Here is a 51,229-nt window from a genome sequence, read left to right on the forward strand (position 1 = left end):
CGACCCCGCCCTCCGCGGCCCCGAGCGCGGCGCCGCACACCGCGGCCGCCCCGTCGGCCCGGAGGGCGCATGTCGACAGCGCCGGCAGCACCGGCGGCACCAGCAGCACCGGCAGCCATGACAACACCGGCACCGCCGCCGCAGCGCCGAAGTCGAACGCACCCGCTTCCGGCGGGAACTCGGACGCAAGCACCTCGCCCGCGAACACTGCGCCGACAGCACCGGCGGCCGATCCGACATCGCCGTCGCATGTCTGTCTGCTGGGAGTTGTGTGCCTCTGACGGGTCGGGCCCGTCCGCAGCGGCCGGGTCAGGGGAATACCTGACCCGGCCGGCTGCTTGGTGATCACGAGCGGATCAGGAGCGGATCAGGAGCATCCCACCGCTCCACTCGTGACCACGGCAGCGAAAGGCAGCAATGAGCGAGTCGACCCCGGCCCCCGCACCGACCGTCCGCTACCTCGGAGGACCCACCGCGGTCCTGGACCTCGCAGGGGTACGGCTGTTGACCGACCCCACCTTCGACCCGCCCGGCGACTACCCGATCGGCGAGCGGAAGCTGGTGAAGACCGACGGCCCGGCGCTCGGTCCGGCGGCGCTCGGCCCGGTCGACGTGGTGCTGCTCTCCCACGACCAGCACCCGGACAATCTCGACCGCAGCGGCCGGGCCTACCTCGCGGAGGTGCCCCTGGTGCTGTCCACCGCCTCCGCGCACCAGCGGCTCGGCGGGAACGTACGGACCCTGGCGGACGGGGAGGAGATCGACCTGCCGCGCCCGGACGGCGGAACGCTGCGGATCACCGGTGTGCCCGCCCAGCACGGTCCGGACGGCTGTGAGCATCTGGTCGGCGAGGTCACCGGATTCCTGCTGTCCGGTGACGGCCTGCCCACGGTCTACGTCAGCGGCGACAACGCCTCGTTGGACGTGGTCCGCACGATCGCCCGGCGGTTCGGGGCGATCGACGTGGCGCTGCTGTTCGCCGGCGGCGCGCAGACCCCCCTGGTCGGCGACGCCTACCTCACGCTGCCCAGCGATCAGGCGGCCCAGGCGGCGCAGATCCTGGACGCCCGGAAGGTCGTACCGCTGCACTTCGAGCACTGGGGACACTTCACCCAGGGCGCCGACACGCTGGTCGAGGCGTTCGAGCGGGCGGGGCTCGCCTCCCGGTTGCACCTCCTGCGGCAGGGTGAGCAGACCGTGCTGTGACCCGCACGGTCCGCTCAGGTGGTTGGCGCCCCGGTCAGGGCAGCGGCCGTCCCGGTCGTGCGGAACAGCTTTCGCACCAGGTGTGACGTCACCCCCGTCACACGGAACGCGCTGCCCTGTTCCGTGGCCCTGCGGCGGGCCCACAGCAGGACGTTCAGTCCCGAGCAGTCGCAGAACGGCACGGAGGTGAAGTCGACCTCGATCCGGCCGGCGCCGTGTGACAGCGCGGTCTCCAGGGCCCGTCGCAGCTGCGGCGCGGTGACGACATCGACCTCTCCCGCCACGCGCACGGTGGTCCGGCCGTCGTCCCGGCTGATGACGGCCCGGAGTTCCTCGGTCTCCGTCATCGGCATGTCCTTCGTTACGACGGTCGGTGACATCAGTGCCTTCGGTGGCTGGGTCTCCCTTGTAACACGTCATCCAGACGATGACAACGGCAATGTCGCCGAAAGGATGACAGTGCGCTCAGGCCTGCTGGGTGGGGGCGGTATTGATGAGGATCTGTCCCGCTTGAGCGACGTTGTCGGCCCGTACGGCCTCGGCCATCGCGGCGCGTGCCACGTCGGGTGCCGTCTGAGGAGGGACCACCAGCAGGGCGAAGTAGTCCTGGTCGCCGCGGGTGATGAGGATCGTGTCGTCACCGACCGGGAAGGAGTCGACGTGCACGATCCGGTCGTCGATGGTGAGCCGGGTGGGGAGCTCGTCCCAGGCGCTCTCGTCCAGGCCGACGCGCGTGATGGGGCCGAGATGTTCGCTCAGCGCGGTGATCAGGCAGGGCAGCTCGGCGCCGATGTCGCGGGAGCGCGGCCACCATGCGCCGTCCAGGAGCCCCTCGCGCGTGTGCGTCGTCTGCAGCCTCAGGCAGGCCGTCCCGGGTTGCACGGACTCGTAGATCGCGTCCGGCAGGAGCTGGGGAGGGTGCGGGGTGTCGGAGTCGGCCATGATGTGCGCCCGTCCGGGAGTGGGTGCATGGGCTCCCCGCCGGCGAGGTCAAGGTGGCCGCCGCGAGCGGAGGGTCCTCGGTAACCTCACCGTACTCCGCGTTCCAACAGCCGCGTCCGCTGCTCCGGCCGATGGCCCGCGCGCCGGGAAATGCCTGGTTGGACACGGTGCAGCACGTTCGGCGAACTACGTCCCGGAGTAGAGTGAAACGACGGCCCGGCTGATGCCCGCCGCAGCCGTTCCGGGCAGCCTCCGCACCGCCGCCATGGCCATGGCCGACGAGAGCAGGCGGGCCGGCAGCGGCGTCACCCAGATCCGGCAGCGGCCTCACCCAGATGACGAGGACGGTATGAAACCTGCGGAACCCGTGCCCTCGGCGGGGCGTGCCGAGGTGCGGATCGTCGCCGCGTCCCCCGAGACGGCCCGCCAGGTCGCGGAAGTTCTCCGGCGCTGCTTCGCATCCACCGAACAACGCAGCTACCCCGCCGGCCGCGACGGCGCAACCCGGCTCCACTTCACCGTGGACACCACGCAAACCGCCGAGCCCGCACGCTCCTGGCTGGCGTCCAGCCAGCCGGCGGACGGCGGCCGGGCACACGCCGACGAGGTCTGACGCAACGGGCCGCCACCAGGCGTGTCCGTGGCAGGGCACCGGCACCGGCCGCGTAGGAGAGGCGGCAGCCATGGCAACACTGCACGAGCGGAAGACCTACCGCGAGAAGGTCATGCAGGCGCTGTACGAGGCCATCGAAGGGAACCGCCTGCTGGGCCTCACCGGGGCGAAACTGCACGACGATCTCGGTGTACCGGGAGAGGACCTGGCCGCCGCCTGCACGTACTTGGCGGGCGAGGGCCTGATCACGGTCGACTGGGGACCGGGAAACACACCCTCGATGGTCACGCTGACGCATCAGGGCATCCGGTACATGGAGGCCGAGGAGGAGGGACAGGGCTGACGCGGTGCCTCACGCGGTCGCCTGTCTGCCGAGGGGCGGGGAGGCCCTCGCGGTGTCTGCTCAGGAGCCGGCCGACCGGTCCGAGCCGGCGCCGGAGCGCCGCAGTTCTTCGTTGAGCCGCTGGGCCTCTTCGAGCTGGTCTTCGAGGATGACGATGCGGCAGGCGGCATCGATCGGGGTGCCCTGGTCGACGAGTTCACGGGCGCGGGCCGCGATGCGCAGCTGGTAGCGGGAGTAGCGGCGGTGGCCGCCTTCGGAACGCAGCGGAACGATGAGACGGGCGTCGCCGACGGCCCGCAGGAAGGCGGGCGTGGTGCCGATCATCTCCGCGGCGCGGCCCATGGTGTAGGCGGGGTAGTCGTCATCATCGAACTTGTCGGTGGCGTGCTCTTGGTTCTTTGCAGGCATTGCACCTCTTTGTAGGACGCATCGAGGGGCCCTGGTGCTTCCGACACCAGGGCCCCGAGGGGTTTCAACACCATCTACCGGTGCCGTGCACCGGCCTTCGGTTTCCGCATGCCTGCCCGCGGGGGCGGGGATGCGGGGATCGCTGCTGCGTGACCAACGGACCACCTTCCCATCCTGGTCCTGTGGCTCCCGAGCGGACCGGGGTCCGTGCTCGGGCGATCCTGATGGCGCCTCGTCCTCCTTCTGTTCTCTTGCCGGAACTGCCTCTTGCGTTGGTGCGGTGGTGCGTGGCGGCCCTTGAACCGCCCGCTCGCGGCAGTGCCGCGGCCGCACCTCACGGGCATCGTTGACTACAAGAGGAACTTTACTCGCATGAGTGCCGGATGTCTGTAGCGGCCGATGCAGATTACCTCTGCTGGGGTACGGGCGGGCCAGGTGCGGCCGATGGCGGCCGGGATCGGCCGTCACAGAAAATTCGGCCGCCCGGGAACGCGTCAGCGGGCCGGAGTCAGGCCGCAAGTGGCCGGGCGCGAAAAGCGATATCGGCCATATCGTTCCGTGCGCGAATCCATAAACCTCCGCCCGCGCTTTGCCGGTTTCTGTGTCGGCGACGGGAAATATTCGCGGTCGGGTCGCGGTCGGACGTCGTACCTGCGTGGGCGCGGGCCAGGCCGGTTGACCTCGTACGGGAGGGCGCCGGTGGTGAATATCTGATGCCGCAACTACAGAAATTACTGGTGTGCCGGTAGGGATTTTTTGTGCCCCAAAAATACTGTGACGACATTGTTGTGCGCGGCCCGGGCCGCCGTGCTACTGTCGTTCTCAGTTGCAGTTGTGGTTCCCAGACTTCAAGTGCTTTCGCCGTCGTATACAGCGGGAGTGCTTTTGTATTTTCCGGCATATTTCCGGACGGGGCATCATCGCGGCGACGCGGGGTCCGCACAGTGCGGGCCTCGGGCACTGCCCCGAAGGAGATATGACATGGCTACTGGCACCGTGAAGTGGTTCAACGCGGAAAAGGGTTTCGGCTTCATCGAGCAGGAGGGTGGCGGCGCTGACGTCTTCGCCCACTACTCGAACATCGCCGCCCAGGGCTTCCGCGAGCTGCAGGAGGGCCAGAAGGTGAGCTTCGACGTCACGCAGGGCCAGAAGGGCCCGCAGGCCGAGAACATCGTTCCCGCCTGAAGCTGACGCGTACAACGAAAGCTGGGGCCCGCACCTTGGGTGCGGGCCCCAGCTTCGTTGCTTTCCCGAGCAACTCCGTGTGTGCCGTGACGGCCGCACGAGCGGCGTGGGGCCGCCCCTGCGGCTGCCCGCCCGCCATCTGCCGCGGCAGGACATCGGTCCGCCCGCCTGATCCGGCATCCTGCGCGTCCGCCCCGGCGACGCCTGCCGATCCCTTTTCGACGCGAGGGGCCCGTTCACTCCGCCCCCGCTTCGTTTCGTCTCTTACTTCGGTCCGTTGTTGCGATTCTTCTGTGTGCGGCCCTTGCCGCCGGAGTCTCCTCGACGTGCCGCATCGAGGAAGGTTCTGTATGAACCACACAGCTCGCAGCAACAGCCGCTCCTCCCGCTCCCGCTCCGGCGGCGCTTCCGGCTCCGGCTCCGGCTCCGGCCGCGGCGGCTACCGCTCGCAGGCGCCGGGCCGCTCCGGCGGCGGGGGACGTCGTCCCGTCGCGTTGCAGGGAGAGTTCGCCCTGCCCGTCACGCACACCCCCGCCCTGCCCCCGGCCGAGAGCTTCGCCCAACTGGACATGCCGTCCGCGCTGTTGGCGTCGCTGACCGCCGAAGGGGTGTCGGTGCCGTTCCCGATCCAGGCCGCCACGCTGCCGAATTCGCTGGCGGGCCGGGACGTCCTGGGCCGCGGGCGCACCGGTTCGGGCAAGACGCTCGCCTTCGGTCTCGCCCTGCTGGCCCGTACGGCCGGACAGCGTGCCGAGCCCTGCCGGCCGCTCGCCCTGATCCTGGTTCCCACCCGGGAGCTCGCCCAGCAGGTCACCGACGCGCTCACCCCCTACGCCCGGTCGCTGAAACTGCGGCTGACCACGGTCGTCGGCGGTATGTCGATCGGCCGCCAGTCCAGCGCACTGCGCGGCGGCACCGAAGTCGTCGTCGCGACCCCCGGCCGGCTCAAGGACCTGATCGACCGCGGTGACTGCCGTCTGAACCAGGTCGCCATCACCGTGCTGGACGAGGCCGACCAGATGGCTGACATGGGCTTCATGCCCCAGGTCACCGCGCTGCTCGACCAGGTACGTCCCGAGGGGCAGCGGATGCTCTTCTCGGCCACCTTGGACCGCAATGTCGACCGTCTGGTCCGGCGCTATCTGACCGACCCGGTGGTCCACTCCGTCGACCCCTCGGCCGGCGCCGTCACCACGATGGAACACCACCTGCTGCACGTCCACGACGCCGACAAGCACGCCACCACGACCGAGATCGCCGCCCGCGACGGCCGCGTGATCATGTTCCTGGACACCAAGCACGCCGTGGACAAGCTCACCAAGCATCTGCTCGGCAGCGGGGTGCGCGCGGCGGCGCTGCACGGCGGCAAGTCCCAGCCCCAGCGCACCCGCACCCTGGCGCAGTTCAAGACCGGTCATGTGACGGTGCTGGTGGCCACCAACGTCGCGGCCCGCGGGATCCACGTCGACAACCTCGACCTCGTCGTGAACGTCGACCCGCCGACCGACCACAAGGACTATCTGCACCGCGGCGGCCGTACCGCCCGCGCCGGCGAGTCCGGCAGCGTGGTGACGCTCGTCCTGCCCAACCAGCGCCGCACCATGAACCGCCTGATGGCCGACGCCGGTATCACCCCGCAGAGCACCCAGGTCCGCTCCGGTGAGGCCGAACTCAGCCGGATCACCGGTGCCCAGGCGCCCTCCGGTGTCCCGGTCACCATCGCCGCGCCGGTCGTCGAGCGCGCCAAGCGCAGCAGCGCCTCGTCACGCGGCCGGCGCAGCCGCCCCGCCCAGGCGCGACGCTCCGCAGGATCGTCCCGGACGGCCACGGACCCGCGCCGGTCCTCCCGCGGCAAGGCCGCGTGATCCCCTGCCGCTCTCGTCCGCGACGAGGACGGGTACGCCCTGGGAATCCTCGCCGTCTCCCGCTGACCGACCGCTGACCGGACATCGCATCCGGTCCTCTCCGACCCCCTTGAGGCACTATGCGCTGCGTTATCGCCCGCTTTCCGTTCGACCTGATCAAATCCGAGGTGGAGGAGGCGATGGCGAACATCGATCCCGAACCCGTCACGGGCGACTCCGTGCTCATCAACCACCGCTCCTACCCGGTCAAGCAGGTCGGTGAGATCATCACCCGCCAGGACCGCCGTGACTTCACCGCCGGCGAAGTGACCCGAGCGCTGAGCCGCCTCGGCTTCACCTGCCGCTCCGTCCCCGCGTTCACGCCCGCCCCGGCCCTCAGCCCGCTGGAAGCGGCATCGGCCATGCTCGGAACCCCGGACGCGGCCGACCTGGACCGCCTCAGCTGAACGCGACGGCCGGGCTCGCTCAGCCGGCCAGTCGCTCCACCGCGGTCAGGACGCGGCCGGCGCCGTCCTCGGCGTCGATCAACGCCGCGAGCTGACGGGCGCGTTGACGGTAGCGGGGCTCGTCCACGGCCTTCCGTATCGCTGCCGCGAGGTCTTCCGCGGACAGCCGCCGGAACGGCACCCTGCCCGGGCTGACCCCGAGTGCGGTGAGACGCGACGCCCAGAACGACTGGTCCAGCATCACCGGCACAGGGACCGCCGGCACCCCCGCGCGCAGACCGGCCGCCGTGGTCCCGGCACCCGCGTGATGGACCACGGCCGACATCTGCGGAAACAGCCGGGCGTGCGGGACCTCCCCCACCGTCAGCACATCGTTCCCCTCGACCGACAGACCGGCCCGCCCCGTCTGGACGACCCCGCGCACCCCGGCGAGCCGCAGGGCCCGTGTCACCAGCAGCCCGAGCCGCTCCGGGTCGCCGGGCGCCATGCTGCCGAAGCCCACGTACACCGGTGGCGGGCCGGCTTGCAGGAATTCCGCCAGCCGGGGCTCCGGCGTCCGGTCCGCGGCCTTTGACGGCCACCAGTAGCCCGCCACCTCCAGTCCCGGCCGCCAGTCGGCGGGCCGGGGAACCACCGCGGGGCTGAAACCGTGGTGGACGGGCCAGGTCGCCCGCCGCCGCTCCAGGGCATCCGGCGTCACGCCCAGCCGGCGCTGCAGATGGCGCACTCCAGGCGCATAGGCCCGGGCCAGTAATGCCTGGGCGCCGTGTCCTGCGATCCGGTTGCCGTACGGTCCGAGCGACGGCAGGCCGACGATGACCGGCGGGAACTCCCGGGTGGGGGCGAGGGGCTGCAAGAAGACGCCGACGCAGGGCAGTTGCAGACCCTCCGCCGCCACGAGCCCCAGCGGGGCCAAGCTGCCGGACAGCAGAAGGATCTCTGCGCCCGACGCACAGGCGTCGGTCACCGCGTCGGCCATGTCCGGCGCCAACTCCCGTGCCAGCCGCATCTGTTCGACCTTGGTGAGGTCGCCGCCACGGCCGCTCTCCCCCGGCCCGCGCCCCGTTCCCGATGCGGCGTACCGGTCGAGCGGAAGGGGGCGAAAGCCCAGGCCGCTGCGGCGGACCAGCTCGGCCGAGCGGGCGCTTGCCGCCATCTCCACCGTGTGCCCGGCCTGACGCAGACGGACCCCGAGACCGGTGTAGGGGGCGACGTCCCCGTGCGAACCTGCGGTGGCGATGAGTACGTGCATGGCCGGCGGTGTCCTTCCTGTTGTGCGGTGGCCGGGATCGTGGCGGCTTCAGGGCCGCCGCCCTCTTGTCAGTCCCGTCGTGCGACCACCCGGTAGGCGTTGGACAGACGCGTGCGCCGGGTAACGGGTGCCAGCAGGACGTCGAGTGCGAAGAGGGCGAGCAGCGCGGGTGCGGCGGCCGGCAGGCACAGCGTGCGGATGCCGCGGCCGAGCGGGCCCGGTCGCTCGGGCAGCCAGGGCAGGTTCTCCCCCGGCAGCACGGAATGGAGCATGTTCACGGCCGCGGACGTCAGATCGGTCGGGATATGGGGCTCTTGCCGGTCGGTGGCCACGACGGTGAATCCCTGCTCGGCCAGTTCGCCGCAGAGGTTGTCCAGCGGGATCAGATGCAGATGCTGGGGCTGGAGCCAGGGGCCCCACCATCGGCCGAACAGCCGGGCGGCGGCGGACTGGGGGTCGGGGACCTCGATCAGGAGGAGGCCGCCGGGCCGTAGCGTCGTGTACGCGGTGGTCAGTTCCAGCCGTGGCGACAGGGTGTGTTCCAGGTAGTGGTGCATGCTCACCACGTCGTACCGGCAGTCCAGTTGACCGGCCAGGCCGGTGAAGGAGCCCCGGTAGGCGCGGGCGATACGGCCCTTGCGCGCGGCGATCTCGACGCCTTCGCCCTGGTCGAGCCCGTGGAATTCGGTCCCCGGGTGGATTCTTCGGGCTTCGGCGCAGAAGTGGCCGTGGCCGGTGCCCACGTCCAGCCAGAGCAAGGGGCGGCTGAACGGGAGCAGTGCCCGGGCGCGGGCCCGGTAGAGCTTGGCCGCGAGGGGCGAGGCGGCCAACCGTGCCATCGTCGCCTCGCCCAGGCCGTCGTAGCAGTCGCGGTAGTAGAAGGTCAGTCCGTCCGCGCTCAGCCGGGGGTTCTGGAAGACGTGCCCGCAGTTGCGGCACTCGTCGAGGACGAAGTTCCCCGGTTTGCGCTGGGCGTGGTTGGCAGTGCGCAGGCGCCGGCGCAGATGGGCGGAGGTGCACCAGGGGCAGGTGGTGCGCGGTCGCTCGAAGAACCGTTCCAGCCCCTGCGCCAGTTCGTCCTCGTAGCGGGGCCTGAGGGCGGCGATCTGCTTGCTTCGCGTACTCATCGCAGGGAGCCTCGTTCCGCTGTAGCCCTGGTGGGCCGGCACGTGGGCGCCGCGGGAGCACGGTGCGCGGAGATGCGACGCTGACAGGGCCGCTCCACTCCCACGTACAGCAGCCACGAGCCCAGCATTGCCAGGGGAAGCGCGACCAGCACCACCTCGAAACCGCTCCAGCCACGCCCCGTCAGCCACACGAACATCGGCCCCATCACCAGCAGATGGACGAGGTACATGGCGTAGGACATCTCGCCCAGGTACACCAGGGGTGGTGTGCGCAGCAGCGATGCTCTGCCGCGCACGTCCAGCTGCGCGGTCGCGTGCACGAGCACGACGAGCGGGACCACGGTCGCGGCCGCGTACATGAAGCTGCGCGGCAGGTACGTACTGTTCACCACGATCGTGCTGATGACTCCCAGCGCGGCGGGGAGCACGCCGATCCGCGGGAGCCGGATCCCCGACATGGAGATACGGGCCACCAGCATGCCGAGGACGAACTCGGGCAGCCGGGTGACCGGCAGCATGTACAAGAACCAGTACTCGCGAAAGAACGTTCCGCCGGGGTTGACGACGAGCTCACAGACCACCGGCCACGCCCAGACAAGGGCGACGGCCACTCCCGCGCCGACCAGGAGCCCACGCCGCGACAACCGCTCGACCCATGGCCGGAGTACGGGGAAGAGAAGGTAGAAGAACATGTCGGCGGCCAGGGTCCAGGAGACCGGGTTGCCCGCGGAGACGAAGCGGTGGCTGGGAACCCAGGTGTTCACCAGGAAAAGGCTGGAGAGGTGGGCCGCCATTCCGGAACAGCTCGTGGCGGCCGCCGCACCGGCGCACGCGAGCGCCGCCACGACCACGCACCAGGTGAGTATGTGATTGGGAAGAATCTTGGCCGCACGCCGCCGCCAGAACGCGCGTGCGGTGTCGGTCGGGCGGGCGGAACGGGTCAGCACATAGCCGCTCATGATGAAGAAGAGCGATACCGCACTCCCGCCCACCCATACTTCGGGTCCGAGGGTCCGGGCGAGGTGAGGGTCGATCAACAGCATGCAGTGCGTGTAGATGACTGCGCCCGCGGCGGCGAAACGCAGACCGGTCAGAGACGGTAGCCGCAGGGGCACGGGGCGCGTGCCGTCCTTCACCGGTGGTTCCGCTTCCATGCGGCCGGCGAGGAGTCGGCCCGCCAAGGCGGTGGGCAGGCACGACAGCCTGGGGAGATGACGCATGAGAGATCTCCTGCGAGAGAGCGCCCAGGTCGATGACCACCACTCACATACGCAGGGGCGCACGGGTGGGTCACCCGGGATCGGATGGCATGACTGATCCTGGCCCGTGCAGGGGAATGGGCGGCCCGTCGCGCGGATGCCACGATTCACCCACCGCTGCCCGCCCCGGCATAGGGGGGCGACCCGATTTCACCCGGACGGACCAGTGGTCATCTCACCGGTGCGGGCCCTTGGGAGGATCGGCCGGGAGCAGCCCCGCCTCGTGCGCGAGAACGGCGGCCTGGACGCGGTTGTCCAGGCCGAGGCGGGTGAGGATGCGGTTGACCCGGCTCTTCACATTGGCCTGGGTCAGCCCGAGGTCGTCGGCGATCTGGAGGTTGGACCGTCCCCGTGCGACCAGCACGAGGACCTGTAGTTCGCGTGCGGTGAGCGCGTCGGTGATCCGGTCGCGGCCGGCTTGCGGGCGGGGCGTGCCGGGAACGAGCCCGGCGGGCAGTGCGGTGAAGGCGCCGATGAGCCGGTGGGTGACGCTCGGGGCGAGCATGGCCTCCCCGTCGGCGACGACGCGGAGGGCATGGGCGAGTTGGTCGGGCGGACTGTTCTTCAGCAGGAAGCCGCAGGCGCCCGCGCGCAGCGCCGCGTGCACATACTCGTCCAGATCGAAGGTGGTGAGGACGAGGATGCGTGGCGGCGGTTCGGGTCGTGGCCAGTGGGTGAGAATGCGCCGGGTGGCCTCGACTCCGGTCATGCCGGGCATCCGGACGTCCATGACCACGACGTCGGGCCGGAGGTCGAAGGCCATGGCGACCGCCTGCTCACCGTCGGCGGCATCGCCGACGACGGTGAATTCGTCGCGGCGGTCGATGACGGCGCGCAGCGCGTCCCGGACCATCTCCTGGTCGTCGACGATGAGCACACGCGTGGTCATGAGGGCGCCTTTTGGGGTGGAGCGACCGGCACCGGGGAGTCGCCAAAGATCCCGGCAAGGGTGGCGGTGATCTGCCATCCGCCGCGCGGGTGCGGGCCGGCGTGCAAGGTGCCGTCGAAGGCCGCGACGCGTTCGCGGATATTGATCAGACCGCGGCCGGAGCCGGGTACGGGCCGGTGACCGGACGGCGGTCCCTCCGGGGACGGTGGTCCGTTCTCGACCTCGATGGTCAGCGTCGACCGGTCCTGGCGCAGGGCGATCAGCACGTCGGTGGGGCCGGCGTGCTTGAGGACGTTGGTCAGTGCCTCCTGCACGATGCGGTAGGCCGATACCTGGATCGCGGGCGGCAGGTCACCGATCGACGCGTCCAGCGTCGCGGTCACCCGGCAGCCGGCCGCCTCGACCGCGCCGAAGAGCCGGTCGATGTGCACAAGGGACGGCTCCGGTGCGATGTCCGCACGCCGGGCGGTGAGCAGACCGAGAATGCGGCGCATCTCGATGAGCGCGGTGTCGGCGGTTTCCGCGATGCGCGCCACACCCCGCAGACCGCCGGGCGGGTCGTCCTGGAGCACCTCCTCGGTGGCTCGCGCCTGTACGGCGATGGCGCTCACGTGGTGGGCGACCACATCATGCAGATCGCGGGCGATACGGGCCCGCTCGGCCACGACGGCCTGCCGCGCGTTGATCTCCCGCTCGGCGCGCAGACGGTCGTTGAGCTCGCGCAGCCGGCCGGCATGGATGTCGATCCGCCGCCGCCCGTGGCCCAGGAGCCAGGCGACGCCGTAGAAGGCGACGAAGGTCGTCGCCGTGATCGGCTCCAGCGAGCCGAGCCGGGGCGGCCCGGACCGGCCGCTGAGGAGGTCCGTCGCCACCGCCGTGGTGAGCGACAGCACGGCCCCCGGCAGGCTCACCGGCACCGGGGTGTACCGGGCGAGCGCGTACACCCCGAAGATCAGCAAGTACGGCCCCGGCGTCTTGCCCGGGACCGGATCGAGCGTCTCGAAGAGGACGAAGGCAACGGTCATGGCGGCCAGGACCGTGCGGGGGTGCCGGCGGCGCCAGAAGAGCGGAAGGGTCAAAAGGGCCCAGAGCGCCACGCCGGCCGGGCCCGGCGCCGGGTCCCTGGCCGGCAGCGTCGCCACGTCGAAGGCGGTCAGCCCGCCGCCGAGCGCGAGGTCGGTCAGCCAGGGCCGGCCGGCGAACCGGCGATACGCCTCGCGCAGGGCTGCTCTCGGATCTGTGTTCATCTCTGGGCGCCAAGGCTAGCCATCCGCGAGCGGGGCGGGATCCTCCGCGGGGCCGCATCGAAAGTTGCGCGGGCCCGCGGCAGATCGGCAACCAGGACGACGTTCGGCGCCCACGCGCGCTCCTAGCGTCGAATCCTGACCGGGCCCGGCTTCCGAGAAGGACTGCCGGCAGCCGGTGCCGACACCTGAAGGGACCGATGAACACGATGGGCAACGACAGGCCCACGACGCCGACTTGGCGGCGCTACGCACTGCTGGCTCTCGGAGCCGCGGCCCAACTCTTCGCCGTCGGCGGCCGCTGGGACATCGCCGCCGCGGCATGGATCTTCCCGGTGCTCCTGCTGCGCTTCACCCGCACCGGCCGCGCAGGGTCGGGCGCGCTGTGGGTCTGGCTGGCCAACACCGCCGCGGCAGCGTTCTGGCTCTTCGAGTCGGCGCTCGGATTCACCGCCGTCACCCTCGCGGGCGCGATCGCTCTCGCGGCGCTGCTGACCCTGCCGTTCCTGCTCGACCGGCTGCTCATAGGCCGGTTGCGCCCGTGGATGTCGGTGCTGGTCCTGCCCGCCGCGGTCGCCGGAGCCGAATTCCTCATCACGCTGCTGTCCCCGTTCGGCACCGCCTACGGCGCACTGGCGGTCACGCAGTACGAGAACCTGCCGCTGCTGCAAACCCTCTCGGTCACCGGCTCCTACGGGATCGGATTCCTGATCGCCTGGTGCGCCAGTGTGGTCAACCGGGCCTGGGAGACCGCCTCCTGGCGATCGGCGCGCCGCGGCGTCCTCACGTACACGGCCGTCCTGCTGGCCGTCCTCCTCGGCGGCGGGGCACGGCTCGCCTTCTTCCCGCCCGGGGCGCCGACGGTGCGGATCGCCGGCGTCACCGCCGACGCCTCGGTGATCCGCGCCCAGAAGGCCGCGATCTCACGGATTCCCGGTGGACGTCGGGACATCGCCGCCGCGGCTCCCCGGGCGGTGCAGCCGGCCATGACCGCGGTGCGCAACAGTCTGCTGGCCGCCACCCGGCGGGAGGCCGAGGCCGGGGCGAAGATCGTGGTCTGGCCCGAGGAGGCCGTCAAGACACTGGCGGCGAACGAAGCGGCCACCATCGCCGCGGCCCGGGAAGCGGCCCGTCGATCCGGGATCTACCTGGAGATCGGCGTCGAGGTGTACAACACGGTCGCACCGGGATACGGCCGCGACGAGACGCTCCTCATCGACCCCCGCGGAAAGGTGATCTGGACCTACCAGAAGGCCCACCCCATCCCCGGCTCGGAGCCCTTCACCCCCGGCGACGGCCGGGTCCCCGTCGTGGACACTCCGTACGGCCGGCTCGCGAACGTCATCTGCTACGACGCGGATTTCCCCGGCATGATGCGCGTCCGGGCCGACATCATGCTCGTCCCCTCGCACGACTGGCAGGAATACGGGCGCGCCCACACCCAAAAGGCCGCGCTGCGCGCCATCGAGGGCGGATACGCGGTGGTCCGCCAGGACTCCGAGGGCGTCTCGGCCGCCTTCGACAACCAGGGGCATGTCCTCGCCACCACGGACTACTTCACCACCGATCAGCAAACGACGGTGGCCTATGTGCCGACGCGGGGTGTCACCACGCTCTACGACCGGATCGGCGACACCTTTGCCTGGCTCTGCCTCGCCGCCGTCTGCGCGTTCCTCGCCATCGGCCTGACCGCTCCGCTCAAGCGCCGGCCCGGGAACTGAGACTGCGTGCCTTGAGCTCCTGGGCGCCGACGGCGAGCGTGACGCCCAGGAGCAGGACGTAGAAGACGCCGATCTTCTGCAGGTCGTCGAGGAAGAACCAGACGGAGGCCAGGGCGGTGAACCAGAACGCCACCAGCGCGAATCCGCCCGTGCGCCGGTCCTTGTACCCGGCGGCGAGACAGAGTGCGGCGACGATCCCCAGGACCAGGGCGACGATGACGTAGGGGGTGTCCCAGCCGATGTAGCCGCGGGCGAGCTCGGAGAACACCGCCACGGACTCCGCCACCGGGCCCCAGGCCACCGCGCACGCGAGCCGCGCCGACCACAGCAGCAGCACGGCGCCCGCGACTGCCGCGAGCAGGGCGACACGGGAGAACTGGCCGACCTCGATCATCCCGGTCCGGGATATCACCAGGGAAAGGAAGCAGCCGAGCAGCGCGACCGCCCCCTCGGCCGTCGGCCGGAACACCACACGCGCCGGCTTCCGACGCGCGCGCTGCCGCGCCGGTCCGCTCCCGGCGGGCACCGGGGAGTCGGCCGTCGCCCGGGCGGGCGACCCGGCCATGGGGTCGAGCGTGGTGGGGGTGCGTACGGGGGCAGCCGGTGCGACCCGGGACGCTCCGTCGAGTGCCGCCTTCATCACGGACGCCTCCGCGAAGCGGTCCTGCCGGTCCTTGCGCAGCGCCCGGACGATCACCGCGTCCACGGCGGGCGGCAGCTCCGGGCGGAGCTGCGAGGGCGGCACCGGTTCCGCGGCCAGATGCTGGTGCATGACGGAGAACGGTGAATCTCCGGTGTACGGGGGGCGCCCGGTCAGCAGCTCGTAGAGCAGACAGCCCACGGCGTACAGGTCCGTGCGGTGATCGGTCTCGCCGCCCTTGATCTGCTCCGGGGCCAGATAGGCGGGTGTGCCGACCGCCACGCCCGTTCCGGTCAGCCGGGTGGCCATCTCGCTGAGCGCCTTGGCGATGCCGAAGTCGACGACCTTGATCTTCCCGGTGCCGGTGAGCATCACATTGGCGGGCTTGATGTCCCGGTGCACGATGGCGTGCCGGTGGCTGTGCTCCAGAGCCTCCAGCACCTGGCCCGCGATGTCGAGCGCCTGCGCCACCGGCAGCCGGCCCTCGTTCAGGACCTGGCTGAGGGTTCGGCCCTCCACGTACTCCATGACGAGGAAGGGCTCGGCCGAGCCGCCGCCGGCGTCCTCACCCACGTCATGAACGGTGGCCACACCAGGGTGGTTGAGCGCGGCGGCGGCATGCGCCTCGCGCTGGAACCGGGAGAGGAACTCGGGCTGTAGCGCCAGCTCTGCGGAGAGGGTCTTGACGGCGACGGTACGGCGCAACCGGCGGTCGACGGCCCGGTACACCGTTCCCATACCGCCGCGCCCGAGCTGTTCCACCAGCTCGTAGCGCTGCCCCAATAGCCTGTGCTCCACCGAGTTCCTCCACGGATGGTCAACGCCAACATGCAGGAAGACGAGCTGGAGCGCGGACGGGTTCCCCCTCGGTCCGCACTCCAGTTCGTCTGCCGCTACGGCCTCGGCCCGGGCGGATCCCCGATGACCGTGATGGCCCCGGCGGGGCAGAGGCCGGCGGCCTCATGGGCCGCGGCCACCTGCCCGGGCTGCGGCTCGGCGTCCAGCAGCAGCACCCGGCCGTCGTCGGGGTCCTGGTCGAAGACTCCGGGGGCGGTCAGTGCGCACATTCCGGCGCCGACACAGCGGTCGCGGTCGATGGTGAGTTCCATCGGGCTACTCCTTGTCCCAGGTGACGGGGAGACGGTGCACGCCGTAGATGTTCATGCCGGTGCGCAGCGGGACCTCCTCGGCCGGGACGGCCAGGCGGAGGGTCGGGAAGCGGGTGAGGAGCGCGGGGAGGGCGACCCGCATCTCGACGCGGGCCAGTTGCTGGCCCAGGCACTGATGGATGCCGTGGCCGAAGCCCAGGTGCCCGGTGGCCTTGCGGCGCAGGTCGAGGGTGTCGGGGTCGGGGAACTTCTGCGGGTCGCGGTTGGCGGCCTGCATCGAGAGGGTGACCGTCTCGCCGGCCTTGATCAGCCGGCCGTCCAGCTCGATGTCTTCGAGCGCCGACCGCACCGCGGGGTCGGCGACGGTCAGATAGCGCATCAGCTCTTCGACGGCTTGGTCGGCGAGGTCCGGGTCGGACCGCAGGGCGGCGAGCTGGTCCGGGTTGCTCAGCAGCGCGAAGGTGCCGTGCGCGAGCATGTTGGCGGTGGTGTCGAGGCCGGCGGCCAGCAGGAGGCCTCCGATGCCGGTGAGCTCCTCGTCGGTGAGGTCGCTGGTGGTCAGGTCGCCGAGCAGATCGTCGGTGGGCTCGGCGCGCTTGGCGAGCACCAGCGCGTGCAGGTACTCCTGAAGCGCGGTCAGGGCGGCGTACTGCGCTTCCTGGTCGGTGCTCTGGGTGAGCAATGTCGTCGTATGACGCTGGAAGATCTCCCGGTCGGCGTAGGGCACACCCAGCAGCTCGCAGATCATCAGCGCGGGGATGGGCTGGGCGTACGCCTCCACGAGGTCGACCGGGCCTCCCTGGCGCTCCATGGCGTCGAGGTGCTCGGCGGTGATCTGCTCGACGCGTTCGGTCAGCTCGCGCATCCGGCGGACGGTGAACTTGCCCATGAGCAGCCGCCGGTAGCGGGTGTGCTCGGGGGCGTCGATGCCGGTCATGTCGCCGACCGTCGCCGGGGGCAGTTCGCCGATGTCCGCGAGCGGGTGGTGCATCAGCTCCTGCCGGGAGCTGAAGCGGGGGTCGGCGAGTACCGCCCGGACCACGGAGTGTCCGGTGGCCAGCCAGCCTATGTGCCCGTCGGGGTAGGTCATCCGGCTGAGCGGCTGCCGCTCGCGCAGCTGTGCCAGTTCGGCGGGCGGGTCGAAGGGGCAGCCCGTGGGGCGGGTCGTGGGCAGCGTGACCGGCTCGGTGGGCGGCGCGGTTTCCCGGGCGGCCGTCTCGGACGAGGTGGCCTGCGGTTCGTGGTGCATGGTGTCCTCCGATGCGGATGCAGAGTGACGTGCGGGAACGGTGACGTGCGGGGTGGGGCGAAGTGGCCTTGCGCGGCAGCGACTTACCGCTTGGCGTCGCGGTCGAAGGCCGACCGCGCCCACAGATAGCCGGCCAGGGTGAGGCCGAGGCACCAGGCGAGTGCGATGAGCCCGCTGTTGCCGATCTCCGTGCCCATCAGGAGGCCGCGCAGCGTCTCGATGACCGGGGTGAAGGGCTGGTACTCGGCGAACCAGCGCAGTCCGGTGGGCATGGACTCCGGCGGGACGATGGCGCTGCCGAGGAAGGGCAGGAACGTCAGCGGCATCGGCATGTTGCTGGCGGTCTCGACGTTCTTGGCGACCAGGCCCATCGCCGCCGCGAGCCAGGTGAGCGCCAGGATGAGCAGGGTGAGGACGCCGACGGTCGCGAGCCACTCCACGGGGGTGGCGCTGGGGCGGAAGCCCATCAGGAGCGCGACGCCGACGACGAGCGTGATGCTGACCAGTGTCTGGAGGACGCCGCCCACGACATGCCCGGTCAGGAACGAGGCGCGGGAGATCGACATCGTACGGAACCGGTTGACGATGCCTTCGGTCATGTCGGAGCAGACGCTGATCGCGGTGGACAGCGCTCCGGAGGTCGCGGCCATCAGGATGATGCCGGGCGCGACGTAGTCGATGTATGCGCCGCCGCCGGTGGGCCTGCCGCCGATACCGCTGCCCAGCGCCCCGCCGAAGACGTAGTTGAACAGCAGCAGCATCACCAGCGGCATCGCGACGACCGAGACCGTCATGCTCGGGTAGCGCACCGCGTGCTTCAGGTTGCGCCGCAGCATCGTCATCGAATCGCTGACGGCGTAGGACAGCGTGCTCATCGGGCGTTCTCCTTCAGGGAGTTGACCCCGGCGCCGGACTGGGCCCGGCCGGTGAGGGTGAGGAAGACATCGTCGAGATCGGGGGTGCGCACCGTGAGGGCCTCGGCCTTGACCGACGCGTTGTCCAGGGCATCGAGGACGGCCCGCAGGGCGGGGATGCTGCCGTCGCCGGGGATCTGCAAGGTGAGCGCTTCGTTGTCGCGCGCCGCGGAGGCGAAGAGGGCGGCGGCCGATTCGAGGCCGCTCGGGTCGGCGAACCGGAGGCTGATGTGGCCGCCGGGGATCAGGCGCTTGAGCTCGTCCGCGGTGCCCTCGGCGACCAGCTTTCCGTGGTCCAGCACGGCGATACGGTCGGCGAGTTGGTCGGCCTCCTCCAGATACTGCGTGGTGAGGAAGATCGTCACGCCGTCGTCGGCGACCAGACCGCGGATGATCTCCCACATGGCGCGGCGGCTGCGCGGATCGAGTCCCGTGGTGGGCTCGTCGAGGAAGATGATGCGCGGATCGCCGACCAGCGTCATCGCCAGGTCGAGCTTGCGCCGCATCCCGCCGGAGAAGGTGGAGACCTGCTTCCTGGCCGCCTCGGTCAGCTCGAAGCGGCGCAGCAGCTCGGCGGCGCGGCGGCGGCCCTCGCGGCGCGGCAGATGCTGGAGGTCCGCCATGAGGAGCAGGTTCTCCTCGGCGGTGAGCAGGTTGTCCAGCGCGGCGAACTGGCCGGTGACACCGATCGCGTCACGTACGGCACGGGGCTCGCGGACCAGGTCGTGGCCGCCGACGTGGGCCGCTCCGGCGTCGGCGGAGATGAGGGTGGACAGGATCTGGACGGTGGTGGTCTTGCCCGCGCCGTTGGGTCCGAGCAGCGCGAAGACCGTGCCCTGGGGGATGTGCAGGTCGATGCTGTCCAGCACCACCTTGTCGCCGTAGGACTTGGAAAGTCCGGTGGCGGTGATCGCCGACGAAACGGCGGTAGCAGTGGTCATGCGCATGACAGTCCTCTCTCGGTGCAGTGTCATGGAGTGGCGGGATCGGTGGACCGGACGGTCAGGGGCGGCGGATCACGATGTCGCCGATGCCGGTGCGGGCGCGCACCTCGACGGTGTCGCCGGAATCGCCGGGACCTTGGGACGGGGCAAGGGAGTTGCGCACGCTGCCGATCTTGGTGAGCACATCGAGCCAGGCGGCGGTGGACTCGGGGATGCCGATTTCGAGATCGCCGGCGGCGGCCTGGAGGACGATCTGGCCGCGTGCCACTTCGCCGACCCGGATGCCGCCGTTGGCGGACTTGGCGTCGACCCCGGCGTGCGCGACGCCGACGGAGATACGGCCGTTGGCCGAGTTCACCTTGAGGTCACCGATGACCTCGCCGATCGCGGTCTCGCCGTTGCCGTTCTTGACCGTCGCCGCGCCCGCGATCTCTCCGACGTCGACCCGGCCCGCCGCGATGACCTGGGCGTCCCCGGTCACCCGGTCCAGACGGATGTCGCCGTAGTCGGTCCGCAGGTCGGCGGTCTCCGCCTCGTCGAGCTGGATGTCGCCGAACGAGGTCTTGAGGGCGGCCTCCCCGAAGCGGCCTTCGCAGAGGAAGTCCGCCATCGGCGAGGTGCCCTGGAGGTGCGAGCCGGCCGGCAGCTCGACGGTCACGTCGAGCGAGCCGGGCATGCCGAAGAGCGAACGCTTCTTGGGCCCCTTGACCAGCAGCTTGCCGCCCGAGTAGGTGACCTTGGTCTGCTGCGCGGCCCGTACATCGGCCTCGGCGGCGGCGTTGCGCGGCAGGACCTCGACGACCGTATCGATGCGCTTGCTCGCGGTGATGCGGGCGGAGCCCATGTCGAATTCGAGGGTGACGGAGATCGGTTCAGGAGTGTCGAAAGCAGGCATGGCTGTCCCGTCCTCTTGGCTTCGGTGTGCGTTTCCGCTGGCGTGGAGCTCCTCCCGGCGGGAGCCGGGGGAGTGAAGAAGAAGTGGTGTGACAGGCGGGTCGCGGCTAGCGGACCCAGCCCGTGAAGCCCTGCTCACCGCGGTGGCGGCTGCGACCCGAGGGGCGGGCGGGCGCGCCGGGCTCCAGGGCGGTGGCGACGGCCCGTACGAGCCAGGCGTTGACCGAGAGGCCTTCCTGTACGGCGGCGTCCTCGATCCGGGTCTTGAGGTGGGCGGGGAGACGGAAGTTGATGCGGGCGGTGCCGCCCTCGTCGGCGTCCGAGGGGGTGGGCGGCACGGGCGCCGGCGCACCGCTCGGTGCGCTCCCGTGCTCCGCGGCCGCCTCGTACGGCTCCTGGACCGGCGGCGGTGTCACCACGAACTCGGGGTCGAGCCCCCGCAGCCGTACGTCGACCGAGCCCGGTGCCAGGTCGCGGGTGACCTCGCCCATGGCGGCGGACAGCGCGTTCAGCAGGGTGAGCCGGGCGGCCGACTCCAGGGGTGCGGTGAGTCGCTCGGCCAGGGCACGGGCTTCGTCTCCGCCCGCTTCCGCGGCGACGGCGAGCTCGTGCCGGAGGTTGTCGACATACGGCGTGAGGTCCATGACGCCATCATGGCACCACTGTGGCGCCATGGCAAGCAGTTGTGGCGCAGACGTGGCGCCAATGGCGCCACGATGGCGCCAAGGAGTCCCGTCGCCCCACCCTGGACGTGCCCTGCCGGGGAGCGGAGTATCGGTAGCAAGGGGGCCGTCGATCGGTGTGACCGCACCGGCGGCCCGGACAATCTGCGCCGGCGGACCGGACCGGCATCGGCGCAAGAGGTGATCCACGATGAAACCACGTACCGAACGTCAGCATGCCCGTCACTCAGCGGCCCCCGATGCGGGCCCCGGACCGCCAGGCGTGCGCGCCGCCGACGCCGGCCTGCTCCTGCTGCGGCTGACGGTGGGTCTGATCATGGCAGGCCACGGCGCACAGAAGCTGTTCGGCCTGTTCGGCGGGCACGGCCTGGAGGCAACAGGGAAGGGCTTCGCCGCCCTGGGCTACAAACCCGGCACCTTCTACGCCGGCCTGTGCGGAGCCTCTGAATTCCTCGGCGGCCTGGGCCTGGCCCTCGGGCTGCTCACCCCGCTGGCCGCGGCAGCCCTGATCGGCGTCATGATCAACGCCATGGCGCTGGCCGCCGACCACGGCCTGTGGGCCGAAAAGGGCGGCATGGAATACCCCATGACCATCGCCGTCGCCGCACTCACCGTTGCGGCCGTGGGCCCCGGCCGCCTCTCGCTCGACCTGCGTTTCCCCTGGCGTAACGGCGGATGGCTCCCGGCGGCCTTCGCCCTGGTCGCCGGCGGTGTGGGGGCCATAATCATCCTGGCATTGAAAGGCTGACCGGCCTCACACGACAGCCGCACACCACCGCGGCCCGACGACCACGGACCACACCGACCGGCTTCCCGGCCGTCCTAACGCGCCGAGTCCGCCAGCAACTTCAGTGCCAGTTGCTCCAGTTCGGCATCGGCCTTCTCCGGACTGCCCGTGTCGTACGGAGGGTCGGGGTCGTACTCGACGGCGAGCTGCATCGCCTGGGCCACCTTCTCGTCGGACAGACGGGCAGCGAGGCGCAGGCCCATATCGATACCCGCGGACACCCCGGCCGCGGTGATGATCTTCCCGGTCTCGACGAAGCGGCCGGGGGTGTAGACGGCGCCGAGCTCCTTCAGATACGGGCGCGAGGCCCAGTACGTGGTGGCCGGGAGGCCGCGCAGCAGACCGGCCGAGCCGAGGATCAGCGAACCGGTGCAGACCGAGGTGGTCCAGACGGTGTGCCGGTGGATGCGCCGGATCCAGGCGTGCACCTCGCGGTCCTTCATCATCGCGGTGGTCCCCCGCTCGCCACCGCCGGGCACCAGCAGCACATCGGCCCTGGCGACGTCACACAGGGAGCGTTCGGCGACGATCTCCAGCTCCCCGGTGTCCGTACGTATCGGCCCGGCCTGCCGGGCCACCATCGTCACCCGTACGCCCGGCACCCGGCACAGCACCTCGTACGGCCCGATGGCGTCCAGCGCGGTGAACCCGTCGTACAGCAGCACCGCCACGCTCAGCCGCTCCTCGGCCGGTCCGCCGGCGCTCGTGCGCTCCGCGGCCCGAGCCGGGCTACCGGCTCCGGCGGCCGTGAGTCCCGCCGCCCCCAGCGTGCCCGCCACCGCGGTCCGCAGCAGCCGACGGCGGCTCTTCCCCGGGTCCGCATCCTCAGCATTCACTTTTCAACGCCCCTTGGTGTCAAGGCCGTTGCCATGAACGACACGGCTCACACCTCAACAGTCGGGCGATCGGCCGGAGGAGTTCCCGGGCCGCGGCGCATCGGCTTCCCGGAGGACCGGCGACCCGTCCGCCCGGCTCTGGGCCCCACTCGTCGCCCCACGCGTCGCCCTACCCGCCGATGCCGATCAACGCCAGCGTGATGTTGTCCGGGCCGCCCGCCTCGATGGCGGATTTCCACAGTTCGAAGGCGGCCCGGCCGCCGTCATGGGCCCGTAGCAGGTCGTCGAGCGCATCCTCCGGCACGGGGTCGGTCAGACCGTCGGTGCACACCAGGTAGCGGTCGCCGGCGGACAGCGGCGAGGTCATGACGTGCGGGGTGATGGCGCTGAACTCGGGAGCGCCGCCGAGCGCCTGGGTGACCAGGGAGGTGGTGCGCCGTCCCGGTGCCAGTGGCGGGCTGTCGTCGACGCTCACCTGGCGAAGGCCGTGCTCGGTCGCATCGAGCACCCGGCTGTCGCCGACGTTGAACACCAGCAGCGACTCCGACAGCACCACGGCGCCGGCGACCGTGGTGCCCATGGTGATCAGCTCCGGGTCGCGGTCGGCGGCCGCGTACACCGCGTGATTGCAGAGGCCCAGGGCGTCACGGACGGCCTCCTCGCTGTCCAGTGACGGACCGCAGGAGGCCAGCTGCCGGACGGTCAGGGCGCTGGCCACCTCGCCGGCCGGCTGTCCGCCGATACCGTCGGCGACCGCGACGACGAGCGGTGTGCCGAGCGGGAACACCAGCGTCTGCGGGTTCTCGGTCACGGTGCCGCACAGCGTCCACGGACTGACCACAAGGCTGTCCTCGTTGTGATCGCGGAGCAGCCCGGGGTGGCTCAGGGCGGTCACGGTGATGTACGACGGCATAGCTGTCTCCCGCCTCTCTGCGGGCGGCGGCAGGGGCGTCCCGTAACACCATTGTGGCGCGCGGCGCTCAGTCGGGCCCCTTCCCGCCCAGCGTGTGCCGCCGCATGAGCCGGGAGATGTCCTTCCCGGTGACGATCCCCACCAGGCGGTTCCCGTCCACGACGAGGATGCGTGCGCCGGTACGCAGGCTGATCCGGTCGACCGCCTCGCTCAGCTGCTCGTCCGGAGCGGCCACCGCGCACTGGGAAAGCGGGATCGCCACCTCGCGCACCCGCACGGTCTCCCGGCTCGCCGGCGGTATCGCCGCGAGCCTGCGGATCTGCACCATTCCGCTGGCGCGGCCTTCGAAGTCGAGCAGCGGCAGGGCGGAGTGGTGCGTGTCCACCGCCACCTCGTCGATGAAGCGCTGGACGGTCAGCCAGTCGGCGCCCGTGGTCACCGGGCTGGACATCGCCTCGGCCACCCGTACCCCGCGCAGTGCCGTGTGGAGTGCGGCGCGCCGCCGTTCCGCCCCGGCGACGACCATGATGAACAGGCCGACGAAGACGATCCACAGTCCGCCCGGCGCCCCGCGCAGTACGGAGATCCAGCCGACGGCCACCATCAGCACACCCATGATCTGGCCGCCCCGGGAGGCCGCCAGATCCGCCCGCTCCCGGTCTCCGGTGCGCCACCACAGCGCCGCCTGCAGCACCCGTCCGCCGTCGAGCGGCACGGCGGGCAGCAGATTGAACACGGCCAGGAACAGATTCGCCCAGCCCAGCCACATCAGGACGACGGCGGGCACCGCCCAGCCGCCGAGCCCCTGCAACCCGACGCCGACTCCGAGGGCGGCCCCTCCGATGACCAGGCTGGCGAGCGGCCCGCTGACCGCCACCGCGAAGGCCGCCGCGGCGGTCTGCGGGCGCCCCATCCGCGTCGTGCCACCCAGCGCCCACAGCGTCACGTCCTCGACGTTGATCTTCTTTCTCCGGGCGATCGCGGCATGCGCCGTCTCGTGCAGCAGCAGGCTGCCCGTGAGCAGCGCGGCCCCGACGACACCGGCGACGGCGTAGACGGCATCCGAGCGCCCCGGAGTCCATACGGGGAGGGCCTGGCGGCCGAGTCCGTACGCGAACAGGCCCACCAGCAGCGGCACACTCCAGTGCATCCGCAGCGGCACCCCGACAACATGTCCGATGCGGACCGAGCCGTTCATGGTGGTCTCCTGCGCTCACCACAATTGTCGCTCGCGGAATCTACGCTGGAGGTACGCACGAGGTACGCACGGCACTGCGGGAGGTGCGTCATGGGGCACAGCCACCACTTCCACCTTGATCAAGGCGGACACTCGATCACCGTGAACGTCGGGCCCGGCCGGGACGGCGAGATAGAGCTCCTGGTCAACGGCAAGGTGATCGCGTACCGGAAGGAGCACAGCCCGGGGATGAATGTGCTCAGCGGCGAACTCCCCGACGAGCCCGCACACCCCTTCCGGGTACTGCTGCGCCAGCCGCATCTCATCCCGTCCGTCCCGCGCTGCATGCTGGAGCTGGACGGCGTGGAGCAGCCGATGCCGGAGCGGCTCGTGCTGTGAGCGCGACCGTGAGCCCTCGCGGGCCCGGGGCGGGCCCGCAGCGCTCGGCGCCCTAACGGCTGGAGGGGCCTGGAGTTTTTGGGCCACCCGGCTGATTCTGGTCGCCGAGCGTTTTACTCCCTGCGGGTTGAACGACGATGTGCGTGGTCAGCGGCAGCACGATACGTCTGGCATCGGAACGATGAACAGGCGAGGAGCATCGTGAGAAGAATTGTGCGGGCGGGAAGCGTCGTCGGGGCATGCGGACTGGTGTTGATCGGCACCGGAGTCGCGCACGCCGTGACCATTCCGGGTGAGTCCCTGCTGTCGGCCGTGGCGGGCGCCGATGTCGGCACCATCACCGGCATGGTCTCCGGTGTGGTCTGCAACAACCGCCTTGCCGACTTCCATTACAAGTCTCCGGTGTACAAGTCGCCGTCGCCGCACCCCTGCATCAACGGGCCGGTACACAGCGGCAACAGCCTGCACAGCGGCAACTTCATCAACCACGGGAACCCGAACAACAGCGGCAACCTCTCCAGCACCAACGGTTCCACCAACAGCGCCAACTCCGCCTCGGGTGCCTCGTCGAACAGCAGCAACAACATCCTTCGCGTCCTCGGCCTGCACTACTGACACCGTCCCGCCCGACACGACGATCGCCCGGCGAGAACCGCCGGGCGATCGTCGTTTTTTCCTCCCCCGATGCCGCCACCGGCCGCGAACGCCTCCGGCCCCGGTGGGCACCGGGGCCGAAGGTTGGGATCAGCGTGGGGTCAGAGCTTCTGCCCTCCGCCGCGTCCGGCCTTCAGCTGGTTGTTGTTGGCCTTCACCTTGACGCCGTTCGTCTCGTCGTGCGCCTGGGTGTTTCCGTTGTCGTTGGTCGGGCTGCCGCTGTTGCTGTTGTTGCCCGACATATGGATGTTCTGCGAGTTCCTGACGTTTCCGCTGTTCACCGGCCCATTGACACAGACCCTCGCCCTGGGCCCGCAGCGAAGCACGGCGCGGAAGTCGGCGTAGGTGTCGCTGTTCCACACACCGTCCCCGCCGTACCCGTCGAGCCCGTCCCACGCCTGGGCGGGCGACGCGCCGCCGACGGCCAGGAGCAGGCCGCAAGCTCCTGCGATCATGAATTTGACGCATGCCATGTTCTTCACTGTGTGCTCCTGCACCTCGCGGTTGGTAACCCCGCGGTCTTGCTACCGGGCATGCCCGAATCGTCCAAGTCTGAGCAACGGCCCGTCCCACGCATTCACTCTGACCGATCACCGGATTCACCGTGACGGCCCTCCGGCCCGCCGCTCCGGCGGCACCGGCCTGCCCGGATCCGCCTCCCCGCGGCCTCGGGTAAATGGCCCACGAAGGACTGGGACTCCTGGTGTGCCGCGGCGGACACCGACCCGGAACCGGCCGGCCTCCTGGCCGTACGCCGCAGCCGGCCTCCTGGCCGTACGCCGCAGCCGCCCGCCCTCACGCCCGCAGGCGCAGCCGCTGTCCCGGGTAGATGTGGTCGGGGCCCTGGGGGAGCTTGTCCTTGTTCAGGGTGTGCAGGGCCTTGGTGCCGCCCGGGGCGTGGGTGCGTTCGGCGATGACGGAGAGGCAGTCGCCGCGGTGTACGACGTAGCTGTGGGCGGCGGCGCCGGGCGTGGACGGGCGGCTGCGCAGTGTGGGGGTCTGCTGCGGGGACGGTGCGGCCGAGGGGTCCTGGCGGGTGGTGGGGGGCTGCTGGGCGGTGGGCGGCTGCTGGGCGGTGGGCGGCTGCTGGGCGGTGGGCGGCTGCTGGGCGGTGGGCGCGGTGTTGCCGCCGTAACTCTTGCCGGAGGTGCGGTGGGCGCAGTTCGGCCAGGCGGACAGCCCCCGGTCGCGGACGATGCGCTCGCCGATGGCGATCTGCTCGGCGCGGGTGGCCAGGTCCGCGCGCGGCGCGTAGCGGCTGCCGCCGTACGCGCGCCAGGTGGCGGGGTCGATCTGCAGACCGCCGTGGTAGCCGTTGCCGGTGTTGGTGTGCCAGCGGCCGTTGCTCTCGCAGGCGGCGATGCGCTCCCAGTCGGGTGCCGGTGGGCCGGCGGGCGCCGCGACGCTCCGGCCGGCGAGACCGAGGACGCTCAACATGACCAGCAGCACGGACAGGATCGTTTCGACGGACCGTTTGGCGAGGGGCGACGGCATGACGGGAACCTCCGCTGTGCTCCGGCAACGCCGTGACGGAGTACTCGCCACGACCGGTGGGCACGCACCAACTAACCCGGCAATATGGTTTTCGGCATGCCTGGGAAGTGCGACATGCGCATGTTTCACCCGGGTGGGTGCAGGGCCGGGGTTCCGGTAACTCCCTCGCCCGATGGCCGTGTGGAAGCGGAAGGCAGCGGGTCTCCACCTCGCTCAAGGTGATGCCGGCGCCCTGAGTCGCCTGCGGCCGCCCGCAGTCGTCCCACGTCAGGGTTCGAATTCAAGCCAATTCAAGCCAATTCACTTCGGCAGTAGTGAATTCGTGAGCGTACGGCCGGCGGCTGCGCTGTGGAAACGGGCATTTACCTGACCGAATAGGCGAAGGACGGGGTGAGGGAGAGCGGTTCCGGGATCGCGACGGCGAACTCGTAGGAGGGGGAGAAGGTGAAGTTCCTTACCAAGACCGGCACTTCGATGCCATAGGGGCCGGGCACGGCGACCGTTCCGTGGTCGGTGGGGAAACCGGCCTCGATGCGCTCGGGGGCGATGGACAGACCGCGGCCGACGGCCTGCATGGCGGCGTCCTTGCGCACCCAGAAGCGGGTGATCAGTCGTTCGCGCTCGGCGGCCGGGCGGCCTGCCGCGATGCGGGATTCATGGGCGGTCAGCACCTCGCACGGGGTGTGCGGCGCTGAGCTCTCGGGGCGTACCGACTCCACCGAGAAGCCCATCTGACGGGCGTCTTCACCGCACGCCACGACCAGCAGGCCGCGGGTTCCGTACAGCTCCCAGTGGGTGGCGGTGGCCATCGCGGCGCTCACCCGGTCGGGGAGCCGGGCCAGCAGCCAGCTGCGGGAAGCGCCGTCGAGAGTGGCTCGGGAATGGCCGTTGAGACCCAGACAGCTGTCCGGGGACAGCGCGCTGCCGGATCCGCCGGGCGGGGCGGAATCCATGGGGACCACGAATATCAGGACGGGGGTGGATACGAAGTCCGGGCGGTCGTACGGCTGCGGGTGCGGGTGCGCGAGCGGTGCCAGGCGGACCTGGGCGGGGTGTTGCCGGTGGTCAGGAACGTCCTGGTCAAGGGGTTCCGGACAGAGTTCGAGAAGAGCGGCGTTCGTTTCCACGTACTTTCCGTCCTCCACAGTTGAGCGGTGCCGAGGCCGCACTGGGTGAGTGACAGGCCGTCATACAGTTGGTGTCTCCCCCTTTTTCGCCTACATCGATCGATACAGACAGCCCAAGGTTTGCAGATCCTCCGGATCCTTCGAGTCATCCCTCTTGCTGATGTACGGCTACATACTTCGATGTACGGGAGACTGACCCAAATTCGGGCGCCAGGGCCAAGAGAACGGGCAACTCACCGAAGTACTGTCCTCGTGTGTGGTTACGTCTTTTCACAAGCACGAACGCGCGCCGCCGCCCCATACCGCTCCGTGACCTCAGATTGGCAGTGGGTTTCTTCGCCGGCTGTCTGATCCTGTATGTCCTTGGCGGACCACGGGTCATGGGGGGTGACATCCCTGCCTGGCAGGCAGTCCTGCCGGTGCTCGTGCTGTGTACCGCGACCGCTTTCCGCAGCGCCCTGCCGCCGATCGCGGTCGCCGTCGGCTCCCTCACCGTCATTGTGGAGATGACATCGAGCGGCGGTCTGGGACCCGTCCTCATTTATACCGACCTGCTGTACGCGGCGGCACTGTACGGCGCCCCATGGCTGTGCCGGGTACTGCAGTTCGGGACCGTCGCGGTCACCCTCGGCACCACCATCGCGCTGATCGCCATCAGCGACCGCTCGGAGGGGGTGACGACGGGTGTCATCGTCGCGATGCTGCTCATCTCCCCCGTATGGACAGGGGTGTTGATACGGAACCACAAGGAGCGGGCGGACGCCGAGCGGCAGCGTGCCGCGCAGATCAACCGGCTGGCGGAGCTGGACCGCAAGACCGTGCTGCAGACCGAGCGCACCCGTATGGCCCGTGAGCTGCACGATCTGGTGGCCAACCACCTCAGCGCCATCGCCATTCACTCCAGCGCGGTGCTCTCGCTGACCGAGGCGAAGGGCGGTAAGGACGGCGACGCCGAGGAGGACCCGGTGTTGCGGGCGCTGTCCGTGATCCGCGAGAACAGCGTGCAGGGGCTGGCCGAAATGCGCCGGATGGTGGTGCTGTTGCGGTCCGACCGCGGGGTCGACGACGACTGGGACCGGCCGCAGCTGAACGCCCTGGGGGCACTGGTCGAACAGGCCCGGCCGGCCGCCGACGCGGCGGCGCTGTCGCTGCACACCGAGTTCCCCGAGAGCTTCCCCGAGGTGTCGTCGGTGATCGAGGTGACGGCGTACCGCATCGTGCAGGAGGCGCTGACCAATGTCCTCAAGCATGCCTCGGCGGGGCGGGTGCGGATCCGCTGCGAGGCCGGCACCGAGCAGCTGACCATCTCGGTCGACAGCCCGCTGGCCCGCGCCGACGGCCGGTCCCGGCAGCGCCCCGTCGAGCAGTTGCTCACCGGCGCGGGCGCCGGGCTCGCCGGGATGTCCGAGCGGGCCGCCCTGGTCGGCGGCATCTTCGACGCGGGACCCGACCGCACCGCCCCCGGCCGGTGGCGGGTGCGGGCGGTGCTCCCGCTGACCCAGAACTCCTAGGGCAGGCCCTGGGACCCATGACGGGGGCGGTGATGAGAGAGGTGGAGCAGCCAGTGGAGCAGCCAGTGAAGGAGCTAGTGATGGACGAGCCGGTGGACGAACTGGTGGGGTGCCCGGTGGGAAGGTCTCCCGAAGCCGGTGCCGCGGGCATCCGCGTCCTGGTGGCCGACGACCAGGCCGCCGTGCGCTCCGGCCTGGTCCTGGTCCTGCAGACCGACCCGGGCATCACGGTCGTCGGCGAGGCCGGCGACGGCGAGACGGCGGTCCGCATGGCCGCCGAACTACGCCCCGACGTCGTCCTGATGGACGTCCAGATGCCACAGCTCAACGGCGTCGCCGCAACCCGCCGGATCGTCGAGCGTCAACTCGCCGAAGTACTGGTCCTGACCACCTTCGACCTCAACGAGTACATCTTCGGAGCACTCCGGGCCGGCGCCGGCGGCTTCATCCTCAAAAACGCCGAACCGGCCGTACTGGTCAGCGCGGTGCGCGAGGTGGCTCACGGCGACGGCTTCCTCACCCCCGCCATCGCCCGCCGCCTGATCACCGAGTTCGCCGGCCGGCCCCCCTCCGCGAGCCCCTCACTGCCGGACGGCGCGGCCCAGGCCCTCGACACCCTCACCAAACGCGAGCTGGAGGTCCTGGCCTGCATCGCCCGCGGCCTGGCCAACAGCGCCATCGCAGAAACCCTCAACCTCGCCGAGGGCACCGTCAAAACCCACACCAGCCGCATCCTGTCGAAACTGAACCTGCGCAGCCGCGTACAGGCGGCGATTCTGGCGCAGCAGCACGGGGTTGCGTTACGGGAGTAACGACCACGGCACGGGCCCGGGGGGTGCTGCTCCCCGGCGCCCCGGCCGGCCCCGCCCGTGTCGACGCCAGCCGTGTCAACAACGGCCGTGTCCACGCCAGCCGCGTCGACGACGGCCCACGCCAGCCGCGTCGACGACGGCCGTGTCCACGCCAGCCGTGTCCACGCCAGCCGCGTCGGCGACGGCCGCGTCTATGCCGGCTGTGTCGATGCCAGTCCTGTCCACACCGCCCCTGCCCTCACAGCCCACCCCCGGCTTCCTGCGCCCGATCGGACCGGACCCGCCCACCGAGCCTGCGCAGAAACCCTGCCTGATCCCCCTCGGTCAGCTCATCCACCCACGCAGTACGGCCCTTGCACTCCGCACGCACACCATCAAGCAGCCGGTACAGCTCCCGCTGACTCACGTGCCGTCCCCAAGCCTCCTCCGCCCAGTAGCGCAGCCGCGACCACGCACCCGTAACCCGTGCCCGGCTCATCCGAACGCCTCCGCCGGGAGCCGCGGCCCGCCGCGGTCGCCGTCGTCCAGGGCCTCATCACCGTCGTCCAGGGCGTCATCGGCATCGTCCACGACGGGGCCGTCGTCGTCCGACGCGGGCAGGAGGCCGCCCCGGCTCTCCGCCACCCGGCGCACGTTGGCGAGGACCGTGGTCAATTCAACGGCCAGTAGGTGCAGTTCTCCGGGCGTCCACGTCCGCGCATCAAGGACTCGGCGCGCTTCCTCGATGAGTTCGGCGGCTTCGTCAAGCTGCGCCGCCTCCACGTCATCAGCAAGACGGGACACGAACCCCGTCCCATCGCCTGCCAGGAAACACGGCTTCCCGTCCGGGCTCAGCCACGGCAGGAGCCGCATGGTGTCAGTGGGTCTCATCAGCCCGCCACCTCCACCCCGGGAATCCAGCCCGGCCCGGCGTCGCCCCCGTGCGCTGCGAACCACAGCGCCCGCTGACGCCGCCCATACTGCAACCGCCGCTCCTGCCGCTCCCCCGGCGTGAGGACGTACGGCCGGATCAGGGCCGCGTCCTCCCCTCGCAGCAGCCCCGCCCGCCCGGCGGGCACGCAAGGAAGCACGAGTGTCACTGCCTCCTCGCACCTCACGGCGTGCAACGAGCCGGCGGACCGGTGACGCCCTCGCGCGGGCAGTAACAGCCGCACCAGCAGCACGGCCAGGCTCGCGATAGTTTGGGGCACGTCGTCAACCTCCCGGGGTTGATGGCCATTCCCCCGGGCCGTCGCCACGGTCGCGGGGGTCTGTCGTACTCGTTTGGTCAGGATTCCGCGCAAGGACGGCATGGGCCCATATCCCGGCGGTAATCTCACCGTGAGATGACTCTTCATCCCACCGCGATACCGGGGGAGAATCATGGCGACGGCACTCGCACCAATCGCATTGCCCGAGTGGGCTTGGCAGCGGACCGAAGTTCGCGAAGCCTTACGGGAACGCGACATAGGCGCGGTGTTCCGCCGCGTCCAGCAATACGGCGGGGCGAGCCAGGCCAGGATTGCCACAGCTGTAGCCATGACACAGGCCCGGGTGAACGAGGTCATCAACGGACGACGAGAGATCACGCGCCTTGACGTGTACGAGCGGATCGCAGACGGGCTGAACATGCCTGACGACGCCCGGCATTTGCTCGGCCTTGCACCGGCGCGTGACACGCGCAGCGGCGAGCGGGCGTTCGATCTGGCCACATTCCCGGAAGTCGTCCAGGTGTATGCCACTCAAGCCGCCGCCTCCCAGGACATCCAGCAACTTGCCGCGTCAGCTCGACAGTTGGACGTCCTGGCCGTGCGCGGACTCGGCCTTGTCGGCCTGAAGGACTCCCTGCTCCGTTCGTCACTCACTCGGCGAGAAGGGCAGCAGACACTGCAACTTCGCGTGTTGTTGCTTGACCCTGGATCGCCCGCCCTTGCCGTGCGCGCGGCCGAAATCGGGGAATCAGCTGAATCGCTCGCCAGCGGCGTCAAACTGGCCGAGGCTCGCTTGCGTGAGCTGTCGAGCGTTTGCGACCTTCAGGTCTACCGCTACGAGATGCGTCCAACATGGCGCATTATCAGGCTGGACGACACTCTGTTCGTCTCGTCCTTCGATGTCGGCTGGGAAGGACACGAATCGGCTACCTACAAGGTGATGGAGACGCCAAACGGCCCGCTGTATCGAGGGTTTCAGCGAATGTTCACGTCCATGGTCGAAACAGGAAACCGAACCGTCTGAGCGGAGGATCGTGCGGTGATTGAAGCAGAGCTGAAAGCACGTGTCCACGACCCCGAGTACGTCAGGGGGCAGCTTGACCGATTGGTGGAGGGGCGGGCCGAGGTCTATCAAGACACCTACTATGACGACCCGTCGGGAAGCCTCGGCTCACAGGATCAAGAATTGAGGGTCCGCACGATCCACGGGCCGAACTCGACACGATCCCTTCTCACATACAAGGGCGCCCGGATTGATTCGACTTCCGGCTCGAAGCCGGAGCACGAAACGCGCGTGGACAACCCGGAGGCCGTTCACGCTATGTTGCACGGACTCGGATACGTACCGGCAATCTCATTCCAGAAACGATGCCAGAACTACGAGTTCAGTTCTCATGGGCGCAGCTTTCTCGCCACGCTGGTCCAAGTTCCGGAGATCGACGGAACTTTTCTGGAAGTCGAGACCATGGTTCCGGAAGAGAAAGAACTCTCATCAGCGCTTGACGATGTCCGCTCCACCATGGGTGAACTCGGCATCCACACAGACGACTTCACGACAGAGCTCTACACAGACGCCGTAGCAGCCCGGCGTGCCACGAGATGACGGGCGTACCCGACTCGTGCGGAGAGATCGCCTCCAATCGCCTCACCGGCCACATCCGATGATCTTGCCAGCAACACCAATTCAAATGATCTGTTCAGAAAATGGGCGTCCCACTTGACCCCATTTGAATGAATAGTCCGAGGTAGCCGGGGTGAAATCTACTCGAATTCCGATGTCGGGAAGGCCGAATTCTTGACGCAGCCACCCATCCATTGTCAGCGCTGCGACCTCCGGGCGATAGTCGCTCAAGGGGTAACTGTAAGAACAGACTTTGATGGCAATGCCGTCAGGACGCAATGCAGATAGACGCTCGGCATGAAGCGAAAGTCCGAACGATAGCCATGCGCAGTCCAACCAGTGCAACCCTTGACTCGGCATGATTAGCAAAACATTTCGATGAATCAGGACACTGCCGGCTCGATCGTCGGGAGCAGGAATTGCATCGGCGGCCAAGTCGGCCGCCAGGCCGCCTACAGCAGTGCGCTTGCGGTACTTGAAAACGTTGCCCATGATTGCACCTTAATCTCGAAACTTCAGCAAGTGGAATATGGACTTATTGAAGTAATGCTCATACCCCATTCCAGTGTGGCCCCGTATGTATTCGTAGTCGTGCGGCACTCCGTCTCCGTACAGCCGGCTATGCCGATCCACGAAATCCTCAGCTTGACTGGGGCTCATGTCAACGATGTCTGCCTTGCGCATAGCTGCGAAATCATCTGCGGTCACCCTGAAGGTTAGGATTTCAACATCAGCTCCGCGTCCACGCAAGCGTTCGGCATAGCTCTCAGCTTCAGCTCTGGATCCCCATGAATATACGCCTTCTCCATATTGCCCCCTAATGTCCTCAGTCGGCCATGGTGTGCCGTCTCCCCGCAGGCGATGTGCGTTCGCAGGATCTTGCACAGTGTGGAATTCGTGATGGCATGGACTTAGCCCGAGGGGGTCGGTCCAAGTATGGGGGTTCTGGACGTAAGCGACGGGGTTGGGAGCCGGTTCGAGGCCGAGGGGGTCGGGGCTGAGGTAGCGCGCCGTCGTAGGATCGTATTGGCGGTGGAAGTTGTAGTGGAGCTGAGTCTCGGCGTCGAAGTATTGCCCGGGCAAGCGAAGTGGCGTGTGCGCTGTAGCTGTGCGGTTCCAGGTCGTGGTGCCCCAAAGCGTGGCCTTGGTATTCCAGGCGAGAGCGCCATCCTCTGAAACTAGTTCCGTAGGTGTGCCGACGAGGTCGGTGACGATTGCGAAGAAGCGTTGGTCGATGACCTGCTGGCGTGCATGGGTCAGGTCTGCGGTTGTCGTCTTGCGTTCAGTTTGGGTGAGAGGGGTGAGCCCTTGGTGGTCCCAGGTAAGGGCTATAGATTCGGGAGCGCCTGCGGTGTGAGTGGTTTGTTCAGTGAGTGTGGGGCCGTTCCAGGTGAAGTCGGTCTGTTCGAGGACTGTTCTCCCGTCGGGGGCCAGACGCTGTTTGGCTATTCGGCGTCCGGATGGGTCGTAGAGGTAGCGCCACGTCGTACCGTCCGGTGTGACCACTGATGTAAGGCGGTCTTCGGTGTTCCAGGTGTAGTGCCAGGTGTCGGGTTTGCGGGAGAGGCGGGTTTTTTGGCGGAGAACGACGCGGCCGAGAGGGTCGTGTTCGTAGCGGATGCGGCCGGCGCGGGTGATGTTGGTGCCGGTGTAGGTGCGGTCGCCTCGGGCTGAGGGGTTGGCGTGGTGGTCGGGCCAGGTGGCATGGGTTTGGTTGCCGGCTTCGTCATAGGCGTAGGTCTCGGTCCAGTCGGTGGCGTGGACAGCGGTGACGCGACCGGCGCGGTCGAGGTCGAAGGTGCGGGGGCCGGTGTGGGAGTCGTCGATGGCGATGAGGTTGCCATCGGGGCGGTACGTGTAGGCACGGTAGAGGCGGCGTTGGGCTTCGGCGACGGGGTTGGGCGCTTGGGCTGTTCCCGGAGGGGATTGAAGGGTGCCAGTGCCTGCGGTGGTGAGGGATTGGGTGGACAGACGGCCGGTGGGGTCCCAGGTGTTGGTGAAAGTGAGGTGGTCACCGATGCTGCGGCTGAGTTCTTGGCCGGCGGCATCGTGGTCAAAGGTGAGGGTGTGAACGCCTGTGTTGAGGGCGGTGCGGTTGCCGGCCGGGTCGTAGGTGTAAGTGGTGGTGTGGCCGGTGGGGGTGGTGCGGGAGGTACGGCGGCCCAGGGCGTCGTAGGTGAACGTCATGGTGCGGCCGTTGACCGTTTCCGCGGTAACGCGCCCCAGGATGTCGCGGGTGTAGGTGACGGTGGCGTCCGGGTTAGCCGCCTGGAGGAGCTGGCCGGTTGGGGACTGGGTGTAAGTGGTGGTCAGTCCAGCGGCGTTCTTCTCGGTAATGCGGCCGAGCGTGTCGCGGGTATAGGTGGTGGTCTCGCCGAGGGTGTTGGTGCGGGTGACCAGTTGCCCGGCGAGGTCGTGGGTGTAGGTGAGGGTGCGGTCGTCGAAGTCCGACTCGGATATCAAGCGGCCAGCTGGATCGTAGGTGTAGTTCCAGGTCAGGCCTTGGGGGCTGGTGACCTGGGTGAGTCGTAGTTCGGTGTCGTGGGTGAACTCGTGGCGGCTGCCGTCGGGGTCGGTGCGGGCCGTGAGCACGTCGAAGTGGCCGTATTCGAAGTGAGTGGTCTGGCCGATGGCGTTGGAGTGGGTGAGGCGGTTGCCCTCGCCGTCGTAGGTCCATTCCTCCGTGGCGCCGGTGGGATCGATGCGGACAGCGAGTTTCCCCGCGACAGACCAGATGTAGTGGGTGGTCTCGCCCAGGGGGTTGGTGAAGGACGTGGTGCGGCCGAAGGCATCGCGGCGGTAGTGGGTCGTGGCGCCGAGAGGGTCGGTGACTGATACCGGGAGGCCGGCTTTGTTGCAGTAGAGACGGGTGGTGTTGCCGAGGGCGTCGGTGATCGAGGAGAGGTGGCCTCGGGTGTCATGGGTGTAGGTGGTGGTGGCGCCGGTGGGGTCGGTGGTTGAGGTGCGGTTGCTGCCAGCGTCGTAGGTGTAGGTCCAGGTGGTGCCATCCGGCCCAGTGACGGTCAGAGGCAGGCCGAGCTCGTTGTAGGTGGTCGTGGAGGTCGTGCCGTCGGGGAGGGTGACGGCGGTGGGACGGCCCTGGTCGTCGTAGGTGATGTGGGTGGTGCGGCCCAGAGGGTCGGTGGTGGCCAGGATGCGGTGCTTGGTGTCGCGGACGGTGCGGGTGGTGGCGCCGGTGGGGTCGGTGGTCGCGACTATCTGGTGGTGGTCGTTGACCTGGTAGGTGATGACCTGGCCCAGGGAGTTGCGGTGCAGGTTGGTGCGTAGCCCTGTCCCTGGGTCGGGGTCGCCCCAGGTGAAGTTGGCGCGGAGGTGGCCTTCGATGCCGCCTTGTGAGGTGCAGCGGTCCGCTTCGTCGTAGGCGTAGTGGTAGCTGCTGTTGTTGGTGTCGGTCCAGGAGGTGATGCGGCCGGCTTCGTCGTAGGTGAAGCGGAGGGGGAGGCCGGAGGCGTTGGTGACGGTGGTGAGGTTGCCCAGGTCGTCGTAGCCGTAGGTGACCAGGAGTTGGTCGCTGCCGTCGGGGGCGGCGCCGGCCAGGTGGAGGGCGGTGATGCGGCCCTGGTCGGTGGTGAGGAGGAGGCGGTAGCCGGCGCTGTGGGTGATGGCGGTGGGGGTGCCGTCTTCGGTGTAGTCGAAGGTGTGGTGGTTGCCGCGGCGGTCGGATATCTCGTCGAGGACGGCGAGGTTTTCGGTGTAGGTGGTGAAGTAGCGGCGGGTGCCGGTGACCGGGTCGGTGAGGAGGTAGTCGCCGTCCGGGGTGAGTTCGAGGGGTGCGCCGTCGCCCTCGATGGGGAGGGTGGGGACGCCGACCGCGGGGTGGGGGTAGAGGAGGAAGTTGCCCTCTTCGCCGATGAGGATGACGCCCTCGGCGTCGATCTCCAGGCGCTGGTCGACGGTGGACATCCAGGTCGGGCCGAACCAGCGGCCCTGACGGTAGGACGACTCGAAGGTGCGGGTGAAGGAGAGCGGGAGGCTGCCGGGGAGGGTGATGTCGGTCTGCGGCAGGTGCATGCGGCCGGTGGCCATGTCGATGGGGTCGCTGCCGAAGGTCTTGCACCAGCCGGTGCGAAGCCGGTCCAGGACGGTGCGCTTGCCGCCCTCCTTGGCAGCCGTCCGCGCGGCGGCCTTGGCGGCGTTCTTCGCACCTGCCTTCGCCACCCCCTTGGCCAGTGCGCCCGCGCCCTTGCCGCCGACCGCGTTGACGATCGCAGCGCTGAACGAGTCGAACGGGTCGCTGCCCCAGCCCGAGCCGAGCATGCCCTTGGCCGTGTCGATGGGGTGGAGGCCGGCCTGGGCCAGGCCCATGAGCAGGGTGGCGGTGTTGGCCGAGTACTTCCAGGGGTGGGTGATGTTGTAGGGGTCCAGTGGATTGATCGTCCGGGCCAGCTTGAGGGTGTCGGCCCCGGCCTTGAGAGCGCCGCCGGCCATATGCACGTGCGCGAGGACGAACGCTTCACCGCCGTCCTTGATGGCTGCGCCCGCCAGCTCCGTGAACGCGGGCTTGTCCGGGGCGTGGGCCAAGGCGCCCTTGATGGCGTTACGAGCCCGGTCGGCGGCTTCGTTGCGCTGGCTGCGGGCGTCCTTGAGGATGTCTTCGGCGGCCTCGCGGCCCTCCTTGCCCACGTCGCCGGGGTCGGAGGGAGCCTGCGGTTCGGCGCCCGCGTCGGTGCCCCGTGAGGCGAGGTACTCGTACGCGGAATGACGCTCCCGGTAGCTGTCGTACTGGGACTCGTACGCACTCCGGGCGCGTTCGGCGGCCTGCTGTGCCTTGCGGTACTTCTCGATCGCGTCGACGGCCTTGCCCTGCGCCCAGGTCACCGTCTCCGCATACGACTTCAGGGCCTTGGAGGCGTCGTCGCAGGCATCGGCGGCGTGCATCCACTGCTTGGGGTGCATGTCGAACGCCTCGCGGAAGGCGTCGGCGGCCTTGCCGCTCCAGTGGTGGCCCGAGCCGAGCTTGCGCATGCCGTTGGCGACCCGGTCGAAGGCGGCCGAGAAGTCCTTCAGGTGGGAGGCCGTCTCGTTGATCTTCTCGACGTCGCCGTGGATGAGCTCCTTGGGGTCTTCGGTCTCACCGAGCTGCCGTTCATCGACGTGGGCGCCCAGGGCGCCGGCCAGGTCGGCGCCGGCGGAGCGGACGGCGTGTCCGGCGTCGTCGAGACCGACGGTCTCCAGCGCGTCGCCGGCCAGGTCGGAGCCGTGCTCGACCAGCTCGCCCGCGCCGCGCTCGACGGCATCGGTGAACTTGCTCGCGCCGTCACCTATCGCGTTCAAACCATCGCTGACCCAGCTCACTTGTTGCCACCCCCCTGACCCTGCGCACCCTTCGGCTCGTGGAACTTGGTTGTGACCTCGGCGGGATCGTCGAGCGGGTGGGTGATCCGGTCGGGGATCGAATGGAAGTCTTCGGCGGTCTTGTCGGCCGTATCCACCATCCGCTGATGCGACTCCATCGACTCCTGGGACATCGGGTCGAAGTCGGCGTTGAGGGGGTTGTCCGCGGCGATGTCACCCCAGGACGTCTTGTGCAGCTGCTCGGCTGTCTTGGACGGGTCGCCGATCGCTGCGTTCGCGGTCTGCTTCAGCGTGTCCGAGACGTACTGCTCCTGCTCGTAGTACATGCCGGCGGTGATGCCCAGCTTCTTGGAGAATTCGTTGGCGTCCTGCATCAACGTGCGCACGCCCCAGCCCCAGCGGTCGCAGAAGGAGTCGAGGACGGCGGCCAGGCCGTCGTCGCCGCATTCCATGGTGTCCAGGGATAATTTGTCGAAGCCGCGGCCAAGTTGGGCTTCCAAATCAAAGCCCAGCTCTTTGAGTTCGGCCGTTGCGGCCTTGATGCCTTTGGTGAGCTGCTCGAAAGCCTCAGGCTCGACCTGGTACCCGTCTCCGCCGATCAGACCCATTCCTACGCTTCTCCCCTGTGCCGTGCGGCGTTGTCCGATATTCCAGCCGTCGATACGTCGATGGCGGCGCTGTCGGGGACGATTCCGGCCACCGGCGGGAAGAGCGCGCCCTGTTCACTGCCCGCGTCCAGAGCCACCCCGGTTGGTCCCTCGATGGCGGGAATCAGCACGTCAAGGACTCGGGCACCGGACGCGGTCACGTACTGCCACGCGGTGCCGGGCTCACTGCCGCGGGATAGGGCGAAGCGAGAGAGGGCCTCTTCGTCGGTGAAGGCGTACAGCCAGCGGATGCCGTCCAACTCCGTGGAGAGAAGCGTGTCATTGACCGTCGGAATCAAGACATGTGTGCGCCGGAATTCACCTACCAGCGCGGCTGGATCCGGTTGTCCTGCGTGAACTGCCGCTACCTCGTCGGCCAATGACACAGCGGGCCCCTCCCCCGATTTTCACCTCAACTGCTCGGACCACTCTGGCATACGGCACTGACAACGCCGCCGGAGACACTCGGAGGGGAAACCGGTCGCCGGTTCCTTTTATTTTCAAATAGGGGTGTGAGTGAGTGGGTGATAAATGGGGGGAGTTGGGAGGAGCTGATTACTTTGGGCGGGAATGGCACCGGCCGCGGCGGCCCGATGGGTGGTGGGGGTGACGCCGCTTGCTCAACGCTTCCGCCAGAACGACACCCTCGCCCTCCGCCCTGCTCAGTCGCCGCCGAGCAAGCTGCGTGCGATGGCGTCGTTCTGGCGGAAGTAGACGGCGTTGGTGCCCGGGCGGGGGAACTGGGCCGGGCCCGCGATGATGCGGTCCTGGTGCTCGGTGCCGTACGCGTCGACCGGGTGCAGGCCCGCTCCGGACAGCTGGAGCAGGCCGCTCGGGGTCCCGTCCGCGCCACGTTCCGGCACCAGTTCGCCCCGGGACGTCAGGGCGTGCAGCAGGGGGTCGGCGGTCCGGTCGGGGTCGGGGGGTGCCAGCCGGGCATCGAGGAGGACCCTCGCCTCGTGGACGGTGCCGGGGAGGGCGGGGCCGGTGGCGCGGAAGACAGCAGGGCCGGTGGCGCGGAAGACGGCGGGGCCCGGGGCCCCCTCGGTGCCGGCCGTGATCTCCACCCGCATATCGGGCCCGACGAACGTCACCACCCCCGCCTCCGCCAGCGCCAGCAGCTGCTCGGCGCGCAGTGGCGGCGGGCCCGAGCTGAGGTACGTGCCGATCGCGAAGTGGCCGAGTGCCTCGGTGACTTGGGCGGGATCCAGGTCGCCGGCGCGCCACAGCTCCTCGATGACCGCGCCGACCCGTTGCAGGGCGTCGACGAGTGCGGTCTCGACGCCGCGCGCGGGTCCGGTGCGGCGGTGCAGGACCTCGGCGAGGTGACCGCGCAGTTGCCGCTGGAGGTCGTCGGTGTCGGCGCACCGCAGACCGGCCAGCGGCGCGGCCAGCCGGTCCAGGTCGAATCGGTCCGCGGGGTCGGGCACCGCCTCGCGGGCGAGTTTGGCCAGCCGGTCGGCGTCGGTGATCAGCAGGGCGTACTGGGCGTCGAAGTCCTGCCAGGTCATACGGGTACGGGCGGGCTGCCCGGCGAAGAGGGCGCGGTAGTGGCACCAGCCCAGTTCGGCCAGCACCAGCGGCCAGGCGTCGCGGGCGAAGGAGGCGCCGGACCTGGACAGCCGGGCGCGGCAGGCGTCGACAGTGGCGAAGCGCAGACCAGCGGGCGGGGCGGGCAGGGCCGATGACAAGGGGCGCGCCGGTTTCGGGGGCAGCGGTACGCCGCGGCGGGAGCCCGCGTACAGCCGGGGCTCACGGCCGGAGGGCAGATAGCGCAGCGCGCCGTCGGGGGTGCGGACGAAGCGGCCGCCGCGGCCCTCGGTCAGCAGCGCCAGGCAGTCGATGAAGACCAGGCCGAGGCCGCGGACGACGACGGGCGCGCCGGGCGGGATGCGGTCCAGCGCGTCGGGGTCGGCGGGGCCGGGGCCTATGCGCAGCAGGCCGGGCGGAGTGGGGGCGGCGAGGGTTTCGGTGTGTCCTTGGGCGAAGACCACCCGGTCGGCGAGGAAGGGGGGTTCGCCGGAGTCGAGGATCACCTGTTGGCGGCCGGCCGGCGGTGCGTCCGGGAGCGCCTCGTCGGGGGCCGTCCGTACCAGGTCGATCACTCGCGCGCGATGGACGAACAGCCGTACGGAGGCGGGCCGTTGGCGGGTCACGGTCTCGAAGAAGTGCCGCAGATAGCGGCCCTGGTCACGGCGGGCGGCGTAGGCGCCGTCGTGCAACGGGGCGTCGAGCCAGCCGGCGGTGGTGGGGCCGGGGCGCGGCGGTCCCGCGCAGTCCACGCTCTCGTCGGGGTACATGGTGACGTGCTCGGCGGCGGAGTTCATCCACAGCAGGCCGGGCTGGTCGGTGCGCCAGGTGCGGCCGGCGCCGGGTGGGTACGGGTCGACGATGTGCAGGTCCAGGAGGCACTCGCCGTACAGGGCGGGGACGTTGGCGAGGATCCGCTCGACGATCGAGGCGCCGCGGGGTCCACAGCCGATGACGCAGAGGGAGCGGGCCGGGCCCATGTGGTGGTTCAACTGGCCTCCGTCCGTGGGCCTCCGTCCGTGAAACTCCGTAAAACACAGGGGCCCGGTGGCCCGTGCCGAAGCACGGGACCACCGGGCGCCGTGTCAGCAACCGCCGCTGATCGTGGAGCCGAGTGCCTGAGCGTCACGCTCGCCCGGCACCTCCAGGCCCTGAAGGTCCATGATGGTCATCTACGACACCTCCCTTCCGCGGATCGAAAGACGTGTGTACCGTGGCTACACGGTGTGTGGTGGAGACCGAACACCGTGTGTTGAGGCACTGTGTGGTCAGCTGCGTCAGCAGCCGCCGCTGATGGTGGAGCCGAGCGCCTGAGCGTCACGCTCGCCCGGCACCTCCAGGCCCTGAAGGTCCATGATGGTCATCTACGACACCTCCCTTCCGATGCTTCGTTGTGACGGATGATCACGGTGGTGACGTACCAGGTGCCGTTGCGGGACACCTGGAGCCGGTGGACCGTGCACGATGGTGCGCGGTCCGCCCGGCATCACGTCAGCAGCCGCCGCTGACGGTGGAGCCGAGCGCCTGAGCGTCACGCTCGCCCGGCACCTCCAGGCCCTGAAGGTCCATGATGGTCATTTACGACACCTCCCTTCCGTGGTGCGCAGTGCCCGCTGCCCCGGACGGGGCGGCGAGGGTGGCGGCGCTCGTGGCGCCGCCGCCGCGTCCCGGGGCCGCCGAGTGAACGGCTNAGTGCCCGCTGCCCCGGACGGGGCGGCGAGGGTGGCGGCGCTCGTGGCGCCGCCGCCGCGTCCCGGGGCCGCCGAGTGAACGGCTGCCGCGGAGCGCGAGTCGGTGAGGAACGGGAGCAGCGGGGTGCCCCGTTCGGTGGCGGACAGCGCGAGCAGAACTCCCGCGCTGCCGCCGGCCAGGTCCATGGAGATCCGGGCGCGGCCGTCGCAGGGGAAGACCACCGCTCCGTTCCGCGTCATGGCGTGCTGGCCCAGATTGGTCAGATGGCGGCGCAGATGGCGCTCGGTCGCCTCCGGGGGCAAGGACACCCGGTCGCGTAGCGTCGCCAGGGTGGCGAGCAGTCCCGCGCGGCCGCCCAGCAGGCCGGACTCGATGACGAAGTCGGCGGCGCAGGCGCGCAGCAGGGCGGGCAGCGCCTCGCGGATCCGGTCGTCGTCGCGCAGCTCCAGCAGCTCGGCCGCCACCAGCGCGATCCCCGCGCTGCCGTTGTCCAGGTAAGGCAGCAGCCGGAATCCCTCGTCGACCTGGAGGGTGTCCTGCGGACCGGGCGAGCAGCGCGCGAGGTCGCGGTGGACGGCGTGTACCGCCTCGTCCAGCAACCCGGGGTCCCCGGTGGCCTGGTGGGCGCGCAGGAGGAAGAGGGCGGCGCCCGACCAGCCGTACATCAGGCCGGCGGCGTCCTTCGAGCCGCGTCGGCGCTTGCGCTCGACCGGTTCGGTGCGGGCCGCGGTCAGCCGCTGGGTGACGCGGTCGGCGAGGCCGAGTGCCTGCTGCCGTAGTGCGTCGCTGTCCAGCGCGTCGGCGAAGTGCAGCAGGTTCAGGCCGACGCCCGACAGGCCGCGGTAGAGGCTGGGGCAGTGGCGTACGGCCAGCCGGCCGTCGGCCCGGTCGAGGGCGCGCCGGGCGGCCTCGTCCTCCCCCAACTCGCTTAAGACGTACGCCATTCCGTGGAGGCCGTCATAGAAGCCGATCCGCTCGGCGGGGACCCGGTCGACGGCGGCGCGCAGCCAGGCGACACCCTCCTCGTCGCGCTGCCCGAGCGCGGTGTGCAGCGTCCACAGGACGCCGGCCGCACCGTGTCCGAAGCCCGCGCCGCCCTCGACGAACTGCTCGAAGTCGCCGGGGTAGAGCCGGTCCTTACGGTGCGGGGTGGCGCTGTCGCGCAGCCCGCGGCCGAGGGATTCCAGCACACCGGAGGGTGGGAACGCGCCTGGCAAGGAGGTGAGGGGGGAGGTCGTGTCGTCGTTGGGGGCCAGTTGCGGGGCCAGCCGCGACACCAGGGAGTCCGGCAGTCCGTAGCGCTCGGCCGCGGTGGCCAGCAGCGCGGGGGCCTTGTCCGGGGCGAGGCCGCCGAGCGCGGCCAGCGGCAGGAAGAACCACAGTCCGATGGCGGCGAGCGCATAGTGGTCGCCGTCCGCGCCGATCGCATCGGCGCGGTGGAAGCCGGGGGCACCGAGGCTGCTCGGGGTGGCCCGGTCGATCTCGTCGGCCACCTCGAAGTCCAGGAGTACGGGCTCGTCGCCGGGCTTGATGATGAGGTTGCCCGGGTGCAGATCGCCGATCCGGATGCCGCGTTCGTGGACGGCGGCGACCAGCGCCTCGATCCGGCCGAGCAGGGCCAGCGCGCGGTCACGGTAGTCCGCGACGGCCTGTTCGTCGGGGTCGGGGACGGTCAGCGGGTGGTGGGCGGCGAGCCAGGTCTGGAGGTCCTGGCCCGCGATGTCCTCCAGGACCAGGAAGAGATGGTCGCGTACCTGGAGGGTGCCGAAGGTGCGCGGGATCCCGGGGAGTCCGGCCAGCCGCTCCAGCATCCGGTGCTCATGGGCGAGCCGGCTGACCGCGTCGCGGCCGACCCCGTCGGTCCCGGAGTAGGGCCGGCCCTCCTTGAGGACGACGCCGGTCTCACCCGCGCCGAGGGCGTCGGCGCCGAGCGGTGCGGCGCGGTAGACGCCGCCGCCGTTGGAGAACTGCAGCGCCCCGGTGATCCGGTAGGGGAAGTCGTCCACGGCCTGCCGGGCGGCGAGCGAGTCCTTGAGGATGTCGGGGATCGCGACCCAGTCGGGGGTGTGGAAGACCGGCGTACGGCGGTCCGGCTCGGGTGTGCCGTCGGGGCGCCGGAAGGCCGTCACCAGCTCACCGTCGGCGTCCTCCATGTAGCGGGTGCGGAAGCCGCCGTAGCGTACGTAGAGCGGGCCCTGGCGGAAGCGCAGATCGGTCAGGACGTACGGGCCGGGGCGGCCGCCGACGATCGCGTCCAGTCCTTCGAGGGTGCGGGCCAGGTCGGCCTCGTCCACGGGGTAGACGGTCAGCAGCTTGCCGGCGGAGGAGCGCTGGGCGTATTTGCGGCTCAGGGCGCGCAGGACGTTGGCGCTCTTGAGGTATTTGAAGGCCAGGCCGTGCCGGGTGCAGTAGGCGGCGACGTCGGCGATGGTGCGGCGGGCGTCGTCGGGGGCCGCGCTGACGTGGATCTTCCAGCCCTGGTCGGGGAGTTGGTCCTCGGGCGGGCGGCAGAAGGTCCAGGCCTCGTTCTCGTCGAGGGTCCAGCCGTCGGGGAGGGGCGGGGCGGGGAAGCGGGTGGCTTCCGTGTTCCAGTTGCCGGGCCAGTCGAAGAAGGTGCGGTCGGCCAGGGCGAAGCTCTCGGCGCCGTCTCTCATGCGGCACCTCGCTCGGCGCCGGCGGGCCCGTCCTCGTCGTGGGGCCCGGCCTCGTGGAGGGGCGTGGCGTCGTGGTCCAGGTACGCCGTCAGCGCGGTACGGCGGCCGGCCGTCGCGAGATGCTCGGCGAGGACGGCGCGGGCCTGGGACTTCTCGTCCTCGGGGATGAAGTCGTCGAGTCCGACGGCCAGTACGCGGTTGTCGTCGCTGGGCTTGAGCGAGGCGTAGTGCTCGTCGCGCAGCAGTCCCCACACGATCGCGTCGTGGTACTGACCGTCGAGGTAACAGTGGTCCCGCAGGATGCCCTCGACCACGAACGGGGTCTTGGTCATCAGCCGGATGATGCCCTTGTTGTAGCCGGCGGTGGTGACCTGTACGCGGTGCGCGTCGAGCTGGTGGAAGAGGTAGTCGACGAGCAGGACGACGGCCTCCGCGCCATAGCCGCGGCGCCACAGGTCGGGGCTGCCGATCGCGCCGCCGACGGTGTAGCCGCCGATCCGGCCGCTGCGCTGGTAGCTGACGGCGCCGATGCGCTCGCCGTCCTTCGTGCGGATCACCAGGTTGTGGACCCGCCCCGAGCGGTTGGCCTGCTCGATCTCGGCCGCGCCCAGTAGTTCCCAGTCGCCGCTGAGTACGGCCGCCGGCGAGCCGGGCCGCAGCCAGGAGGCGATCGCGGCCCAGTCGTCGTCGCCGGGCCATTCCAAGGTCACCAGTCGTCCCTGCACAGTGCGTCTCCCTCCTCAGCGTGTGTAGCGGGTGAGTACGAGTACGGCGTTGTGGCCGCCGAATCCGAATGAATTGCTCAGCACCACGTCGCCGTCCCAGTCGCGGGCGCCCTTGACGACCAGATCGAGGTCGGGTTCCTCGGGGTGGTCGCAGTTACGGATCGGTGGGATCTTGCGGTCTTGCAGCGAGAGCACCGCGGCGGCGGCCTCGGCGGCTCCGGAGGCGCCGAGCATGTGCCCGGTCATGCTCTTGACGGCGGTGATCGGCGTACGGCGCAGATGGTCGGGGCCGAGCACCTCGCGCAGCGCCGCGGCCTCGATACGGTCGTTGAGCACGGTGCCGGTGCCGTGGGCGCTGATCTGTCCGACGTCCTCGGGGGTGCGGCCCGCGTCGGCGAGTGCGTCGCGCATGGCGCGGATGGCTCCGGCTCCGGTCGGGTCGGGGGCGGTGGCGTGGTGGGCGTCGGTGGTGGCGGCGTAGCCGGCCACCTCGGCGAGGATGGGTGCGCCACGGCGTTCGGCGTGCCCGGCCTCCTCCAGCGTCAGGACGGTGGCCCCGACGGCCATCACGAAGCCGTCGCGGTCCCGGTCGAAGGGCCGGCTGGCGCCTTCGGGGTCGTCGTTACGGCGCGAGAGGGCCTGGGCGTTGGCGGTACCGGCCAGGTCGACGGCGGTGAGCGCGTCGTCGGCGCCGCCGGCCAGGGCGATATCGGCCCGGCCGTGGCGGATCAGTTCGGCCGCCTCGCCGATGGCCACCGCGCCGGTGGCGCAGGCCGCCGACACCGCGCAACTGGGGCCGCCGATGCCGTACTTGATGGACAGCAGGCTGGCCGGGTGGTCGATGGCGGTGAGGACCGAGTGGTACGGGGAGACCCGCCGCGATCCCTGCCGCTGCAGGACGTCGTACTGCTGCTGGATCGAGTTGGCGGCGCCGTAGCCGGAGCCGATCACCGCGGCGAAGCGGTACGGGTCGATGCCGGCCGGCTCGTCGAGACCGGCGGCGCGCAGGGCCTGGGCGGCAGCGACCACCGCGTACTGAGTGAAGCTGTCGCTGCGCCGGGCTTCCTGCGGTGTGAGGTAGCCGGTCGTGTCGAAGCCGGTGACCTCGCCGCCGATGCGGACCGGGAGGCCGGAGGTGTCGAAGCGGGTGAGGGTCTTCACGCCGCTGCGGCCGGCGAGCAGGGCGGCCCAGAAGTCCGCGGTGGTGTTTCCCACGGGGGACACCACGCCGGTGCCGGTGACGACAACGCGTCGCCGTTCCGCACGTACCTCCATGAAAGCCACCTCCTAGTTATCTGCCCCGTTGTCACGCTCGGGGCGTCCTCATGACCAGAAACATGACAGCCGAGTCATTGGCTTGTCAACAGGTTGCGCCGGAGGGAGTCAGTCAGGGGAACCTGTCATATGCGGGACGCAGGCCTCGTACCAGCGGAAACGCTCTCAGAGGCATGACTGACAGAGTCATGAAAATTGACTATGAGGCCGGCGGTCACGGCGGAACAGGGGCCGGGGCGGCGTGGGCGGGGCGGCCTGACCGAGGCGGCGGCGGGCGGCGGCGTAGGCCTCCCGGCCGGCGGCCGACCCCCTGGTAGGGCCCGGAGTACATAGAAAGTGACAGGCGGCGGGGCGGGAAGTGCCTACCTGCGGATGATCCGAATGCCGCGGCCGGACGGGACGCTGGTCCGTACACGTAGCTCCGACACATCACAAGGACGAGGGGAACTCATGAAGGGTATTGCGGTAGGTATTGTTCTGGCGATCGTCGGCCTGATCCTGTGGCTGACCACAAAGGAAGTGGATACGGGGGTCGTCTCACTTCACAAGGCCGGGCTGGTCCTGGCGATCGTCGGTGGCGCGGAAGCCTTGTTCGCGCTTCTGGGGCTTGGAAAGAAGGCGAAAAAATAGGCGCGCATTGCGCGCAATAACGGCATTTGCGGCGCCATGGTTTTTGGCACCCCGGCCTTCAGTCCCGCTTTTCGATGAGGTCCGTCAGCCGTTCCCGGGCCCGCTCGGCGTGTCGGTACGCCTGGGCCCGCCGGAACAGCTCTGCGGAATACCGGAAGTGTCCGGCCGCCCTTTCCCGGTCCCCCAGCCGTTCGCACGCCGCCGCGATCTCCAGGAGCGCGGCGGCTTTCTCATGACTGCGGCCGGTCTCGGGGAGCGCGGCCAGCTCCTCGCCCAGCGCGAAAACCCGGCCGGGGTCGCCGGCCGCCTCCGCACAGACCGCATCAGCGGCCGTCAGCCAGAGCGGGAATTCCGGTTCCTGCGTCACCGAGGCGACGACCAGGCCGCGCTCGACGATGCTGCGGGCCGCCGCCGTCTCGCCGCGGTGCAGCAACAGCAGGGCGTAATGCCCGTTGATCTTCTCCCAGAGCGGGAAGCCGGCGGTGGGGGTGACCCGGCGCGCGCACTCGCCCAGCAGCGCGGCGGCGCGCTCCATCTCGCCACGGTCGCGCAGATCGAGCGCCCGGTGCAGATCGATGGCGGCGCGCGGCCCGGGGAGCACGCCGTCCGCCGAGGGCCGGCAGTGGTCGGTGTCGGGGGCCCACTCCGGGCAGCCGCTCCAATAGGCGCAGCGGGTGAGCACATCGAGGACGAGCAGTGAGTGGAAGCCCGTGCCGGGGCGCCGGTCGGCGCATTCGAGGAAGCCGGTGAGCGCATAGCGCAGCCCGTCCTGGACCCGGCCGGCCGACTCCAGCAGATCGGCGAGCGCGATCAGGGCGCGCAGCCGGGCCTCGGCGTACGGGGCGGGGGTGAGCGCGTCCAGCATCCGCAGCAGGACCTCGGCGCCCTCGTCGGCGCGGCCGAGGGTGCCCAGTATTTCGGCAATGGCGAGCTGCGCCTCGGTAAATACGTCGTCCTGGCGGCCGGCCGGATCAATCTCGGCCAGTGCGCGGAATTCCCGCAGTGCGCCCTCGGCGTCGCCGCCCTCCCATTGCCGGCGGGCCGCCACCAATCGTCCGACGAGGTCGAGCCGGCGGACCCGGCTGGTGGTTTCGACATGCTCGGCGGTTCTGGATATTTCGTCCACGCCGACCCCGAGGCGTTGCGCCAGGATCTTGAGTGCCCGGCCGCTGGGAATGCGCTTCCCGCGTTCGACGAGTGAGATGTAGCTCGACGACATTTCGGACCCGGCAAGGTCGTGCTGTGTCATTCCCGCGCTGACCCGAAGCTCTTTGATTCTCCGCCCGGTGTCCGCCAGCTCAGGCATTCGACAAACCCTCCGGATTTCGAACAGTGGATGACTCCGGCCGACTGCACCAAATCGGCGCGAGTCACAATGAGTGCTCGGCACTTTACCAAGTAGTCAAGAAGAAGTCGACCGATATTCGGATTCCTTCACCGGTCTTCACCGGGCCTGCCGAGATCATTTCGAGGGGCGCGCACAATGCGGACAACGCCTCCGGACGGAGCCGCTGCCCGCACCCGGAAACCGGCTGACCGGTACACCGAACTATGTGCTCCGGCACCGCGGGTCAACCTTTCGATGTAGTACCGCACGGCGATGCCCGCGCCCGGCGTGACGTGGTCGGATGAGGCATCAACGCTCCACCACCGCCGGACTCAGCGGAGGCACCACCCATGACCCAGCCCCAACGACCCGATCTGTACAAGGATGTGGCGCCCTCACAGGCATCGTCCCGCGCGGTGCTGGCCTCGGACGCCGAACGCGAGGACATGGTCGAACGGCTCAGGGAAGCCACCGCGGAAGGCCGGTTAACCCTCGAAGAGCTGGCCGAGCGTTCCGAGGCGGCATATCTCGCGCGTACCCGCGAGGAGTTGCAGTCCGTCGGCGAGGATCTGCCGCATGTGACTCCCCCGGAGTCATCGGCCTCCGCCACCGGACAGCGCAGCTTCCGCGCCGTATTCGGCGATGTCACCCACCACAGCCCCTCCCTGGAACACGGCATCGAGGCGACCGCAGTCTTCGGGGATCTGACCCTCGACCTGTGCGCCTCCCCGGCACCGTCGACCGGCGAACTGACCATCGAGGCCCGTGCGCTCGTCGGCGATGTCCATCTGCTGCTCCCGGAAGGCGTCCGGGTCGAGATGAACTGCAGCAAGGTCTTGGGAGATCTGCGCAATGTGACCCGGGAACACTCCGGCCCGGAAGCCGTCACCCCGCTCATCCGCATCACCGGCTCCGCCGTCCTGGGCGACATCGTCGTCGCGCACCCCAACAGCGACCGGCGCACGTACTGGCAGAAGTGGCTCGACGAGCGCCGCGGCCGGGCCTGACCGGAGGAGAAGCCGTGACGTCGTTTCAGGCCCTGCCCCGCCCCGAGCCGCCCGCGCCCGTCACCGACGAAGGCCGGATAGGCCCGCGGGCCATGGCGCGGCACACGGGCGCGCTGGTCCGCCGCAATCTTCTGCAGATCCGGCAGAACCCGGAGTCGATGACCGACGCGCTGCTGATGCCGATCGTGCTGACGGTGCTGTTCGTCTTCGTCTTCGGCGGCTCGATCGGCGCGGGCGGCGACCGCGCGCAGTACACCGCCTTTCTGGTGCCGGGGCTGATGGTGATCCTCGGGATGACCATCGCGATGGCCGTCGGCACCGGCGTCAACGACGACTTCCGTACCGGCCTGATGGACCGCTTCCGCAGCATGCCCATCGCCCGCTCCTCGGTGCTGGTGGCCAAGGTCGTGGTGGAGACCGGCCGGATGCTGGTCGCGATCGCGGTGCTGCTGATCGTCGCCGCGGTACTCGGCTTCGACTTCAGCGGACGCTGGCCGGGCCTGCTGGCCGCGATCGGTCTGACCGCCGTCTTCGGCACCTCGCTGATCTGGATATTCATGCTGCTGGGGCTGACCCTGCGCACCGCACAGGCCATCCAGGCGCTCTCCGTCCTCGTGCTGACCCCGCTGCAATTCGGCTCCTCGATCTTCGTGCCGCCCTCGACCATGCCGGACTGGCTGCAGGCCTTCACCCGTATCAACCCGCTGACGCACATGGCCGACGCGGCCCGCGGACTCGCCCTGGGCGAGGGCCCGGTGGCCGGCCCGGTGCTCTGGACGCTCGTGTGGTCGCTGGGCCTCACGGCGGTCACCGCCCCGCTGGCCATCGCCAAGTTCCGCGCCAAGACCTGACACCCATCCGTACGGGCGGAGCACATCCCCCGTCACGCCCTCGGCGTGGTTCCCTCCGTACGAAGAAGACGTGGCCCGGCCCCACCCCGGCTCCCCCCGGGCCGGTGGGGGCCGGGCCACG

The 51,229-nt window shown here is 69.8% G+C and carries 52 protein-coding genes and 1 pseudogene; 17 read left to right on the forward strand and 36 right to left on the reverse strand.

The window, feature by feature from the left end:
* Nucleotides 1–208, reverse strand: a 208-nt coding sequence (locus DY245_RS04770; RefSeq protein ID WP_147318324.1) for a hypothetical protein, incomplete at its 3' end; no start/stop codon positions are given.
* A 209-nt stretch (nucleotides 209–417) separates the two neighbouring features.
* On the opposite strand from DY245_RS04770, the gene DY245_RS04775 reads away from it, so the two are divergent.
* The gene (locus DY245_RS04775) at nucleotides 418–1,206 is read left to right on the forward strand and encodes an MBL fold metallo-hydrolase (protein ID WP_128503827.1); all 789 of its coding nucleotides are present in this window, start codon (nucleotides 418–420) and stop codon (nucleotides 1,204–1,206) included.
* A gap of 14 nt (nucleotides 1,207–1,220) precedes the next feature.
* On the opposite strand, the gene DY245_RS04780 is transcribed toward DY245_RS04775, so the two are convergent.
* The gene (locus tag DY245_RS04780; RefSeq protein WP_181923521.1) at nucleotides 1,221–1,553 is read right to left on the reverse strand and encodes an STAS domain-containing protein; all 333 of its coding nucleotides are present in this window, start codon (nucleotides 1,551–1,553) and stop codon (nucleotides 1,221–1,223) included.
* Nucleotides 1,554–1,671: 118 nt separating this feature from the next.
* Nucleotides 1,672–2,148, reverse strand: a complete 477-nt coding sequence (locus tag DY245_RS04785) for a DUF5994 family protein (RefSeq protein WP_128503831.1) — start codon at nucleotides 2,146–2,148, stop codon at nucleotides 1,672–1,674.
* Between the two features lie 349 nt (nucleotides 2,149–2,497).
* On the opposite strand from DY245_RS04785, the gene DY245_RS04790 reads away from it, so the two are divergent.
* Together DY245_RS04790 and DY245_RS04795 are read left to right on the forward strand one after the other, a co-directional pair.
* Nucleotides 2,498–2,761, forward strand: coding sequence for a hypothetical protein (locus DY245_RS04790; protein WP_128503918.1), 264 nt, complete (start codon nucleotides 2,498–2,500; stop codon nucleotides 2,759–2,761).
* Between the two features lie 70 nt (nucleotides 2,762–2,831).
* Nucleotides 2,832–3,104 (forward strand): hypothetical protein, encoded by a 273-nt coding sequence (locus DY245_RS04795; protein WP_128503833.1) that lies wholly within the window; start codon nucleotides 2,832–2,834, stop codon nucleotides 3,102–3,104.
* Between the two features lie 60 nt (nucleotides 3,105–3,164).
* On the opposite strand, the gene DY245_RS04800 is transcribed toward DY245_RS04795, so the two are convergent.
* A complete protein-coding gene (locus tag DY245_RS04800; protein ID WP_128503835.1) occupies nucleotides 3,165–3,512 on the reverse strand; it encodes a helix-turn-helix domain-containing protein in 348 nt (115 codons plus the stop codon).
* A gap of 981 nt (nucleotides 3,513–4,493) precedes the next feature.
* Between DY245_RS04800 and DY245_RS04805 the strand changes: the two genes are divergently transcribed.
* From DY245_RS04805 to DY245_RS04815, 3 genes are all read left to right on the forward strand, one after another.
* On the forward strand, nucleotides 4,494–4,697 hold the full coding sequence (locus tag DY245_RS04805) for a cold-shock protein (RefSeq protein ID WP_030809828.1): 204 nt from the start codon (nucleotides 4,494–4,496) through the stop codon (nucleotides 4,695–4,697).
* A gap of 350 nt (nucleotides 4,698–5,047) precedes the next feature.
* Nucleotides 5,048–6,562, forward strand: a complete 1,515-nt coding sequence (locus DY245_RS04810) for a DEAD/DEAH box helicase (RefSeq protein WP_128503837.1) — start codon at nucleotides 5,048–5,050, stop codon at nucleotides 6,560–6,562.
* Between the two features lie 119 nt (nucleotides 6,563–6,681).
* Complete coding sequence (locus DY245_RS04815) at nucleotides 6,682–7,008, forward strand: SCO5918 family protein (RefSeq protein WP_128503839.1); 327 nt, start codon at nucleotides 6,682–6,684, stop codon at nucleotides 7,006–7,008.
* 19 nt (nucleotides 7,009–7,027) lie between these two features.
* Here the strand turns inward: DY245_RS04815 and DY245_RS04820 are convergent, their stop codons facing one another.
* The 5 genes from DY245_RS04820 to DY245_RS04840 all read right to left on the reverse strand — a co-directional run bounded on the left by DY245_RS04820 (nucleotide 7,028) and on the right by DY245_RS04840 (nucleotide 12,782).
* Nucleotides 7,028–8,260 carry a glycosyltransferase gene (locus tag DY245_RS04820; protein ID WP_128503842.1) on the reverse strand — a complete coding sequence of 411 codons (1,233 nt, stop codon included), beginning with the start codon at nucleotides 8,258–8,260 and terminating at the stop codon, nucleotides 7,028–7,030.
* 68 nt (nucleotides 8,261–8,328) lie between these two features.
* Nucleotides 8,329–9,387 (reverse strand): class I SAM-dependent methyltransferase, encoded by a 1,059-nt coding sequence (locus DY245_RS04825; protein ID WP_128503844.1) that lies wholly within the window; start codon nucleotides 9,385–9,387, stop codon nucleotides 8,329–8,331.
* Nucleotides 9,384–10,607, reverse strand: a complete 1,224-nt coding sequence (locus DY245_RS04830; RefSeq protein WP_244942832.1) for an acyltransferase family protein — start codon at nucleotides 10,605–10,607, stop codon at nucleotides 9,384–9,386. Before DY245_RS04830 ends, DY245_RS04825 begins: the two co-directional genes overlap by 4 nt.
* Before the next feature lie 214 nt (nucleotides 10,608–10,821).
* Nucleotides 10,822–11,535 carry a response regulator gene (locus tag DY245_RS04835; RefSeq protein WP_128503846.1) on the reverse strand — a complete coding sequence of 238 codons (714 nt, stop codon included), beginning with the start codon at nucleotides 11,533–11,535 and terminating at the stop codon, nucleotides 10,822–10,824.
* Nucleotides 11,532–12,782, reverse strand: a complete 1,251-nt coding sequence (locus DY245_RS04840; RefSeq protein WP_128503848.1) for a sensor histidine kinase — start codon at nucleotides 12,780–12,782, stop codon at nucleotides 11,532–11,534. Before DY245_RS04840 ends, DY245_RS04835 begins: the two co-directional genes overlap by 4 nt.
* A gap of 197 nt (nucleotides 12,783–12,979) precedes the next feature.
* Between DY245_RS04840 and DY245_RS04845 the strand changes: the two genes are divergently transcribed.
* Entirely contained in the window at nucleotides 12,980–14,500 is a 1,521-nt protein-coding gene (locus DY245_RS04845; protein WP_128503850.1) for a nitrilase-related carbon-nitrogen hydrolase, read from the forward strand.
* Here DY245_RS04845 and DY245_RS04850 read toward each other — a convergent pair.
* From DY245_RS04850 to DY245_RS04880, 7 genes are all read right to left on the reverse strand, one after another.
* Complete coding sequence (locus tag DY245_RS04850) at nucleotides 14,478–15,938, reverse strand: protein kinase domain-containing protein (protein WP_128503852.1); 1,461 nt, start codon at nucleotides 15,936–15,938, stop codon at nucleotides 14,478–14,480. The genes DY245_RS04845 and DY245_RS04850 overlap by 23 nt on opposite strands.
* A 95-nt stretch (nucleotides 15,939–16,033) precedes the next feature.
* Nucleotides 16,034–16,249, reverse strand: coding sequence for a ferredoxin (locus DY245_RS04855; RefSeq protein WP_128503854.1), 216 nt, complete (start codon nucleotides 16,247–16,249; stop codon nucleotides 16,034–16,036).
* 4 nt (nucleotides 16,250–16,253) lie between these two features.
* The gene (locus DY245_RS04860) at nucleotides 16,254–17,498 is read right to left on the reverse strand and encodes a cytochrome P450 (protein ID WP_128503856.1); all 1,245 of its coding nucleotides are present in this window, start codon (nucleotides 17,496–17,498) and stop codon (nucleotides 16,254–16,256) included.
* 83 nt (nucleotides 17,499–17,581) lie between these two features.
* Nucleotides 17,582–18,373 (reverse strand): ABC transporter permease, encoded by a 792-nt coding sequence (locus DY245_RS04865; protein WP_128503858.1) that lies wholly within the window; start codon nucleotides 18,371–18,373, stop codon nucleotides 17,582–17,584.
* A complete protein-coding gene (locus DY245_RS04870; RefSeq protein ID WP_128503861.1) occupies nucleotides 18,370–19,353 on the reverse strand; it encodes an ATP-binding cassette domain-containing protein in 984 nt (327 codons plus the stop codon). Before DY245_RS04870 ends, DY245_RS04865 begins: the two co-directional genes overlap by 4 nt.
* Before the next feature lie 61 nt (nucleotides 19,354–19,414).
* On the reverse strand, nucleotides 19,415–20,251 hold the full coding sequence (locus DY245_RS04875) for a DUF4097 family beta strand repeat-containing protein (protein ID WP_128503863.1): 837 nt from the start codon (nucleotides 20,249–20,251) through the stop codon (nucleotides 19,415–19,417).
* A gap of 106 nt (nucleotides 20,252–20,357) precedes the next feature.
* Nucleotides 20,358–20,894 (reverse strand): hypothetical protein, encoded by a 537-nt coding sequence (locus DY245_RS04880; RefSeq protein ID WP_128503865.1) that lies wholly within the window; start codon nucleotides 20,892–20,894, stop codon nucleotides 20,358–20,360.
* Between the two features lie 229 nt (nucleotides 20,895–21,123).
* Between DY245_RS04880 and DY245_RS04885 the strand changes: the two genes are divergently transcribed.
* Nucleotides 21,124–21,681 (forward strand): DoxX family membrane protein, encoded by a 558-nt coding sequence (locus DY245_RS04885; RefSeq protein ID WP_128503868.1) that lies wholly within the window; start codon nucleotides 21,124–21,126, stop codon nucleotides 21,679–21,681.
* Nucleotides 21,682–21,755: 74 nt separating this feature from the next.
* On the opposite strand, the gene DY245_RS04890 is transcribed toward DY245_RS04885, so the two are convergent.
* From DY245_RS04890 to DY245_RS04900, 3 genes are all read right to left on the reverse strand, one after another.
* Nucleotides 21,756–22,556, reverse strand: a complete 801-nt coding sequence (locus DY245_RS04890) for a DJ-1/PfpI family protein (RefSeq protein ID WP_244942833.1) — start codon at nucleotides 22,554–22,556, stop codon at nucleotides 21,756–21,758.
* Between the two features lie 169 nt (nucleotides 22,557–22,725).
* Nucleotides 22,726–23,469, reverse strand: a complete 744-nt coding sequence (locus DY245_RS04895) for a PP2C family protein-serine/threonine phosphatase (protein ID WP_128503871.1) — start codon at nucleotides 23,467–23,469, stop codon at nucleotides 22,726–22,728.
* A gap of 67 nt (nucleotides 23,470–23,536) precedes the next feature.
* On the reverse strand, nucleotides 23,537–24,667 hold the full coding sequence (locus tag DY245_RS04900) for a site-2 protease family protein (protein WP_128503873.1): 1,131 nt from the start codon (nucleotides 24,665–24,667) through the stop codon (nucleotides 23,537–23,539).
* Between the two features lie 90 nt (nucleotides 24,668–24,757).
* On the opposite strand from DY245_RS04900, the gene DY245_RS04905 reads away from it, so the two are divergent.
* Together DY245_RS04905 and DY245_RS04910 are read left to right on the forward strand one after the other, a co-directional pair.
* The gene (locus tag DY245_RS04905; protein WP_128503875.1) at nucleotides 24,758–25,045 is read left to right on the forward strand and encodes a hypothetical protein; all 288 of its coding nucleotides are present in this window, start codon (nucleotides 24,758–24,760) and stop codon (nucleotides 25,043–25,045) included.
* A gap of 213 nt (nucleotides 25,046–25,258) precedes the next feature.
* Complete coding sequence (locus tag DY245_RS04910) at nucleotides 25,259–25,660, forward strand: hypothetical protein (protein ID WP_128503924.1); 402 nt, start codon at nucleotides 25,259–25,261, stop codon at nucleotides 25,658–25,660.
* A gap of 140 nt (nucleotides 25,661–25,800) precedes the next feature.
* Here DY245_RS04910 and DY245_RS04915 read toward each other — a convergent pair whose 3' ends face one another.
* From DY245_RS04915 to DY245_RS04925, 3 genes are all read right to left on the reverse strand, one after another.
* Nucleotides 25,801–26,196 (reverse strand): hypothetical protein, encoded by a 396-nt coding sequence (locus DY245_RS04915; RefSeq protein ID WP_244942834.1) that lies wholly within the window; start codon nucleotides 26,194–26,196, stop codon nucleotides 25,801–25,803.
* A 298-nt stretch (nucleotides 26,197–26,494) separates the two neighbouring features.
* Nucleotides 26,495–27,193: a transglycosylase family protein gene (locus DY245_RS04920; protein ID WP_128503877.1), complete on the reverse strand. Its 699-nt coding sequence runs from the start codon at nucleotides 27,191–27,193 to the stop codon at nucleotides 26,495–26,497.
* Between the two features lie 362 nt (nucleotides 27,194–27,555).
* A complete protein-coding gene (locus DY245_RS04925) occupies nucleotides 27,556–28,320 on the reverse strand; it encodes a 4'-phosphopantetheinyl transferase family protein (protein WP_128503879.1) in 765 nt (254 codons plus the stop codon).
* A 380-nt stretch (nucleotides 28,321–28,700) separates the two neighbouring features.
* Here DY245_RS04925 and DY245_RS04930 point away from each other — a divergent pair, with 380 nt between their 5' ends.
* Both DY245_RS04930 and DY245_RS04935 read left to right on the forward strand, forming a co-directional pair.
* A complete protein-coding gene (locus DY245_RS04930) occupies nucleotides 28,701–29,831 on the forward strand; it encodes a sensor histidine kinase (RefSeq protein WP_128503882.1) in 1,131 nt (376 codons plus the stop codon).
* Between the two features lie 80 nt (nucleotides 29,832–29,911).
* Nucleotides 29,912–30,643, forward strand: coding sequence for a response regulator (locus tag DY245_RS04935; protein WP_128503884.1), 732 nt, complete (start codon nucleotides 29,912–29,914; stop codon nucleotides 30,641–30,643).
* Between the two features lie 474 nt (nucleotides 30,644–31,117).
* On the opposite strand, the gene DY245_RS04940 is transcribed toward DY245_RS04935, so the two are convergent.
* Complete coding sequence (locus DY245_RS04940) at nucleotides 31,118–31,513, reverse strand: hypothetical protein (protein ID WP_128503886.1); 396 nt, start codon at nucleotides 31,511–31,513, stop codon at nucleotides 31,118–31,120.
* A complete protein-coding gene (locus DY245_RS04945) occupies nucleotides 31,513–31,722 on the reverse strand; it encodes a hypothetical protein (protein WP_128503888.1) in 210 nt (69 codons plus the stop codon). Before DY245_RS04945 ends, DY245_RS04940 begins: the two co-directional genes overlap by 1 nt.
* A gap of 283 nt (nucleotides 31,723–32,005) precedes the next feature.
* On the opposite strand from DY245_RS04945, the gene DY245_RS04950 reads away from it, so the two are divergent.
* Both DY245_RS04950 and cyaB read left to right on the forward strand, forming a co-directional pair.
* Nucleotides 32,006–32,857, forward strand: a complete 852-nt coding sequence (locus tag DY245_RS04950; RefSeq protein ID WP_128503891.1) for a helix-turn-helix domain-containing protein — start codon at nucleotides 32,006–32,008, stop codon at nucleotides 32,855–32,857.
* A gap of 15 nt (nucleotides 32,858–32,872) precedes the next feature.
* Complete coding sequence (gene cyaB, locus DY245_RS04955; protein WP_128503893.1) at nucleotides 32,873–33,436, forward strand: class IV adenylate cyclase; 564 nt, start codon at nucleotides 32,873–32,875, stop codon at nucleotides 33,434–33,436.
* Between the two features lie 81 nt (nucleotides 33,437–33,517).
* On the opposite strand, the gene DY245_RS04960 is transcribed toward cyaB, so the two are convergent.
* The 11 genes and pseudogenes from DY245_RS04960 to DY245_RS04995 all read right to left on the reverse strand — a co-directional run bounded on the left by DY245_RS04960 (nucleotide 33,518) and on the right by DY245_RS04995 (nucleotide 47,293).
* A complete protein-coding gene (locus DY245_RS04960; RefSeq protein ID WP_128503895.1) occupies nucleotides 33,518–33,946 on the reverse strand; it encodes a hypothetical protein in 429 nt (142 codons plus the stop codon).
* 9 nt (nucleotides 33,947–33,955) lie between these two features.
* On the reverse strand, nucleotides 33,956–38,749 hold the full coding sequence (locus tag DY245_RS47455; protein WP_280524950.1) for a putative T7SS-secreted protein: 4,794 nt from the start codon (nucleotides 38,747–38,749) through the stop codon (nucleotides 33,956–33,958).
* A gap of 17 nt (nucleotides 38,750–38,766) precedes the next feature.
* Nucleotides 38,767–39,378, reverse strand: coding sequence for a hypothetical protein (locus DY245_RS04970; protein ID WP_128503899.1), 612 nt, complete (start codon nucleotides 39,376–39,378; stop codon nucleotides 38,767–38,769).
* A gap of 2 nt (nucleotides 39,379–39,380) precedes the next feature.
* Entirely contained in the window at nucleotides 39,381–39,803 is a 423-nt protein-coding gene (locus DY245_RS04975; RefSeq protein ID WP_128503901.1) for an SseB family protein, read from the reverse strand.
* A gap of 276 nt (nucleotides 39,804–40,079) precedes the next feature.
* A complete protein-coding gene (locus DY245_RS04980; protein ID WP_128503903.1) occupies nucleotides 40,080–41,939 on the reverse strand; it encodes an FAD/NAD(P)-binding protein in 1,860 nt (619 codons plus the stop codon).
* Between the two features lie 93 nt (nucleotides 41,940–42,032).
* The gene (locus tag DY245_RS48125) at nucleotides 42,033–42,119 is read right to left on the reverse strand and encodes a class III lanthipeptide (RefSeq protein WP_218039239.1); all 87 of its coding nucleotides are present in this window, start codon (nucleotides 42,117–42,119) and stop codon (nucleotides 42,033–42,035) included.
* Between the two features lie 105 nt (nucleotides 42,120–42,224).
* On the reverse strand, nucleotides 42,225–42,311 hold the full coding sequence (locus tag DY245_RS48130) for a class III lanthipeptide (protein WP_218039239.1): 87 nt from the start codon (nucleotides 42,309–42,311) through the stop codon (nucleotides 42,225–42,227).
* Between the two features lie 127 nt (nucleotides 42,312–42,438).
* Nucleotides 42,439–42,525, reverse strand: a complete 87-nt coding sequence (locus DY245_RS48135) for a class III lanthipeptide (RefSeq protein ID WP_199838955.1) — start codon at nucleotides 42,523–42,525, stop codon at nucleotides 42,439–42,441.
* 113 nt (nucleotides 42,526–42,638) lie between these two features.
* Nucleotides 42,639–45,293 (reverse strand): annotated as a pseudogene (gene lanKC / locus DY245_RS48140) (class III lanthionine synthetase LanKC); the annotation flags it as partial.
* A complete protein-coding gene (locus DY245_RS04990; RefSeq protein WP_181923522.1) occupies nucleotides 45,290–46,003 on the reverse strand; it encodes a GNAT family N-acetyltransferase in 714 nt (237 codons plus the stop codon). The gene DY245_RS04990 and the pseudogene lanKC, both read right to left, overlap by 4 nt.
* 30 nt (nucleotides 46,004–46,033) lie before the next feature.
* On the reverse strand, nucleotides 46,034–47,293 hold the full coding sequence (locus DY245_RS04995; protein ID WP_128503910.1) for a beta-ketoacyl-[acyl-carrier-protein] synthase family protein: 1,260 nt from the start codon (nucleotides 47,291–47,293) through the stop codon (nucleotides 46,034–46,036).
* Between the two features lie 450 nt (nucleotides 47,294–47,743).
* Here DY245_RS04995 and DY245_RS05000 point away from each other — a divergent pair, with 450 nt between their 5' ends.
* Complete coding sequence (locus DY245_RS05000) at nucleotides 47,744–47,923, forward strand: DUF5708 family protein (RefSeq protein WP_128503912.1); 180 nt, start codon at nucleotides 47,744–47,746, stop codon at nucleotides 47,921–47,923.
* Nucleotides 47,924–47,981: 58 nt separating this feature from the next.
* Here DY245_RS05000 and DY245_RS05005 read toward each other — a convergent pair whose 3' ends face one another.
* Nucleotides 47,982–49,229: a helix-turn-helix domain-containing protein gene (locus DY245_RS05005; protein ID WP_128503914.1), complete on the reverse strand. Its 1,248-nt coding sequence runs from the start codon at nucleotides 49,227–49,229 to the stop codon at nucleotides 47,982–47,984.
* A 371-nt stretch (nucleotides 49,230–49,600) separates the two neighbouring features.
* Here DY245_RS05005 and DY245_RS05010 point away from each other — a divergent pair, with 371 nt between their 5' ends.
* Both DY245_RS05010 and DY245_RS05015 read left to right on the forward strand, forming a co-directional pair.
* On the forward strand, nucleotides 49,601–50,257 hold the full coding sequence (locus DY245_RS05010; protein WP_128503916.1) for a DUF1707 SHOCT-like domain-containing protein: 657 nt from the start codon (nucleotides 49,601–49,603) through the stop codon (nucleotides 50,255–50,257).
* 92 nt (nucleotides 50,258–50,349) lie between these two features.
* Nucleotides 50,350–51,108: an ABC transporter permease gene (locus DY245_RS05015; protein ID WP_128503928.1), complete on the forward strand. Its 759-nt coding sequence runs from the start codon at nucleotides 50,350–50,352 to the stop codon at nucleotides 51,106–51,108.
* The last annotated feature ends 121 nt before the right edge of the window (nucleotides 51,109–51,229 follow it).

This window comes from Streptomyces inhibens, assembly GCF_003389455.1.
GTDB lineage: Bacteria > Actinomycetota > Actinomycetes > Streptomycetales > Streptomycetaceae > Streptomyces > Streptomyces inhibens.

What these genes read in the sequence shown, in the direction of transcription:
- DY245_RS04775 (WP_128503827.1), top strand. Translation starts at nt 418, where the DNA reads ATGAGCGAGTCGACCCCGGCCCCCGCACCGACCGTCCGCTACCTCGGA.
- DY245_RS04780 (WP_181923521.1), bottom strand. Translation starts at nt 1,553, where the DNA reads ATGACGGAGACCGAGGAACTCCGGGCCGTCATCAGCCGGGACGACGGC.
- DY245_RS04785 (WP_128503831.1), bottom strand. Translation starts at nt 2,148, where the DNA reads ATGGCCGACTCCGACACCCCGCACCCTCCCCAGCTCCTGCCGGACGCG.
- DY245_RS04790 (WP_128503918.1), top strand. Translation starts at nt 2,498, where the DNA reads ATGAAACCTGCGGAACCCGTGCCCTCGGCGGGGCGTGCCGAGGTGCGG.
- DY245_RS04795 (WP_128503833.1), top strand. Translation starts at nt 2,832, where the DNA reads ATGGCAACACTGCACGAGCGGAAGACCTACCGCGAGAAGGTCATGCAG.
- DY245_RS04800 (WP_128503835.1), bottom strand. Translation starts at nt 3,512, where the DNA reads ATGCCTGCAAAGAACCAAGAGCACGCCACCGACAAGTTCGATGATGAC.
- DY245_RS04805 (WP_030809828.1), top strand. Translation starts at nt 4,494, where the DNA reads ATGGCTACTGGCACCGTGAAGTGGTTCAACGCGGAAAAGGGTTTCGGC.
- DY245_RS04810 (WP_128503837.1), top strand. Translation starts at nt 5,048, where the DNA reads ATGAACCACACAGCTCGCAGCAACAGCCGCTCCTCCCGCTCCCGCTCC.
- DY245_RS04815 (WP_128503839.1), top strand. Translation starts at nt 6,682, where the DNA reads ATGCGCTGCGTTATCGCCCGCTTTCCGTTCGACCTGATCAAATCCGAG.
- DY245_RS04820 (WP_128503842.1), bottom strand. Translation starts at nt 8,260, where the DNA reads ATGCACGTACTCATCGCCACCGCAGGTTCGCACGGGGACGTCGCCCCC.
- DY245_RS04825 (WP_128503844.1), bottom strand. Translation starts at nt 9,387, where the DNA reads ATGAGTACGCGAAGCAAGCAGATCGCCGCCCTCAGGCCCCGCTACGAG.
- DY245_RS04830 (WP_244942832.1), bottom strand. Translation starts at nt 10,607, where the DNA reads ATGCGTCATCTCCCCAGGCTGTCGTGCCTGCCCACCGCCTTGGCGGGC.
- DY245_RS04835 (WP_128503846.1), bottom strand. Translation starts at nt 11,535, where the DNA reads ATGACCACGCGTGTGCTCATCGTCGACGACCAGGAGATGGTCCGGGAC.
- DY245_RS04840 (WP_128503848.1), bottom strand. Translation starts at nt 12,782, where the DNA reads ATGAACACAGATCCGAGAGCAGCCCTGCGCGAGGCGTATCGCCGGTTC.
- DY245_RS04845 (WP_128503850.1), top strand. Translation starts at nt 12,980, where the DNA reads ATGAACACGATGGGCAACGACAGGCCCACGACGCCGACTTGGCGGCGC.
- DY245_RS04855 (WP_128503854.1), bottom strand. Translation starts at nt 16,249, where the DNA reads ATGGAACTCACCATCGACCGCGACCGCTGTGTCGGCGCCGGAATGTGC.
- DY245_RS04860 (WP_128503856.1), bottom strand. Translation starts at nt 17,498, where the DNA reads ATGCACCACGAACCGCAGGCCACCTCGTCCGAGACGGCCGCCCGGGAA.
- DY245_RS04865 (WP_128503858.1), bottom strand. Translation starts at nt 18,373, where the DNA reads ATGAGCACGCTGTCCTACGCCGTCAGCGATTCGATGACGATGCTGCGG.
- DY245_RS04870 (WP_128503861.1), bottom strand. Translation starts at nt 19,353, where the DNA reads ATGACCACTGCTACCGCCGTTTCGTCGGCGATCACCGCCACCGGACTT.
- DY245_RS04875 (WP_128503863.1), bottom strand. Translation starts at nt 20,251, where the DNA reads ATGCCTGCTTTCGACACTCCTGAACCGATCTCCGTCACCCTCGAATTC.
- DY245_RS04880 (WP_128503865.1), bottom strand. Translation starts at nt 20,894, where the DNA reads ATGGACCTCACGCCGTATGTCGACAACCTCCGGCACGAGCTCGCCGTC.
- DY245_RS04885 (WP_128503868.1), top strand. Translation starts at nt 21,124, where the DNA reads ATGAAACCACGTACCGAACGTCAGCATGCCCGTCACTCAGCGGCCCCC.
- DY245_RS04895 (WP_128503871.1), bottom strand. Translation starts at nt 23,469, where the DNA reads ATGCCGTCGTACATCACCGTGACCGCCCTGAGCCACCCCGGGCTGCTC.
- DY245_RS04900 (WP_128503873.1), bottom strand. Translation starts at nt 24,667, where the DNA reads ATGAACGGCTCGGTCCGCATCGGACATGTTGTCGGGGTGCCGCTGCGG.
- DY245_RS04905 (WP_128503875.1), top strand. Translation starts at nt 24,758, where the DNA reads ATGGGGCACAGCCACCACTTCCACCTTGATCAAGGCGGACACTCGATC.
- DY245_RS04920 (WP_128503877.1), bottom strand. Translation starts at nt 27,193, where the DNA reads ATGCCGTCGCCCCTCGCCAAACGGTCCGTCGAAACGATCCTGTCCGTG.
- DY245_RS04930 (WP_128503882.1), top strand. Translation starts at nt 28,701, where the DNA reads ATGGGGGGTGACATCCCTGCCTGGCAGGCAGTCCTGCCGGTGCTCGTG.
- DY245_RS04935 (WP_128503884.1), top strand. Translation starts at nt 29,912, where the DNA reads ATGGACGAGCCGGTGGACGAACTGGTGGGGTGCCCGGTGGGAAGGTCT.
- DY245_RS04940 (WP_128503886.1), bottom strand. Translation starts at nt 31,513, where the DNA reads ATGAGACCCACTGACACCATGCGGCTCCTGCCGTGGCTGAGCCCGGAC.
- DY245_RS04950 (WP_128503891.1), top strand. Translation starts at nt 32,006, where the DNA reads ATGGCGACGGCACTCGCACCAATCGCATTGCCCGAGTGGGCTTGGCAG.
- DY245_RS04960 (WP_128503895.1), bottom strand. Translation starts at nt 33,946, where the DNA reads ATGGGCAACGTTTTCAAGTACCGCAAGCGCACTGCTGTAGGCGGCCTG.
- DY245_RS04970 (WP_128503899.1), bottom strand. Translation starts at nt 39,378, where the DNA reads ATGGGTCTGATCGGCGGAGACGGGTACCAGGTCGAGCCTGAGGCTTTC.
- DY245_RS48125 (WP_218039239.1), bottom strand. Translation starts at nt 42,119, where the DNA reads ATGACCATCATGGACCTTCAGGGCCTGGAGGTGCCGGGCGAGCGTGAC.
- DY245_RS48130 (WP_218039239.1), bottom strand. Translation starts at nt 42,311, where the DNA reads ATGACCATCATGGACCTTCAGGGCCTGGAGGTGCCGGGCGAGCGTGAC.
- DY245_RS48135 (WP_199838955.1), bottom strand. Translation starts at nt 42,525, where the DNA reads ATGACCATCATGGACCTTCAGGGCCTGGAGGTGCCGGGCGAGCGTGAC.
- DY245_RS04995 (WP_128503910.1), bottom strand. Translation starts at nt 47,293, where the DNA reads ATGGAGGTACGTGCGGAACGGCGACGCGTTGTCGTCACCGGCACCGGC.
- DY245_RS05000 (WP_128503912.1), top strand. Translation starts at nt 47,744, where the DNA reads ATGAAGGGTATTGCGGTAGGTATTGTTCTGGCGATCGTCGGCCTGATC.
- DY245_RS05005 (WP_128503914.1), bottom strand. Translation starts at nt 49,229, where the DNA reads ATGCCTGAGCTGGCGGACACCGGGCGGAGAATCAAAGAGCTTCGGGTC.
- DY245_RS05010 (WP_128503916.1), top strand. Translation starts at nt 49,601, where the DNA reads ATGACCCAGCCCCAACGACCCGATCTGTACAAGGATGTGGCGCCCTCA.
- DY245_RS05015 (WP_128503928.1), top strand. Translation starts at nt 50,350, where the DNA reads ATGGCGCGGCACACGGGCGCGCTGGTCCGCCGCAATCTTCTGCAGATC.